Below are 57671 nucleotides of genomic sequence, written 5' to 3'. Positions count from 1 at the left end.
TATGTCCGGAAAAAGACGTCGAAACTCGCCAATATGGGGCGTCATCACGTCCGTCGGCCTCGTTAAGGCGCACAAAATAGAAGGGTCGCCTTCAAAGGCGGTCAGCGCGTCCGCGTCCAACACCACCGGGATATTCCGGCGCAGAATCTCTAGAACAGCCTGCTGTGCCGATGTACCTGCCCCCGGACCAATGGCAAAGGCAGTAACGCGATCATCGACACTGACAAAGGACATGTCCGTTTCGCGCAACATGATCGCGGTGACATGCCCGGCCTGTTCCGCCAATGCGGCCCTTTCGCCAATCAGCGTAACCAGCCCCGCCCCGACCGCCAATGCCGCCTGTGCAGACAGCCGCGAAGCGCCCGTGTGTAAGACAGGTCCGCTCCACACCATCGCATGCCCACGGCTATATTTATGCGCGTTAGAAGGCGGCGGAACCAGCGATGGCCGCAAGATAATGCCTTCGCCGGATGAGTTAGGTGTAAATCCCATAACCCATCTTGGCGCTTTTGCCTGTGCAGCGCCAAAGATTTTTGATAGCCGCGCGCTCATGACCAAAAAATATGATGTCCAGATTATCGGTGGCGGCCTCGCAGGCTGCGAAGCGGCGTGGCAATTGGCCCAGCGCGGGATAGCTGTGCGGCTTTCGGAAATGCGTGGGTCGGGCGAGATGACGCCCGCGCATCAAACCGATGGTCTGGCTGAATTGGTATGCTCCAACAGTTTTCGGTCGGACGACGCCGAAAACAATGCCGTTGGCCTTTTGCATCAGGAAATGCGCGATCTGGGTTCGCTCATCATGCAAGCTGCAGAAGTGGCTAAGGTGCCAGCAGGTTCCGCACTTGCCGTTGATCGTGATGTATTTTCAGAGACCGTGACAAAGTATCTCGAAAGCAACAGCAACATCGAAATCGTGCGCGAACGCGTTGACGTCATTCCAACCGATCGGCCAGTCATCATCGCCACTGGCCCGTTGACAGCAACAAACCTCGCCGAAAGCATCATGGCGAAAACCGGTGAAGACCGCCTCGCTTTCTTCGATGCGATTGCGCCAATTGTGTATCATGACAGCATCGACATGGATATTGCTTGGTATGCCTCGCGCTGGGACAAAGGCGATGGCAAGGATTACATCAACTGCCCGATGGACGAGGCGCAATATCGCGCCTTTCACCAAGGCTTGCTTGACTCCGAGAAAGCCGAGTTCAAGGAATGGGAAACCAACACCCCCTATTTCGAAGGCTGTATGCCGATTGAGGTCATGGCATCGCGCGGGTTGGACACGCTGCGCTTTGGCCCGATGAAGCCTGTTGGTCTCGACAACCCCAGAACGGGCCGTTGGGCGCATGCTGTCGTGCAATTACGGCAGGATAATAAGCAAGGCACCTTGTGGAACATGGTCGGCTTTCAAACAAAGATGAAGCACAAAGCGCAGGTCGAGTTGCTCCGCACTATCCCGGGCCTCGAAAAGGCAGAGTTTGCTCGGCTCGGCGGGTTGCATCGAAACACCTTCATCCGCTCGCCGATTTTATTGGACCGTCAGCTTCGATTAAAATCTGCGCCACATATCCGCTTTGCAGGGCAAATCACGGGCTGCGAAGGCTATGTCGAAAGCAGCGCGGTTGGCTTGATGGCAGGTATCATGACGGCGGCGGAATTGGGCGGACGCATGGTGACAGCACCCCCATTGACCACGGCGCTTGGTGCATTGCTCGGTCATATCACAGGCGACGCGCTGGCCGACGATTATCAGCCCATGAACATCAATTTTGGCCTATTCGCCCCGCTGGATGAAAAAGTGCATAAGAAATCGCGCAAGGCCGCGATGACCGGCAGGGCGCGGACAGATTTAAACAGCTGGATCGCCGCCCAAGCCATCGCGGCTTAGCAACGGCACCCTGGCTTTGCGACTGCTTTGGGACGGGTTTTCAGAAATTCCTTGCGTTTCAGAAGCTGATCTTTGTTACCATCGGCGCTCGCAAAGCGTTGGCCAGTGGCGACGGCCCATTCCTCAAACGTCAGCAAATTATTGCCATCGCTATCCAGCGCCTTGAACGCCTTGGTCCGGCTGCCCATCATTTCGAGGCGTGAGACAAACTCATCCTTGTTACGATCATAGCGGTTGAAACGCATTTCCTCACGGCTGGCTTTAGGCGCCTCCGGCGGTGTGGGCGGCGCGAGGCCAAAGGCAGGCGCATCGGATCTAGCCAAAGGCAGCCTGTCAGAAATAGCAGCGGGCGGCGGCGGCGCAGGGATAAACGATGGCTGATTGGCCATGCTCTGCCAAATCAATAGTCCGCCACCTGCCATGAATAAGGCCGCAAAACCGCCGATTAACATACGCTGCATTATAAACGCCTTCCGATTGGCCTCTAGCCATCGAAAGATACACTTAAATGCCTGTTAATGCATGTAAAATTAATCTTGGTCCTGACACGTTTTGCACAGACATCGTCAAAATAGATAATGGACGTAAGGCCCGCGCCTTTAGCAACGGCGCAGATGGCATATGGAAATGTGCAACCCGTTCTGGAAAAGCAATCCGCAAGGCTTCAAGCGCCCAGCTCCGTCCAATTGGCCCGACATCCTGCACAGAGCCGATCCAAACGGCATAGGTTATAAAAATCGCCTCCGCGCGCAATTCGGCGTGCGTGTCCATGGCCTCTTGGCTGAACGGCTCGCTGCCCAGTAGATGCTCCCACGCGGAAGCCAGCGCCTCAAATGCACTTAATGGTATTTGGTCACCTACTTGGTTTAGCGCCTGCAGTAATGGCTCGCCTTTTGGTCGCGCCTCAGCTGCGCTGGAAAAAGCTTCGCGCCACCAAGCCATCTTTATTTGCGCGATCATCGGCTCGCGCGCATTGCGCAATATTTCGGCAAAGCGCTGGTCGACTTGCAGAAGCAGCGCAAATGCAGAACGAAGTTCTCTCGGCGCATAGGCAATGGCCAGCCGAGCAGGTGGAGATAGTTCCAAAGCGGTATCCACCGTCATCTGCGCACCCGAGACAATCTAGTCACCGCGCGATTAGACCCCAAGTGTTCTGCGAACGCCAGCAACAATCTTGTCCGCATTCACCAGCATCGCCTTCTCCAGATTTGCCGCATAGGGCATCGGAACGTCTTCGTTCGTGATGCGCAAAACCGGTGCGTCTAAATCGTCGAAGCCTTCTTCCATGCATATTGCCAGAATTTCGCTACCGACCGAACATGTTGGCCAACCTTCCTCGGCGACAACCAAGCGGTTGGTTTTTGCAAGACTTGCCAAAACCGTTGCCTTGTCGAGGGGACGAATGGTGCGCAGGTCAATGACTTCAGCTTTTATCCCTTCTTCGGCCAGTCGATCCGCTGCCTCAAGAGAAAGGCCAACGCCGATGGAGTAGCTAACAATAGTTATGTCGGTCCCTTCACGCATGATCCGCGCTTTGCCGATGGGTAGAACATGATCGTCGCTTATGGGAACTTCGTAGCTGCGGCCATAGAGCAATTCATTTTCTAGGAATACGACCGGATCCTCGCAACGAATGGCCGCTTTCAACAGGCCTTTGGCGTCAGCGGCGTCATAAGGCGCTATTACAATAAGCCCAGGTACACTGGCATACCAAGGTGCATAATTTTGGCTGTGCTGCGCCCCCACGCGCGCAGCGGCACCATTGGGACCACGGAACACAATGGGGCATCGCATTTGGCCGCCGGACATATAATTGGTCTTCGCCGCCGAGTTGATAATGTGATCAATCGCCTGCATGGCAAAGTTGAAGGTCATGAACTCGATGATTGGCCTTAAGCCGCCCATCGCTGCCCCTGTGCCAACGCCAGCAAAGCCATATTCCGTAATGGGTGTATCGATCACCCGGCGTGCGCCGAATTCGTCGAGCAGACCTTGCGTGACCTTATAGGCACCCTGATATTCGGCGACTTCCTCACCCATGACAAACACGCGGTCGTCGCGGCGCATTTCCTCGGCCATCGCATCGCGCAAGGCTTCGCGCAAGGTGACGGTTTGCATTGCACCGTTCGCGGTAACAGCGCTGGTTTCAGTGAGCTTCAAATTCGAGGCATTGGCAGGCGGTGCACTATGTGCCGGCATCTCAACTGGAGCCGATACAACTGGTTTCGGAGATGGCGCAGCTGCCTCCTCCCCTTCACTTGTAATAAGGGCAATCACGGTGCCAACCTTGACACCATCGGTACCTGCCGCGACATTAATCGACGAAATCACGCCTTCGTCGACAGCTTCAAATTCCATTGTCGCCTTATCCGTTTCGATCTCGGCAAGAATATCTCCAGATTTGACATGATCGCCTTCTTTGACCAGCCATTTGGCCAAGGTGCCTTCTTCCATCGTTGGCGAAAGCGCCGGCATCTTTAGTTCGATTGCCATCAATATTGCTCCACCAGCACGTCAGTATATAATTCGGAAAGGTCCGGCTCAGGTGAAGTTTCGGCAAAATCTGCGGACTCATTCACAATCTGCCGGATCTCTTTTTCAATCACCTTCAACGCGTCTTCACCCACACCCATTTCCGCAAGATAGGCCTTGCAGCCTTCGATAGGGTCGCTGTTGTCACGGACCGATTGGACCTCATCACGGCTGCGGTACTTAGCAGGGTCAGACATGGAATGCCCCCGATAACGGTAGGTTTTCATTTCCAACAATACAGGGCCTTTGCCACTGCGCACCCAATCCAGCGCAACCTCTGCCGCACCGCGTACCGCGAGCACATCCATGCCGTCGACCTGAATACCGGGAATGCGGAAGCTCTCACCGCGGCGGTAAAGCTGGTCTTCGGAAGATGCACGGTTGACGCTGGTGCCCATCGCATATTGGTTGTTTTCGATTACAAAGATGATTGGCAGTTTCCAAAGCTCCGCCATGTTGAAGCTTTCATATACCTGCCCTTGGTTGGATGCGCCGTCGCCAAAATAGGCAAGGCATACGCCACCATCATTTGCATATTTATGCCCAAAGGCAAGGCCCGCACCGAGCGATACCTGCGCACCGACAATACCATGACCGCCGTAAAATTTATGTTCGGTCGAAAACATGTGCATCGACCCGCCCTTGCCCTTCGAAATGCCCGCAGCGCGGCCGGTCAGCTCTGCCATGATGACATTGGGATCAATACCATAAGCCAACATATGGCCATGGTCCCGATAGCCAGTGATGACGCTGTCCTTGCCTGGCGTCAGAGCGGATTGCAGGCCAATCGCAACCGCTTCTTGCCCAATATATAAATGGCAAAAACCACCAATAAGACCTAGGCCGTAAAGCTGCCCCGCCTTTTCCTCGAACCGCCGGATCAGCAACATGTCACGGTAGAACTTCAGCAGCTCTTCCTTAGTCGCTTTATACGGCACTGGCTCCGTGGGACGCTCCCGATTGGCGCGTGCTGCGTCTTCGCTAACACTTGCCTTCTTAGAAGCAGATTTTTTCGCTGGGGTGGTGGCCAAAATCATTTCCTTTAGTGGAATTATTATTTGCGCGTGCAACGGCGCCTAGCCAAAATCGGGAGAGCTGAAAAGCGCTTTTCCGCAACGGAAAGCGGTGCATAGCTATTCATTTGAAGGCCAGCGCCTTAGTTTAAAGGAACGACAACCTCGTCTGGGGCAACAACGTTCAATTCTTTGCGCATCAGTTCACCCGCAAGGTCCGGGTCGACATTGTCACGGTCCAACAATAGCTGCCGATTTCTTAAGGCGTCCCGTTCTTTCTGCAACTTTGCCAGCTCAATTTTGCGCTCACTCAAAGCCGCGCGATAGTCGGTCCATGCAATAATACCCGTCGGACCCAGCAGCGCATAAGACGCGATCCCGAGCAAGGCCAGAAGCCCCAAGGCAGGGCCGACCACTGACTTTATATATTCCGGTTTTTTATTGCCGCGGACCATGTTCAGACTGAATCATATTTTACACGAGTTGGCAAGGATATCACGGTCAGCGGAAAATAGCCCGACCAGCATAAATCGCAGATGTACCGAGCTCTTCTTCAATACGGATGAGCTGGTTATACTTTGCCAACCGGTCGGAACGCGCCAGGCTTCCGGTTTTGATCTGACCGCAATTGGTTGCCACGGCCAAGTCGGCAATCGTGGCGTCTTCGGTCTCACCGGAACGGTGCGACATAACGGCTGTGTACGACGCACGATGTGCCATAGACACGGCAGCGAGCGTCTCCGTCAAAGTACCGATTTGGTTGACCTTAACCAGCAAAGAGTTTGCAAGCCCCTTGCCGATACCCATCGATAGGCGCTCCGGATTCGTTACAAACAAATCGTCGCCTACCAACTGCACGTCTGATCCGATTTTGTCGGTGATAGCCTTCCAACCTTCAAAATCGTCTTCGCTCATGCCATCCTCAATCGACAATATGGGATAGTCCTTACACAAGGCCGCGAGATAATCGGCCATTTCATGTGGCGTGAGGGAGAGCCCCTCACCGGATATTTCATATTTGCCGTTGCGGAAAAACTCGGTCGCGGCGCAATCCAGTGCCAAGACGATATCTTCGCCTGCTTTAAAACCTGCCTTTTCAACGGACGCCATGATGAAATCCAACGCATCACGGGTCGACGCCAAATTGGGGGCAAAACCACCTTCGTCACCAACTGAAGTTGCAAGCCCCTTTTCATGCAGGCCTTTTTTTAGCGTATGGAATATTTCTGAACCCCAACGGACAGCTTCTGCAATTGAGCCTGCACCGACGGGCATGACCATGAATTCCTGAAAATCAATCGGGTTATCGGCATGTTCACCGCCATTGATGATATTCATCATCGGTACCGGCAGGACATGCGCATTTACGCCGCCAACATAGCGATACAGAGGAAGCCCGCGCGCGTCCGCTGCCGCTTTGGCTACGGCAAGACTGACCCCCAGGATCGCATTCGCGCCAAGGTTCGATTTATTGTCCGTGCCATCAAGGTCAATCATGACCGCATCGATATTTTCTTGCTCCTCGGCGTCCAGTTCGACGAGCGCTTCAAAAATGGGACCATTAACGGCCTCAATCGCTTGAAGCACGCCCTTGCCCATATATTTAGACATGTCGCCATCACGCTTCTCGACCGCCTCATAGGCGCCTGTAGAAGCACCTGACGGTACTGCGGCACGGCCGAAGCTACCATCCTCCAACACAACATCGACTTCAACCGTAGGATTGCCCCGGCTGTCTAGGATCTGGCGTGCGTGAATATCAAGGATAGCTGTCATAACTGGGATCCGTTTGTGCGTGTGAGGAGTTATGTCAGCGCGTCTATCCTTGTGATCGGGATTTGGCAACGATGCTCCGACATATCGATTTTAAAACTAAATTTGCGGTGCTATAGTTGACTAAGGCACCCGCAATGCAAATATTGATCGGTAGCAAGACAATTTCTTTCGCCCCCAGTTGTTCAAAAGGAGTCATTTTTATGGCCGAGACCGAAAAACCTGCAGCAGCCAAGAAAGCTGCCACTAAGCCAGCAGCAACACGTGCCAAGGCTAAGACCGCTGCACCAAAAGCCGTTGCAAAGGCGCAACCAGCCAAAGGCAAGGCCGACAACGTCAAGTCAAAGGTCAAATCGGATATGCATGATTTCAAGGCGCAAGCTACCGATAGCGTGCGCGCTGCAGCCACTAAAGGCAAGGATCGCGCTACGGAGGCGGTTGGGAGCATAGGTAAGCTTATCCGCGATAGTGCGGGCACCATCGACGATAATGTTGGCAAGCAATATGGCGACTACGCGCGCAGTGCAGCCGACATGGTTGATGGCTTCGCTGGCAAGATGGATGCTAAAGATGTGGATACGCTGGCAGAGGATGCGCGGCAATTCGTCCGCAAAAGCCCTGCCGTCGCCATTGGTGCAGCCGCCGCAATTGGTTTTGTTTTGGCGCGCCTCATACGTTCGGGCGGCAAAGACGTTTGAGTACCACCACAGTTGCATTGCAAAATGCCGCCAATGGCCGATAAGCGGGTAGGATGAACATCGAAGAACAACAATCCGAAGCGCTGGAAGACCTTCCGCCGCAGATTGAACCTAGCGTGAGCGAACAGGTTGCGTTGGTGATGGAAGATCTGCGTGCGATGGTGAAGGCCGAAATGCGCTATCATCGGTCGCGGCTAGACTACACACGTCACGTATTTGGCTTGTCATTCCGCTATGGCGCGGTCGCGGTATTCGCATTTGGGGGGGCGTTCATTGCGCTAGTGTTGGGGCTGGTGCTCACACTTTCGCCATTAATTGGTCCATTGGCGGCAACCTTATTGGTCACCATAAGCTTTGTGATCATCGGGATAATTTTCGCCGCATTGGCCCGAAGATGGATACGGAAAGTTTACTTCCCAGAAATGCAGAAAAATGACGACGATCTTACCTGAAGAACCTGTTGTGACCGACAGAGACAGCGTAATCTTGTCGAACGCTGAGCGTCGTTACTTGCGGCGTAAATTCAAAGGCAGCTTGGCCGTCACGCGTGATGTCCTTAATCCCCGCAATCAGCTTCGGCGCTTGGTCGGACGTCAAACTATCCAAGCCAAGAAGCTCGCAGACGAGACAATGCAAATTGCGAAGAACAATGCCCCCATGATTGGTGTTATCGGGGTAAGTGCCTTTTTAATTGCGACGCGCGGTCCGATTTCACGTTGGATTTCGAAGTTGCGGCAAAGTAAAACCAAAACGCCCTCCAGCAAATGATATAGGAACAATATATGAGCAAGATTGGCGACAGCATCAAATCCGCGGCTGATAGCGCGAAAGCAAAGACCACACGTTCGACCGCTGCAGCGCGTCAGAAGGCTTCAGTAGCATTTGAGAAAAGCAAAGATGCTGCCGCCACCGGCGTGGAGCAGTCAAAAGAAATAGCCCGTAAGGCAAAGTCCAAGACCAGCGACGGCATCGATAAGAATCCGCTTGCCATCGTGCTTGGTGGGATTGCCATTGGTGCCATCGTCGGCGCGCTTTTGCCGCGCACGGAACGTGAAACCAAAGTGTTGGGCAAGGCAGGCAAAAAATTAAACAAAAAAGCCCGCAAAATAGCCGATGCAGCAAAAGTGGCCGGTATGGGCCAAGTGGACATGCTTGGACTAAATGGCGAAGCCATGCGCGCGCAATTTAGAGAGCTTGTCAGCAAGGCAGCTCTCGCTGTAAAGGCCGCCGGTCAGGCCGCCACTGAGGCGGCTAAGGAAAAGAATTAAGGATAATCGTTTGAGCGATACGAAATTGCATCTCGTTTTTGGTGGCCGCATTGACAACCCGCAAACGTTAGAATTTACCGACCTCGAAAATTTGGACATTGTCGGTATGTTCCCCGATTATGCAAGTGCGGAGGAAGCATGGCGCGGAGCGGCCCAGCGCACGGTCGATGATGCCGAAATGAAATATGTCGTGGTGCATCTGCACAAGCTTTTGCAACCCGATAGCTAATAACGGAAAGCTGCGTCGATTAGGCGCGCCGATATCGCCACAATAACAATGGCCGCGCCAGCAATAACCCGGCGATAAAGCCGCCAATGTGCGACCATATTGCGATAGCGATTCCCAAACCCGGTCCTACGAAACCAAGCGCAAGATTTAACCCCGCCCAAGCGATGGTTAAGTGTAATGGCCGGGCATATTCGGCAGGGATAGGTCCCCAAGCCTTCGGCTTTTTGTTCGGAAAGAGCAGCGCATAAGCTCCAATAATCCCCGAAATTGCGCCGCTCGCGCCGATCGCTGGCGCCATCATGTTCACAGACATCGGCCATGCCATGAATGCGGCGAACCACTCCATAGCCGCCGCAGCATAAGCAGATCCAATGTAAAGCGCGAGATAGAGTCCACCGCCCAAAACACGCTCAACCATCTTGCCAATCAGCAATAGCATGAGCATGTTCATCACGACATGCGCGACGCCGCCGTGCAGAAACGCCGCAGACAAAGGCGTCAAGAAAGCTGGTACCAGAAATCCGATATCGGAAAATGCTGCACTACCGCTGCTTAGGCGTATCGGGAATAGCCCGCCCGATATCACCGCATATTGCCACCAAGAGGGCACCAGCAATATTACCGCGATCACCAGATTGATGACCACCAATATATTGGTAACAGGGCCGCGTGGAAATTGCATATCAGGCCATCAGGCGCTTCCCGCCGAAGCGCATGATCAGATGAACTCGATCTTCGATACGAGATAATATTTATCGCCCGACGGCACAGTCAATTCAACTTCGTCTTCGACAACGCGGCCAATGAGCGCCCGGCCCAATGGCGAATTATACGAAATGCGGCCTGCTTTTGCGTCGGCTTCTGTCTCGCCGACGAGCTGATAGCGCACGGGCTTATCATTTTCGTCCAACAAGGTGACGGTTGCGCCAAAGACAATTTTGTCGCCAGACAGGGTAGAAGGGTCAATGATCTGCGCACGGCCAATTTTGTCCTCGATTTCGGAAATCGCGGCTTCAACCTGCCCCTGACGTTCTTTTGCGGCGTGATATTCGGCATTTTCCGATAGATCGCCATGTGCGCGCGCTTCCTCAATTGCCTCAACAATCAATGGTCGCTCGTCACGAAGGCGTTTCAGGTCGGTCGTAAGCTTTTCATAGCCTTCGGCCAACATCGGATATTTCTCAAAACTCGCCATCAGGCAAAAACCCTTCGTCACAAAAATATCCCGATCGGATGCGCTATAACGGCTCATCCGATATGCAGTTCAATTGTCGGGGAAAGATACTGCGCGTATTAATAATAGTCTTGAAGTGGCCGAACTTCAAGTTGCCGTTGTTGTAGCGCGGCAATGGCTTGCGCAACCGCCACGCTCCCGGCGGCCGTTGTGTATTGCGAAACCTTGCCTGCAAGCGCGGAACGGCGAATTTCTTCGCTGTCTTTCAGGCTTTGCCAACCTTCGGTCGTGTTGAAGATCAGCTGAATCTCGCCATCTTTAATCTTGTCGACAATGTGCGGGCGGCCTTGAGCGACCTTGTTCACACGTTCGACCTCTATGCCCTGCGCACGTAGATAATTTGCGGTGCCATCCGTAGCACAGACCGTAAAGCCGCATGCAATCGCTTGACGGACGGCGGGTACGATCACGGGCTTGTCGGTGTCTTTCACCGATACGAATAACTTCCCGCTCATCGGCGGCGGCATACGCGCGCCGATTTGGCTTTTGGCAAAGGCCGTCGCAAAATCACGGTCAATACCCATGACCTCGCCGGTTGACTTCATTTCGGGCGACAGCACGGGATCGACGCCAGGGAAGCGATCAAATGGGAACACCGCTTCTTTCACCGCGATATAATCAATATCGAGATTGATCGGCGGCAAATCCTTCAACATCTCACCCGCCATGACCCGCGCCGCGATCTTCGCGATCGGCGCGCCAATGGCTTTGGCGACGAACGGCACGGTGCGGCTAGCACGCGGGTTAACTTCGATGAGATAAACTTCACCATCCTTCACGGCGAACTGGATGTTCATAAGGCCGCGCACATGCAGGTTTACCGCCAGTAACTCTGTCTGACGGCGGATTTCAGCGATGATATCGGCAGGCAGGCTATATGGCGGAATAGTGCACGCAGAGTCGCCGCTATGTACGCCTGCCTCTTCGATATGTTGCAGGATACCCGCAACAACGACCTCGTCGCCATCGCACAAGGCATCCACATCGACTTCAATCGCGTCGCGCAGATAGCTGTCGATTAAGACCGGTGAGTCGCCGGAGACAATAACTGCCGTCTGGATGTAATTTTCCAACTGCGCTTGCGTATCGACGATCTCCATAGCACGACCACCAAGTACATAAGACGGACGCATCAACACGGGATAGCCGATATTTTCGGCGACTTTGATGGCTTCTTCATGGCTGCGCGCAATGCCATTTTCGGGCTGCTTGAGCTTGAGCTTGCTGATTAGCGCGGCAAAGCGCTCGCGGTCTTCGGCTAAATCGATAGCGTCGGGTGACGTTCCCAAAATCGGAATACCCGCGGCCTCAAGTGCCTTTGCCAAATTCAAAGGCGTCTGCCCGCCGAACTGGACGATAACGCCTTTCAACGTACCATTTTGTTGCTCGACATGTAGAATTTCAAGGACATCCTCTGCCGTCAGCGGTTCGAAATACAAACGATCGGAGGTATCATAGTCCGTCGACACCGTTTCCGGATTACAGTTGACCATGATCGTTTCATAGCCCGCGTCCGCAAGTGCGAAGCAGGCATGGACGCAGCAATAATCAAACTCGATCCCCTGCCCAATACGATTTGGCCCGCCGCCCAATATGACAATCTTTTCACGATTAGTTGGCTGGCTCTCGCATTCCGGCACGCCAAAGCTAGGCGCCTCATAAGTAGAATACATATATGGCGTTTTCGCCTCAAACTCTGCAGCGCATGTATCGATGCGCTTGAACACCGGACGCACGCCCAATTTGTGACGCAGCGCGCGTACTTCGTCTTCAGTGACTGCGCCTGCCATCGCACGGGCCGCTTGCATGGCAATGCCAGAACCACGGCGGATTGCCGTTTCCATACCCGGGCGCACATTCACTGACTCCACCGCAAGATAGGCAAGCCTTTTGTCTGAGAAACCCATAGCTTTTAGACGACGCAGCGCCTCAGCGTTATTGGGCAGGCCGTTCGTCTTGACGTCATTCTCGGCAGCTATGATTTCTTCAAGCCGCTCGAGAAACCATGGGTCGAATTTCGCGATGGCATGGATTTCGGATACGCTCATGCCCTCACGCAGGGCTTGTGCCGCAACCAACAAGCGGTCGGGCGTCGCACGGCTAAGTTCAGCGGACAATTCATCCTTCGTTGCCCCACGTAGGGCATCAATATAGTTAAAGCCCGACAATCCGGTCTCAAGCCCACGAAGCGCCTTTTGTATGCTTTCGTGAATGTTACGGCCAATCGCCATCACCTCACCCACCGACTTCATGGCGGTATGCAGCAACGGCTCGGCACCCTTGAACTTTTCAAAGGCAAAGCGCGGGATTTTGGTGACGACATAGTCAATCGTCGGTTCAAACGACGCTGGCGTTGCACCAGTAATGTCATTGGTGATTTCGTCGAGCGTGAAGCCAACGGCCAGCTTCGCCGCCACCTTGGCGATCGGAAAACCGGTCGCCTTTGACGCCAATGCAGAAGAACGCGAAACGCGCGGGTTCATTTCAATGACGATCAGGCGGCCATCCTTCGGATTGACTGCGAACTGTACGTTTGAACCACCTGTTTCTACACCGATTTCACGCAAGCACGCGATGCTCGCGTTGCGCATGATTTGATATTCTTTATCGGTCAGCGTCAGTGCAGGCGCAACCGTGATAGAATCGCCTGTATGCACGCCCATCGGGTCGACATTTTCGATAGAGCAGATAATGATGGCATTGTCGGCGCGGTCGCGGACAACCTCCATCTCATATTCTTTCCAACCGAGAAGCGACTCTTCAATCAACACTTCGGTTGTCGGCGACGCATCCAACCCGCCAGTGACGATCTTGATAAACTCGTCGCGATTATAGGCAATACCACCGCCGGTGCCGCCCATAGTGAAGCTTGGGCGGATAATCGACGGAAGGCCTGTGCGTTCCAGGACCTCCAACGCCTCTTCCATCGAATGTGCAATGCCCGAACGCGCCGATTCCAGACCTATTTTGGTCATCGCGTCGCGGAATTTGATCCGGTCCTCAGCCTTATCAATGGCTTCTGCATCGGCGCCGATCATTTCGACCCCATATTTCGCCAATGTGCCATCGTTGAACAAAGCCAAAGCAACGTTCAAAGCGGTCTGCCCACCCATGGTCGGCAACACTGCGTCGGGGCGCTCTTTTTCAATGATTTTGGCAACGATTTCGGGCGTGATCGGCTCGACATAAGTCGCGTCCGCCATATCCGGATCCGTCATAATCGTCGCAGGGTTCGAATTGACGAGGATGATGCGATAACCCTCTTCGCGCAGCGCTTTACACGCCTGCGTCCCCGAATAATCAAATTCGCACGCTTGCCCAATAATGATGGGGCCAGCGCCGATGATGAGGATGGATTTTATGTCAGTGCGTTTGGGCATTATGCTACCTGTCGCTTGATAAAATAGGCCACAGAGGGCGCGCTACTCCAGGAACCGTCCACATGCCGGACGACAACATATTCCCATTTGTGTGGAAAAGTCGCAGCGTTCACTTCATCATCTCCGCGAATTTCTCGAACAGATAATGGCTATCCTGCGGACCAGGTGAGGCTTCAGGGTGATATTGTACGCTGAACGCTGGTTGGTCGGCCAGTTCGAAGCCGCAATTGCTGCCGTCGAATAGGCTGATATGCGTTGCCTTGGCGTTGGCGGGCAAGGTCGCTGCGTCCACTGCAAAGCCGTGGTTCATACTGGTGATCTCAACTGCACCGTCGCTGAGGCGTTTGACCGGATGGTTTGCGCCACGATGCCCCTGATGCATCTTCTCGGTCTTCGCGCCCACCGCGAGGCCAAGCATTTGATGCCCAAGGCAGATGCCGAACAACGGCTTTTTGGTGTCCAGCCACTGCTTGATCACCGGCACCGCATATACGCCAGTCGCGGCGGGGTCGCCGGGGCCATTCGACAGGAACAAGCCATCGGGCGCGTGGGCCATAATTTCTTCAAAGGTTGCGGCGGCCGGCACAATGGTCACGTCGCAGCCTACATCGACGAGGTTGCGCAGGATGTTGTGTTTGATGCCATAATCAATGGCGACGACCTTTTTGCGCCCCTTGGCTGGCGCGGCATAGCCCGAACCCAGCTTCCAAAGCCCCTGATCCCAACCATAAGTTTGTAGCGTCGTTACATCCTTGGCGAGGTCCATTCCTTCCAAGCCCGCCCAGGCCTTTGCCCGCGCCAACATGGCTGGCACATCAAAATTGCCGCTGGCGGAATGCGCAATCACGGCGTTTGGCGCGCCGGCAACACGGATAAGCCGGGTCAGCGCGCGGGTATCCACACCCGAAATGCCGATGCGGCCATTGGCTTTCATCCACGCATCAAAATGCTGCGTGCTGCGGAAATTAGATGGGTCAGTCACATCTTGCCGGACAATCGCGCCCAGGGCATGCGGGTTCAACGCCTCGACATCCTCTGGGTTTGTGCCGACATTGCCGATATGTGGAAATGTGAAGTTGATGATTTGTCCGGCGTAAGACGGGTCAGTCATCACTTCCTGATAACCCGTCATCGCGGTATTGAAGCAGACTTCACCTACTGCTTGTCCCTCGGCCCCAAAGCCCCTGCCCCAGATGACTTCCCCGGACGCCAGAACCAATACCCCCGTCGCTCCAGAAGGCGCGCGCGAAGAATTGGGGTCGGCCATGATGGGGTCGCTCCTGTTAAGCAGATTACAGCAATGTCGCTAAGGCACCGCGCCTAGAGATGGCGGCTCCAAGCGTCAATGCGGAAATCGAGAAATCTGTGGAATAAGTCATCAAGCATCATCTTCAATGCCAGCCGTCACCCTGATTCAACGCCCGCGTCATCCTGAACTTGTTTCAGGATAACAAGCGACGTTGATGCGTTATCCTGAAACAAGTTCAGGATGACGACCGATAATGTCAGGGTGATGGCCGACAAGTTCAGGGTGACGGAATTTGGATGTTCGTCTAACGCTATGCATCATCAAAAATTCGGAACCAAATATGATTCGTGACACCATAAAAGCCGCACAGATCTCTGCCATGAAAGCGGGTGATAAAGACCGCCTGGCCGCAGTCCGCCTGATCCTCGCCAAGATTAAAGACCGCGACATCGAACTGCGCACCGCGTCACAGCAACCCGATGACGACGCGATGGTAGTTGAGGTCATGCAGAAAATGATCAAGCAACGCCGCGAATCGATTGCGTTATATGAACAAGGTGGTCGCGCCGAGCTTGCTGCGGTTGAAGCTGCTGAGCTGGCGATTATCGAAGATTTCCTACCGGCGCAGTTGAGCGACGCCGAAACCAGCGCCGCAATTGAAGGTATCAAGATTGAACTCGGCGCGGAGAGCCTGAAAGATATGGGTCGCGTCATGGCAGTTTTGAAAGAACGTCATGGTCCACAGCTTGACATGAGTAAGGCCAGTGCTTTGGTAAAGGCCGCGTTGGGTTAAGGTGGCGCTTACCCCGCAATGGCTGGACGAATTACGCGCGCGGATCACGCTATCCGCGCTGATTGGCCGTACCGTGAAGGTTACCAAGGCTGGCCGCGAATTTAAGGCCTGCTGCCCGTTCCATAACGAAAAATCACCCAGTTTCACGATTAACGACGAAAAGGGTTTTTACCATTGCTTTGGTTGCTCTGCGCATGGGGATGCCATTCGCTGGATGACTGACCAGCGCGGTCTGTCTTTCATGGATGCCATAAAAGAACTTGCAGCAGAGGCCGGTATGGATGTCCCTGCCCCAGATCCTAAGGCAGCGCAGCGGGCCGAGAAAGCAAACAGTCTGTATGATGTCATGACGGCAGCGCAGGAGTGGTTTGTTACCCAATTGTTCGGCGTTGAGGGTTCCGCCGCGCGAGGATATCTTAAACAGCGCGGATTTACGGAGAAAACGATCCGCGACTTTGGTTTCGGTCTCGCACCAGACAATCGCACGGCCTTAAAAACCGCACTCAAGCAATTTGGCGATCCCATGTTGATTGAGGCAGGGTTGCTGATTTCGGTTGATGGAAAAGCGCCATATGACCGGTTTCGCGGTCGGCTGATGATCCCTATCCGCGACCCGCGTGGGCGCGTGATTGCCTTTGGTGGCCGGATATTAGGCGAAGGCGAGCCTAAATATCTCAACTCACCCGACACGCCTTTGTTCGACAAGGGCCGGACGCTATACAATTTGGACAAATGTTCGCCCGCTTCGCGCCAAACGGGCCGCGTAATTGTGGTCGAAGGCTATATGGACGTCATCGCTATCGCGCAGGCGGGCTTTGCCGATGCGGTTGCGCCCTTGGGCACCGCGCTGACCGAACAGCAGATCCAGATGCTATGGCGGATGACAGAAAAGCCGTTGTTATGTTTTGACGGCGACGCTGCCGGTCAAAAAGCCGCGATGCGCGCGGCTTTACGCGCACTGCCATTGTTGAAACCCGGCCATAGCCTTCAGTTTGTTACCTTGCCCGAGGGGCAAGACCCAGATGATCTGGTGAAGGCATCGGGTGCAAACGCACTCACATTGCTTCTAGAAGCCTCTCAGCCGCTTGTAGAGAGGCTATGGCGGGCAGAAGTGTCTGCGGGGCCACTCGAGACACCAGAGGACCGTGCGGGGCTTAAACAGCGCCTAGGCGCACATATGGCAAATATTGCGGACGGAGAAATTCGTCGTCATTATGCCGACGCCTTTCGTGAGCGGTTCGACGAACTATTCGCGCAGCGACGTAGCGCGCCATTTACGCCATCTGCGCCCTTTGTGCGCGGGCAGAAGCCCAATTGGCGCAAGCCGCACACTTTACCGCCGGGCGCCGAAACCAAAAACTTTAACGCCAAGGGATCGGACTTTCTCATTCAAGGTGTACTCGCGGCGCTGTTGCGACACCCTGCACTCATTGCACAGCATCATGAGGCGCTGAGTGACTTCGTTCCACCCGACCCGAATCACGCCGCTTTGCTGAATGGGATGCTCAACGAATCTTTTGGTAAAGAAACGCTTGATACCGAGGGGCTAATTACCATATTGGGCGAGAAGTTGTATAATGTCGCCTCAACACTGCTCCACAGCAACGGTAAGGTTTTTGCCTTTAACCGCGGAGAGTTCGGTACGGGGGGCGACGGATTTTCTAACGCTTCAAAAGATTTGGGTGAAGCAATCAGGCTAATGAAGCAGCGTCCTGCGCTGGAAGAAGCTCTGGAACGCGCCACGCAGCTGGCGAGTTTGGAGATGACTGAAGAGACTTTTGCTGAACAGCAAAGGTTGCGACACGAAAAAAAGGCATTTGACGATCGTATCATCGAATTTTTTCGGCGTGATACGGATATTTTATAAGAGTATCGGGGAATTATTTTGGCAAGTCGCGCAAATGAAAACGAAGAAGATATCGGCGAAAACGGTGATGCACCGCTGATTGACCTGAATGATGCGACCGTAAAGAAACTGCTCGCCAAGGCTAAGCGCCGGGGTTTCCTGACCTATGATGAACTAAATGCTGCCTTGCCGCAGGATCAGATGTCTTCCGAACAAATTGAAGATGTTATGTCCGCGATAAACGACATGGGTGTGCAAATCGTCGAGAATGACGAAGCTGGCGACGATAATGAGGACGATACCGAGGAAGAAGTCGAAACCATCGACAATATTTCCGAAAATGACCCACGTTCGTTGACGAGTACAGTCAAGAAGACTGGCACAGGCGAACGCACCGACGACCCTGTCCGTATGTATTTACGCGAAATGGGCGCGGTAGAATTGCTGTCCCGCGAAGGCGAAATCGCCATCGCCAAGCGTATCGAATCTGGTCGTGACACTATGATCCTGGGCCTGTGTGAAAGCCCGATCACGTTTCACGCAATCATCGACTGGTCCAATGCGCTCAATGACGGCGAAATGCAGTTGCGCGAAATTCTTGATCTAGACGCCATGCTCTCGAAAGAGCCAGCCCCTGAATCGCTGACCGAAGATGGCGAAGAAGAAGGCGATGGCGAAATCAGCGAAAAGACCGCTGGGCCTTCTTATAAAGAAGAAGATGAAGTCGAGGACGAACCCGAAGCGGCGAGCGACGATGACGAAGATTTGACGGAGCGTCGGTCACGTCCTGTCGAGGAAGAGGAAGAAGATAACACCCTTAGCCTCGCGCAAATGGAAGAGGCGTTGAAGCCCGCTGCGCTGGAGCGCTTCGCTAAGATAACGTCATTGTTCAAGAAATTCTCAAACATTCAGCTTGAGCGCATGCGCGCACTGAATGCCGGTGAAGATTTTTCCACAGCTTCGGAAAATAAGTATCACAAATTGCGTGAAGAACTGACCGCAGAGGTTGAAAGCGTGCAGTTCCATGCGAACAAGATCGAATATCTGGTCGATCAGCTTTACTCATTTAACCGACGCCTGACAGCGTTGGGTGGTCAGATGCTGCGCTTGGCCGAGCGGCACAAGGTTCCCCGCAAGGCGTTCCTCGATAGCTATATGGGTCATGAGCTCGACGAGAATTGGCTCGCCGAAGTTGCAAACATCGACAAAAAATGGACGGCCTTCGCTACGAACGAAGCTGAGAGCGTCGAACGCATCCGCAGCGAGATAGCGGACATCGCAGCCAATACCGGCATGTCACTTGGCGAATTCCGCCGCATCGTGAACATGGTGCAAAAGGGCGAGCGCGAAGCACGCATCGCGAAGAAGGAAATGGTTGAGGCGAATTTGCGCCTCGTGATTTCCATTGCCAAGAAATACACCAACCGCGGCTTGCAATTTCTCGACCTTATTCAGGAAGGCAATATCGGCCTAATGAAGGCGGTCGACAAGTTTGAATATCGCCGTGGGTACAAGTTCAGCACATATGCAACCTGGTGGATTCGTCAGGCGATCACCCGCTCGATTGCAGATCAGGCGCGGACCATCCGTATCCCCGTGCATATGATCGAAACGATCAATAAATTGGTGCGCACGAGCCGCCAGTTCCTGCACGAACAAGGGCGTGAGCCTACACCGGAAGAAATGGCCGAACGCCTTTCGATGCCGCTTGAAAAAGTGCGCAAGGTGATGAAAATCGCAAAGGAACCAATCAGCCTTGAAACCCCGATTGGTGACGAAGAAGACAGCCATTTGGGCGACTTCATCGAAGATAAAAATGCGATCATTCCTGTTGATGCCGCAATTCAAGCAAACTTGAAGGAAACGGTCACGCGCGTTTTGGCATCGCTGACGCCGCGCGAAGAACGTGTGCTGCGTATGCGCTTTGGCATTGGGATGAACACCGACCACACGCTTGAAGAAGTCGGTCAGCAATTCAGCGTGACGCGTGAGCGTATTCGTCAGATTGAAGCCAAGGCGCTGCGCAAGCTTAAGCATCCAAGTCGCAGCCGCAAAATGCGCAGCTTCCTCGACCAATAATCTGATACCAATGCATTAAATCGGGCCCTTTCCTACTCTGAGGATTGGGCCCGTTTTTGTATCAGCAGGTTCGCACCATGTTCAGGCTTGAAGCCACGCGCTTGGTCACGCAGTATCCTGTTGCATATCGTGATGAGCCCACTTAACGAATTAATCGTTCGATTAACAAAAAGGGTTTGTCCATGCGCTTTGAAGGCACCGAAAACTATGTCGCCACTGATGACCTGAAGGTCGCAGTTAACGCCGCCACGAAGTTGCGCCGGCCTTTATTGGTCAAGGGTGAACCAGGCACCGGCAAGACCGTCCTTGCGCAGGAAATTGCGACTGCATTGGGTGCACCGCTCATCGAATGGAATATCAAGTCCACGACCAAGGCGCATCAGGGCTTATATGAATATGATGCCGTTGCCCGCCTGCGTGACAGCCAATTGGGCGATGAGCGCGTGCATGACATCAAAAATTACATTAAAAAGGGAAAATTGTGGGAGGCATTTACCGCCCCCCAATTGCCCGTGCTGTTGATCGACGAAATCGACAAGGCCGACATCGAATTTCCTAATGATTTGTTGCAGGAACTCGATCGTATGGAGTTCTTCGTTTACGAAACACAGGAAACCATCAAGGCCGTTGAGCGCCCTGTCGTCATCATCACATCCAACAATGAAAAAGAACTGCCGGACGCGTTTCTGCGCCGTTGTTTCTTCCATTATATCAAATTTCCGGATCGCACGACGATGCAGGCGATTATCGATGTGCACTTTCCTGGCATTCAAAAAATGCTGGTGTCTAAGGCAATGGACATTTTCTACGAAGTTCGGGACGTGCCTGGCCTCAAGAAAAAGCCGAGCACAAGCGAATTGCTCGATTGGCTGAAGCTATTGCTGCATGAAGATATGCCATTGGATGTGCTTCAGTCGCGCGATCCAACCAAAGCGATCCCGCCTTTACACGGCGCGCTGCTTAAGAATGAGCAGGATATCATGTTGTTTGAACGGCTTGCCTTTATGGCCCGCCGCCCCAACACGTAAAATTCGTCCGCGCGCTATTTGCCTCTTGAGCCGCGCATTCGCCAAAGCATAATCGGTCACTTTATACAGGAACCAGCCGATGTTTTTCTCATTCATGGAAGAGTTGCGGTCTGCCGGCATCTCGGCATCGCTGAAAGAGCATCTGGCGTTACTTGCCGCGTTGGACGCCGATGTCATTGGCCAAAGTCCAGAAGAGTTCTACTATCTGGCGCGCGCCACTTTGGTAAAGGACGAAGCATTATTGGATCGTTTTGATCAGGTTTTTGGCAAAGTTTTCAAAGGCATATTCACTGAATATGGCCAAAACTCCGTCGATGTCCCCGCTGATTGGTTGAAAGCCATCGCGGAAAAATATCTCTCGCCCGAGGAAATGGCGAAGATCGAAAAAATGGGCAGCTGGGACGAATTGATGGAGACGCTCAAGAAGCGACTCGAAGAACAGGAAAAGCGCCACCAGGGCGGCAATAAATGGGTCGGCACTGGCGGCACATCGCCTTATGGCAATTCAGGATATCACCCAGAAGGCGTGCGGATTGGTGGCGAATCCAAACATAAGCGTGCGGTCAAAGTATGGGACAAACGCGAGTTTCAGAATCTCGACAACACCAAAGAATTGGGTACGCGTAATATCAAAATCGCAATGCGCCGATTGCGCCGATTCGCCCGTGATGGAGCAGTAGAAGAGCTAGATATCGACGGCACGATTAACGGCACAGCACGCCAAGGCTGGCTCGACATCAAAATGCGTCCGGAACGGCGCAATGCTATTAAGGTGCTGTTGATGTTGGATGTCGGCGGGTCGATGGATCCGTTCATAAAACTTTGCGAAGAACTATTCAGTGCCGCCACTAGCGAGTTCAAAAACCTAGAATTTTTCTATTTTCACAACTGTCCATATGAAGGCGTGTGGAAAGACAATAAGCGCCGGTTTAGCGAGCGCACGCAAATGTGGGACGTGCTGCACAAATTCCCGCATGATTATAAGGTTGTGATGGTCGGCGATGCCTCCATGAGCCCTTATGAGATTACCCATCCCGGCGGTTCGGTCGAACATTTCAACGAGGAAGCGGGCGCGGTATGGATGAACCGTATCACCAGCACTTATCCGGCAACGGTTTGGTTGAACCCTGTGCCCGAAAAGCAATGGGGCTATTCACAGTCGACCAAGATCATCAAGGAACTGGTAAACGACCGCATGTATCCGCTGACGCTAGAAGGTTTGGATGACGCCATGCGGGAGCTAAGCCGCAAGCACGGACATTAATATAACAAGTGTTTGCGTCGTTCTTCGATCCAATTTTGCTCATCGACTGACGTTATTGCGTCAAATTCCTCTGGCGTGCTGTCGGCGGAATCAACCCATTCGCGCAAAGCTGGTCCGCCGTTGATGACGTCAATGGCGAGTTTTCCCAATTCATATTCATATGGGAAATCGCGCCACAGATCATAATCCGGATACAGCCGCCGGATGGCCTTGAACGCCAATGTCTGCAACCGCCATGGCTGAAACGCCTGATGCTCATAGCCTGGGCCTTCGGCGTGAATATGCACGCCATGGCAAAGCTGATGCACATGTTTGTGGAATGTTGGTTCAAACCAGATTTCACGCAGACTGCAACCCTTCAACCATGAAGGTGCGAAGCTTTGCATTTCAGCAATAACCTTGCGTGCATCGATGTCAGGCGCACCAAATAACTCTAGCGGGCGCGTCGTGCCCCTGCCCTCGGACAAGGTCGTACCTTCCAGCAAAACGGTGCCAGCATAAGCCCGCGCCATGTTGACGTTCGCTGCGTTGGGGCTTGGGTTAATCCACAGCCGGTCCGTCGGCCAGCCAAAGCCTGGCGCTGCATCGGGGGCATAGCCCTCCATCGCGATCACGTGATAATCGACATCAATTTTATAATGTTCGACAAACCATTTCCCCATCTCGCCTAGTGTCAGGCCATGCCGCATGGGCATCGGGCCTGCCCCCACAAAGCTTTCCCATCCAGAACGCAGCGTAAGCCCTTCTACAGGGCGTCCAGCGGGATTGGGGCGGTCTAGCACCCAAACCGACTTGCCATGCTCAGCAGCGGCTTCCAATATGTACAGCAGGGTCGTTATAAACGTGTAAATGCGGCAGCCCAGATCCTGCAAATCGATGAGGATGACATCAAAAGTCTCCATAGAGGCGGCGGTCGGGCGGCGCACTTCACCATACAGGCTGAATACTGGGATATTGTGGGCAGGATCCATGAAATCCGGCGATTCCATCATATTGTCCTGCTTATCGCCGCGCAGACCGTGTTGCGGGCCAAATGCGGCCGTCACTTTGACGTCACTCAATGCAGCAATTGCATCAAGCGAATGGGTCAAGTCAGCGGTGACAGAGGCGGGGTGCGCCAACAAAGCAACGCGCTTGCCTTTCAGGGGCGCACGCAGTTGAGGTTCGGCCAAAAGGCGATCAATTCCAAATTTCATGCCGCGCTTCGTGCCTCCAGTTTTACGGCAAAGCAATCCTTATGATGAAAATCCGGCTTACCTGAGGAATGTGCCGCGGCCCAATAGGAGATATTTCCACTTTTTGTAGCAATAACCGCGCTTAACCCTGCGCGAAGGTCACGTTCCCGCCATGTATCGGGTAATGCAAGCGTTACGATGAGCGTCAGAGCGTCTGCGGATTGCTCGGACTTAATGTCTGGAGCATTTGTTGCCAGATCATCCATACCCTCTCGATAGCTAGCGAACTGATATGCTGCCCACTGGCCCGATGGTGAAAAATTAAACTCTAAATAATTTTCGTCTTCAAAATGCCCTATAAACATCTCAAAACAAGTACTTTTCCATAGATTATCAATACGATCTGGCCTTGATAAGGCCGGGATTTCTAGAGCATCTGTTTCGCCAGATAGGCGAAAGGTCAACGTAATATCCCCGCTCGCCCCATGTGTAATCGTGACGCCGATACTCTTAATTTTGCCGGCCAGCGACTGCGCGTGACAAATCAAAGGCACTTCAGTCATTGAAATATTGGCCAATGTCGAAACTCCATGCTAGGCGCGGACGCGTTATGACTGCTTATAAATCCGATCTCCTTCGCCTGCTAGATGCACGTGGCTATATTCACCAAGCAACTGACGCCCCGGCGCTTGACGCATTGGCATCCAAAGAGATTGTGCCTGGCTATATCGGCTTCGACGCGACCGCGCCATCGCTTCATGTCGGCAATCTTGTGTCGATTATGCTGCTGCGTCGCTTGCAACAAGCGGGCCACAAGCCAGTAGTGGTCATGGGCGGCGGGACGACGCGGATTGGGGACCCAACGGGCAAGGACGAAGTCCGCAAAATGCTCACCGATGACACGATTGAATCGAACATCAACTCGATCCGAACGGCGTTCGAACAATTTCTGACATTTGGCGACGGCCCAACCGATGCCGTGATGGTCAACAACCATGATTGGTTGGGGCAACTGGGATATATTGAACTGCTGCAGCAAGTTGGCACGCATTTCACGATCAACCGCATGCTGACATTTGATTCGGTCAAGTTACGCCTTGAGCGCGAACAGCCGATGACCTTTCTCGAATTCAACTACATGATCCTGCAGGGCTATGACTTCCGTCATTTGAGCAAAACCATGGGCGTTCGCTTGCAAATGGGTGGATCCGATCAATGGGGCAACATCATTAACGGCATGGAGCTTGCCCGCCGGATGGACGGAACCGAAGTGTTTGGCCTAACAACCCCGCTGATTACCAAGGCCGATGGTTCAAAGATGGGCAAGTCGGTCTCTGGCGCGATTTGGTTGAACCGTGAACAATTGCCTGATTATGATTATTGGCAATTCTGGCGGAACACGGACGATCGTGACGTAGGGCGTTTCCTGCGCTTGTTTACCGATATACCGCTGGACGAGATAGAACGGCTTGAATCGCTCGGCGGTTCGGAAATCAATGTGGCGAAAATTGCCTTGGCCAACGCCGCGACCGAATTGTGCCGGGGCGCGGACGCTGCAGCACTTGCAGCCGAAACAGCACGTAAAACATTTGAAGAAGGCGCGGCCGGTGGCGATCTGCCCAGCGTTGACGCATCGGGAGAGATTTCCGTTATCGATGCTCTTGTCGCATTGAACTTCGTCGCTTCAAAAAAAGAGGCCCGCCGGATGATCCAAGGTGGCGGCGCGCGCGTCGATGGTGACGCTGTGACCGATGAAGAAGCAGTGATTACCGCCCAAGCTGCCCCCGTCAAAATTTCGGCTGGGAAGAAAAAACACGGGTTAATCAACTTCATATAAGCTTCGGCGCCTATCCGCCGCGCAACGTCGCTACACCTGCATCTCGTTCAAATAGATAGAGCGCCACCCGCGCCGCCTGGCCGCGTGGGCCATCAAGCCCGCCATCACGGTCAAGCAACAACCGCGCATCATCTGCGGCAACACCAATCAGCGCGCGCACCTGTTCAGGCGTCGCGACGCGAAATGGGTTTTCGCCCGACTGCCTTGTGCCCAACAATTCACCCGCGCCGCGCAATTTCAAGTCTTCCTCGGCAATGCGGAAACCATCGTTGGTTTCTCGCATCAAGGCCAGCCGCGCGCGGGCAGTTTCGCCAACATGTGTGCTCCGTACCAATATGCAGACGGATTTTTCGGACCCACGGCCAACCCGCCCGCGCAACTGGTGCAGTTGTGCAAGGCCAAAGCGGTCGGCTGCCTCAATTACCATGAGGCTCGCATTCGGCACATCGACACCGACTTCGATGACGGTAGTCGCAACCAACAACCGCGTTTCACCGGCTACAAAGCGCTCCATAACCGCGTCCTTCTCCGCACCGCGCATCCGCCCGTGCACCAACGCAACCTGATCACCAAAGCGCAAGCGCAGCTGTTCCGCACGTTGTTCAGCGGCGGCCAGGTCGCTTTTGTCGCTTTCCTCCACCAATGGGCACACCCAAAATGCCTGTTTTCCGGCGGCGAGGTGGCGCGCTACGCCATCGACCAGTTCCGACAGACGATCCTGCGACATCACGCGAGTTTCAACTGGCGTCCGTCCGGGAGGAAGCTCATCCAATATAGAGCTGTCCATTTCGCCATAGGCCGCAAGGGCGAGGCTGCGTGGTATGGGGGTCGCGGTCATGACCAGCAAATGTGGCACACCCCTGCCCTTGCGGGACAGCATGAGGCGCTGCGACACGCCGAAACGGTGTTGTTCATCAATCACGGCAACCGCCAGCGCCTTATAGGTCACCGCCTCTTGAAATATCGCATGCGTGCCGACCAGGATGTGGATTGACCCATCGGCAAGCCCCATCAAAGTTGCTTCCCGTAAGCTGCCTTTTTCGCGGCCCGTAAGAATGGCGATATTGATAGGCAGGCCAGAGAGTATTTTTTGCAAGCTGGCATAATGTTGCCGCGCCAAAATCTCTGTCGGCGCGAGCATTGCCGACTGCATCCCTGCCTCAACACCGCGCAAAAGCGCCATCAGCGCGACCATCGTCTTGCCAGCGCCGACATCGCCTTGCAGCAAGCGGAGCATCGGGCGCGACTGCGCAAGATCGCCCTCTATCTCGGTTATGGCGCGCTGCTGCGCCCCTGTGAGCGCAAAGGGCAATGTCAATTTTGACACCAAAGAGCCGTCGCCATGTATCGGCACGGCGGCGCGTTTGTCCATCGCCGCGCGGATTAAACGCATCGCCAATTGGTTGCTAAATAGCTCATCATAAGCCAGCCTATTCCGCGCGTCTTCGTCATCCTTCCTGTGCAGTAGGTTGATAGACTTCGACCAACTTGACCATCCCCGACTGGATATCAAAGTAGGCTCAATCCACTCGGCCAGATCCGGCACATCTTGCAACGATGATGCCACCAATTGGCCCATACGCTTGTTTGTTAGGCCGTCGGACAAGGGGTAAATCGGTTCGGCAAGGCCGGGTGAAGCATCGCTACCGATAGGCACAATATGGTCAGGGTGCACCATCTGGAGTTCGTCCCCATAACGGTCCAATTTACCCGAAATGATGCGTGTTTCGCCGACAGGAAGCTGCTTTCGCGCCCAACCGCCATTCCGGCCAAAAAATGTCAGCGTGATGTAATTGCCCCCAGCATCCGCCGCGAAGATACGCAATGGCGCGCGCGGGTTGCTGCCACCGCGATGATCCATGACAGTGACGGTAAGGATGATGTTCTGACCGACATCGGCGACATCCAAACGCGAGACCGCCTTGCGATAGGTCCAACTGTTTGGAAAATGATACAGAACATCCTTCACCCGCTCCAGCCCAAGCCGCTCCAACGGCTTGGCAAGACCGGGACCGACACCCTTTAGGGCGCGTATGTCTGTAAATAACGGATTGAGTATATCGGGGCGCATGACTAGGGCCGCTTATAACCCGATAATCATATTCCACCAGAAGCTAAAGGACGCGCCATGGACGCCGACCCCTATCGTCGCAAACTGCATTATCGCGCGCACCACCGTGGCACGCGTGAGGCCGACGCTATGGTCGGTGGATTTTTCGATCACTGCTCGGCCGAATGGGGCGAAGTGGAATATGCTTGGTTTGAACGGCTGCTCGATGAACAGGATGTCGACATCATGGCATGGGCGCTGGGCACAGCAGAGCCCGACCCAGCCTTTACTGGACCTTTGATGGACCAGATGATGCGACTGGATTTCATTGTGCTTCCTGAAGGGCTTAGCACGCATAAGTGATGATTGACCTGCAGCGCATCATAAACAGTCGCCAAGCGCTGACGCTTGCGTCGGTGCCAAACGGCTTTACGCCTTTGTTGCTAGCCGACCTGACGCGCGCGGCAAAGACACGCGCGCTTTACATTGCGCCTGATGAATCGGCGATGCGCGCGATTGCAGATGCGGTGCCTTTTTTTGCACCTGAAATCGAAATTCTGATCCTGCCCGGTTGGGACTGCTTGCCCTATGACCGCGCTTCACCTTCAGTCGCCGTCACCTCGCAGCGCATGTCGACTTTGCAGGCGCTGCAGCAGCCTACGAAAAAGAAACAGCTTGTGGTCACGACCATCGGCGCGGTCATTCAGAAATATGTAACGCCGTTCCGTATCCGCCAGACAGGCGAGCGATTAGCCGCTGGCCGCGAGATCAGCCGTGAGCGGCTTGCGTCGTTACTACAATCCAACGGCTATTTCCGCGTGGACACCGTAGCCGACGCTGGTGAATTTGCTATCCGCGGCAGCATTGTCGACCTATTCCCTGCGGGCAGCGAAGTCGGCCTTCGCCTCGATTTCTTTGGCGATGAAATTGAAAGCATCCGCCGCTTCAACCCATCGGACCAACGCAGTATTGATCAGGTCGAGCATTTCGACATCTTACCCGCCGTCGAAGCCTTAATGGATGAAGAGGCGATTAAACGCTTCCGCATCGGCTATCGCGAGCGATTTGGCGTCACCGCAACGGGCGACCCATTATATCAAGCCGTATCCGAAGGCCGCAGGCTGTCCGGCATGGACCATTGGCTGCCTTTGTTCGAAGAGCGGATGGCGACGATATTCGACCATGTTGGCGCGGACGCGTTGATTATTCGCGACAGCGGCGCGATTGCGGCGGGGCAGTCACGGCTCGACTCCATCACCGACTATCACGAAAATCGCGTGAAGGCACAAGCGGCGGAGCCGGGCAGCTACCGTCCGCTGCCGCCGGAAATGCTGTATTTGAGCGGCGATGAACTCGAGCAGTTATTTGCCGATAACGCCGCCCATCTGGTCACGCCTTTCGCACAGCCGGACACGGCGAACATCATCGACTTCGGCATTGGTGCAGCGCGCGATTTTGCGCCGGAACGAGCGCAAAAGGCAAATATATATGAAGCGGTAGCCGCGCATCTGAAGTCGCTGCATGCCGCCAAGACCAAGACAGTCATTGCGAGCTACTCGATTGGTGCGCGTGAACGGCTGAAGGGCTTGCTGGCGGATCATAAGGCACCAACGATTGTCGCCGCCGATAGTTGGCAACAAGCCTTGGGCGTTGCGGCAGGACAAACCGCCATTGTCGTTCTGCCATTGGACCATGGCTATACTACGCCCGACCTTGTCGTGTTGAGCGAACAGGACATGCTGGGCGACCGTCTGGTGCGGCGTCAAAAGCGGCGCAAGTCCGCAGACGCTTTCCTTGCCGAATTGGCCGCACTGACGCCGGGTGACCTCGTGGTGCACCAAGACCATGGTATCGGACGCTATGATGGCCTGATTTCCATCCCCGTCGGCAACAGCCCACATGACTGCGTTGCCCTTACTTATTCCGGCGGCGACAAATTATATGTCCCGGTTGAAAATATCGATGTCTTGTCGCGTTATGGTTCGGATAGCGAGCATGTCGCGCTCGACAAATTGGGCGGCGAGGCATGGCAGCGGCGCAAGTCGAAGCTGAAAGAACGCATCCGCGCCATTGCGGGCGAATTGCTAAAGACCGCTGCCGAACGCGCATTGCGGTCGGGTTCCGTGATTGAGGTTGATGGCCCTGCTTATGCAAGCTTCGTCGACCGCTTCCCTTATGAAGAAACCGAAGATCAGCTCCGCGTGATTGAGGAAGTGCTTCAGGACTTATCCGCTGGCAAGCCGATGGACCGTCTGGTCTGCGGTGATGTTGGCTTTGGTAAAACCGAAGTTGCGATGCGCGCCGCTTTTGCCGCTGCCATGGCCGGACTTCAGGTCGCCGTCATTGCGCCAACAACATTATTGGCGCGGCAGCATTATGCGAACTTTGCCGAACGTTTCCGTGATTTGCCTTTACGGCTGGGTCGCCTGTCGCGGCTTGTGCCCGCTGCAGAGGCCACGCAAACGCGTGAGGGCCTCGCCGATGGCACTGTGGACATTGTAATCGGGACGCACGCCGTGCTGGCCAAGTCGCTGCAGTTCAAACGCCTTGGCCTCGTCATTGTCGACGAGGAACAACGCTTTGGCGTTAATCACAAGGAGCAGTTGAAGGCACTCAAGACCGACGTGCATATGCTTACACTAACCGCAACGCCCATCCCGCGCACATTGCAGATGGCGATGTCTGGCCTGCGTGAGCTATCGGTCATCCAAACCCCGCCAGTCGACCGTCTGGCCGTGCGCACTTATGTCATGCCCTGGGATCCCGTTGTGCTACGCGAGGCGTTGTTGCGCGAACATTATCGCGGCGGGCAAAGCTTCTTTGTTGTACCGCGCATTAACGATTTGACCGAGATCGAAGAATATCTGCGCACTGAAATACCCGAAGTGAAATATGTCACCGCGCATGGCCAAATGTCGCCCACCCAAGTCGAAGAGCGCATGAGCGCTTTCTATGAAAAGCGGTATGACGTCTTATTGTCGACCACCATCGTCGAAAGCGGCCTCGACATTCCCAGCGCCAACACCTTGATCATCCACCGCGCCGACCGTTTCGGCCTTGCGCAATTATATCAGCTTCGTGGACGCGTCGGACGCTCCAAAACGCGCGCTTATGCGTATCTGACCCATGAACCCAATCGTGCGCTCACAGAGACAGCGGAAAAGCGCCTGAAGGTGCTTGGCGACCTCGATAGCCTTGGCGCGGGTTTCCAGCTTGCCAGCCATGACCTCGACATTCGCGGCGCCGGCAATCTCGTCGGGGATGAACAATCGGGCCATATCAAAGAAGTTGGCTTTGAATTGTATCAATCGATGCTGGAAGAAGCGATTCTAGAGGCGCGCGCGGGCGCGCACGGTCTTGCCAAGCCGCGCGGCAGCTTCTCGCCACAAATCACCATCGATGCACCTATTCTTATCCCGGACGACTATGTCCCCGACCTGTCGGTTCGCATGGCGCTGTATCGCCGCTTGAACGATCTCGAAGAAGGCCAGGATGTCGAAGGTTTCGCTGCAGAGATGACCGACCGCTTTGGTCCGATCCCCGAACCCACGCAGAACCTGCTCAAGCTTATTCAGATCAAACAAAACGCGCTTATTGCGCAAGTCGCCAAAATCGAAGTCGGCGCGCGCGGGACGTTGGTCAGCTTCCATCAGGATACACCGCCCAATGTCGCTGGGTTGCTCGCTTATGTCGACAAATTGGGCCAAACCGCAAAGCTGCGTCCCGATAGCAAGCTGGTGATCAACCGTGTCTGGGGCGACCCTGCGGCACGGCTGAACGGATGTTTGCAACTGTCGCGTGGCCTCGCCAATTTGGCGCGCAAATCGAATTAGCCCCTCCCCGCCATCGCGGCTGTTGGATTAAGCTTTCGTCTGCGCGCTTTTACGCTTACATCGCGAAAATGATCGACGGTTTCGGACGCAATATCGACTATTTACGGATATCGGTGACCGACCGGTGCAATTTTCGGTGCACCTATTGCATGCCGGAACAGCAAAGCTTTTTGCCGCATCGCGACCTGCTGACCTACGATGAAATCCTAGTTTTGGTGGAACGATTCATCGCGCATGGCATTCGCAAAATCCGTCTTACCGGCGGTGAACCGCTTGTGCGGCGCGACATCCATATCTTGATCGACGCCCTGGGTCAGCATGTACGCAACGGCGCACTCGACGAACTCACCATGACCACCAATGGTAGCCGACTGGAACAATTTGCCCCGTTGCTCGCGTCGGCGGGCATGAAAAGAATTAACGTCAGCCTCGACACATTGGATGCAGACGCCTGTCGCCGCATCAGCCGTGGTGGCGACCTTGATACGGTGTTGGCCGGTATCCATGCGGCGCGCGCGCACGGCATGGATGTAAAAATCAACATGGTCGCGCTAAAACAGCAAAACGAAGACGCGCTGTTGCCTATGGCGCATTTCTGCGCCGATCATGGGCTTGATCTCACTTTGATAGAAACCATGCCCTTGGGCGCGGGCGTTACAGAACGCGAAGAAACCTACATCTCGCTCGATGATTTTACGGCGCCACTGCGTGCACAATATGCGCTACATCCCCTCGCGCATAAAAGCGCCGGCCCTGCGCGTTATTGGCGCGTCGAACCATTGGGCCTTCGCCTTGGCCTCATCACACCCATGAGCCATAATTTCTGCGACCAATGTAACAGGATCCGCCTCACCACCGATGGTAAGATTTACATGTGCTTGGGTTCGGAGCTGCATGTCGATTTACGCAAGGCGCTGCGTGAGGACACGCTAACAGATGTTGATTATTTGCTTCAAAAGGCATTGCGGCTTAAACCCCAACGCCATGAATTTGAAACGCAGCTTGCGCAGCCTGATTTACGGCTCGCACGCCATATGAATGCAACAGGTGGATGAACCAAAATATGCAACTTGCGATCATCTCATCAGCTACCCCGCAAGCCCGTGAAGCCGAAGCGCTTTTGCGCGAAGTGCATGAATTTGTGCCGCTCGACAGCGCCGACGCGGTCATTGTGCTTGGGGGCGACGGGCACATGCTTCAGGTCTTACACCAATTATTGGAAAGCCGCCGCGATATTTCTGCATATGGCATGAACCGCGGCACCATTGGCTTTTTGATGAATAGCTGGGACGTGCATGACCTTCCCCGCCGCCTGCAACGCGCCAAGTCCTTTTCTGTCCGTCCGTTAACGGCGGACATAACCACGATCAGCGGCCAAAAATTCACATTGCCCGCTATTAACGAAGTTTCCCTGCTGCGCGAAACGCGTCAGGCGGCGAAGCTGGAAATTTCGGTCAATGGCAGGGCCGTCATCCCTGAGCTCATTTGTGACGGCATATTGGTTTCCACGCCCGCTGGCTCCACCGCGTATAATCTATCTGCCAATGGCCCCATTTTGCCGTTGGATTCGTCGTTGCTCGCTTTGACGCCGATCAGCCCCTTTCGGCCGCGGCGTTGGAAAGGCGCGATATTGCCGGACCGCTATGTCATCCGAATCAATGTCTTGGAGGCCAATAAAAGGCCGGTGAGCGCCGTCGCCGATCAACGCGAAATCCGGGATATTGCGCATGTCGAAGTGGCCTTGGACCGCAACCGCGCGCTTACTTTGTTGTTCGATCCAGAGCACGCCTTGGATGATCGCATTGCGATGGAACAATTTATTGTCTGAACGGGCAATGGGCGCTTGCCAAAAGCAAAAAAGCGCTGCTATAGGCGCGCCTCTGCCCGATCATATCGGGCTGTTCCCTGGTAGCTCAGTGGTAGAGCAGTTGACTGTTAATCAATTGGTCGGGGGTTCGAATCCCTCCCGGGGAGCCATTTTTCTGGCTAAGTAGATACTAAGAAGGCCCATGGGCCTGCCAGAGTAGCCGCAGCGCGGCATAGCCCACCAGCAACGCTGTCAGCACCCGTAACAGGCGTGGTGACAAATAGCGCATGCCGAACAGGCTGCCCAATTGTCCGCCCACCAATACAGCGCCAAGTAGCAGGCCATATTGCAGCGCAGGTTCCGCAAGCGAATGCACACCCGATTTCAATATTTGGCCCAGCAAGCCAGCGGCCGAGTTGATCAATATGTACAGCGACGCGAAGGCGGCGATACGCCGCGCTTCTGCCCAACGGATAAGGTGCAAGACCGGCGCCATGAATATGCCGCCACCAATGCCCGAGAGGCCCGCGAGTAAGCCCACCCCACCCGAAAGCGCCAGCAAAACCGGCTTTGGGACTGCGCGCGGCGTCATTTTATCCGCTTGGAGAAAGAGGGCGATTGCCGACGCTAACAACGCGCCACCCAAAATCGTCAGGAACACGACTTGTTTCAGCGGCACCAGCCCGCCTACGAAGGCCAGCGGCGCAGATACCATAAGCAAAGGCAGAACTTGCGGCCATGACACCAAGCCCGCACGCACAAAACGAATGCTGCCGCCGGTCACGACGATGATGTTACAGACAAGCGCAATCACCGGAATCAACCGGTAATCCAACCCCCATAAGGCAAGAAGCGCGGTGTACGTGGATCCACCGCCAAAACCAACGGACGCGTAAACAAAGGCGATAAGAGCGAAGAGGCTGGCCAGCCAGATCATCTTCGCTCCTCCCTCATCTCGTTATCAAAATGCACCGTGACAGTGCTTATATTTCTGCCCCGAACCGCATGGGCATGGGTCGTTGCGGCGCAGATCAGGGTCGCCTGCATACGGGTCGCTGCCACCAGCAGCCGCAGCTGGCCGCGGGATTTTTGTTGTGACCAACCCGAGAGAAGCGGCGTCGCTGTCGGCACTATTATCGTCACCTTTAAACGGGTCGATATGCGTCGTCAGGAAATCGGGCAGTTCCGGCAAATCTTGCGGAACAAATTCTTCCTCGGCGCGGAAATCATTGGTGGCGATGGTCTTGGTCACGCCTTCGCGGATGGCCGACAACATGCGCTCAAACAGGCCAAAGGCCTCTTGCTTATATTCGTTGACCGGGTTCTTCTGCGCATAAGCACGCAGGTAAATCACCTGTCGCAGGGCATCGAGCGTGGACAAATGCTCTTTCCAATGATGGTCGAGCGTTTGCAGCAAGATGCTTTTTTCGACCTGTCGCCAAATGGTTCCATCCAGCGCAGCGCTTTTCGCCTCAAACTTGGCGTTTGCCAATTCGGATATGCGGTTTTCGATCATTTCGGGCTCAAGACCGTCTTCTTGCAACCAGCTATCGATATCAGGGGTAAGCCCCAATACCTCTGCACATTTTTGCTTCAGACCCGCAACATCCCATTGCTCGGGATAGGTGCCTTCAGGACAGTGATCGCCGACAATATTGTTCACCGTATCGTTGAGCATATCTTCAATGATGTCGTCGACGGATTCTGCATCCATGATGTCGCTGCGTTGGTCATAAATAACCTTGCGCTGGTCGTTCATGACATTGTCATATTCGACCAGCTGTTTGCGGATATCATAGTTGCGCGCTTCTACCTTTTTCTGCGCGGTTTCAATGGCTTTCGATAACCATTTGCCACCAATCGCCTCGCCGTCTTCAAGGCTGGAGTTCATCATTTTGGAGAACAGAGTTTCGGACCCAAAAATACGCAAAAGATCATCGTCTAGCGACAAATAGAAGCGGGAAAGACCTGGATCGCCCTGACGCCCCGAACGGCCGCGCAGCTGGTTATCGATACGGCGGCTTTCATGGCGTTCTGTCGCAAGAACGAACAATCCGCCAGCTTCGATAACCTTTGCTTTTTCGGCAGCAATTTCAGCTTGCAAAGCCGCTATGGCGGCATCGCGCGCCTTCCCCTCGGGCATGTCGCGCAATTCGTCGTTCAACCGGAATTCAAAGTTACCGCCCAACTGAATATCGGTACCGCGACCCGCCATGTTGGTGGCGATGGTAACGCTGCCCAAGCGGCCAGCTTGCGCAACAATATGCGCCTCGCTTTCGTGGAAGCGGGCATTCAAAACGCTGTGCTTTACGCCTTCTTTTTCTAAGAACTCAGCGAGTAACTCGGATTTTTCAATCGACACCGTGCCGACCAAAACGGGCTGACCGCGATCATTGGCCTCTTTAATGGTCTTGGCGATGGCACCGAATTTATCTTGCGTGTTTTTGTAGAACTGGTCGTTCTCATCCACGCGCTGAACGGGCAGATTGGTTGGTATTTCAACAACGTTGAGCTTGTAGATTTCATGAAACTCACCGGCTTCGGTCGCCGCGGTGCCCGTCATCCCAGACAATTTGGGATACATGCGGAAATAATTTTGGAACGTAATGGTCGCCAGCGTCTGGTTTTCAGGCTCAATATCGACGCCTTCCTTGGCTTCGACCGCTTGGTGCAAGCCATTGGACCAGCGACGCCCATCCATCATGCGCCCGGTGAATTCGTCGATGATGATGACCTTGCCATCCTTGACGATGTAATCAATGTCGCGCTTGAACATCACATTGGCTTTGAGCGCCTGGTCGAGATGGTGCACGACCAAAGTATTCTCATAATCATACAGATTAGAACCGGTCAGCAAGCCAGCGTCCTCAAGCAGACGCTCTACCTTCTCGGTGCCGTCTTCGGTCAGCGTGACATTGCGGCTCTTTTCGTCCTTGTCATAATCGCCCGCGTCCAACTGGAGCACGACGGCGTGAACCTGCATATAGAGTTCGGATTTATCGTCGGTCGGGCCCGAAATAATCAACGGCGTCCGTGCTTCATCGACCAAGATCGAATCGACTTCATCAACGATTGCGAAGTTGAACGGGCGCTGCACCATTTGCGCGCGCTCATATTTCATATTGTCGCGCAAATAATCGAAACCAAGTTCGTTGTTCGTCGCATATGTAATATCGCATGCATACGCGTCGCGGCGCTCATTTTCCGCGATGTTTGGAACGACTATACCCGTGGTCAGGCCAAGGAAACCGTAAATCTTACCCATCCATTCCGCGTCACGGCGGGCCAGATAGTCGTTGACGGTGACAACATGGACGCCCTTGCCTTCAATCGCGTTCAGGTAGCATGCCAATGTTTCGGTTAAGGTTTTACCTTCACCTGTGCGCATTTCGGCGATTTCGCCGCGATGCAAAACAATACCGCCGACCATCTGTACATCGAAGTGACGCATACCCATGACGCGCTTTGATGCTTCGCGCACAGTCGCAAACGCCTCAGGCAGGATATCGTCAAGCGTTTCGCCTGCGACCAAGCGGTCACGGAAAATCTGCGTTTGCCCCTTTAGGCGATCGTCGTCCATCGCGGAAATGTCGACTTCAAGCGCATTGATCTTATCAACGATCTTCATGATCGATTTGACGTAACGGTCGTTCGACGACCCGAATATGGCTTTGGCAAATCCGCCGAGCATGGATAATTCCTTCAAAATATTTGGGAGACGCGCACAAGTGGCGCGCATTAGGTAGCTATGGGACGCACCCCAAAGGGGCGCAGAAAGCCTAACCTAAGATGATATCATGCCGGCCAACCGGCGTATCTGGCGTTACAACAGCCGGGTTCGCTGCACCAAAAGCCGGGGAAAGTGACGCCCGCATATTCGCAGTCTCACGGACCACGGGCTCAGCAGCGGCAACAGCCTCAAACGCCGCGGCAGCAACATAAGCTTGCGCAACCGCCGTATCCACTGACGCAGACGACGAGGAAAGCGGACGCGCCGCCTCCGCAGCGGAAAATCCGCTCATCATTGCCAGTATATAAATCAGTAAACGCATATTTTGCCCTATGAGGTGCTACAAAGCATATAGGGACACAAAACCCCTGCGTCTATCCCGAAGCGCGTTGCCTGACGTGCATTGCCGGTTGCGCCAATTGCGGCCAACAGATAAACAAAATGCAACATTTACACGCCCTCCATAAATTCTCAAAAATATTACAAGGTTACAGATACTTGTCTAGCACTTCTCCACTCGCCATCCCTTTTCCTGTCATGCCCGACATTGCTGGCGCGACGCCGCGTGTTGCGCGTGCGCGGTATAAGGATTGGGACCGCTGTGACTTGAGCTATGTGACGTTTGACGAAGGGACAACGGTCGCAGGCGTGACGACACAAAATCTGTGCTGTTCCGCTGAGGTTGATCTATGCCGCGCGCATTTGCCGCATGGCCGTGCGCGTGCGCTGGTGGTGAATGCGGGCAATAGCAACGCCTTCACTGGGCAGCGGGGCAAGGATGCGGTGGACGCAATTACAGGCCAAGTGGCCGGGCATTTGAACTGCGACGCGACGGAAATATTCGTGTCTTCAACCGGTGTCATTGGCGTTCCTTTACCCATCGACAAGGCGCAGGCTGGTCTTCAAGCGGCTTTTGATGCTGCACCATGCAGCTGGGAAGATGTGACGCATGGCATCGGCACCACCGACACCTTTGCCAAGGGCGCAACGGCCAGCGCGATGGTGGATGGCCGCAAGGTGCAGATCGTCGGCATTATCAAGGGTTCAGGCATGATCGCGCCGGACATGGCGACGATGCTGGGATATATCTTCACCGACGCAGCCGTTGACGCGGCTTTCTTACAACAGCTTTTGTCTGCCGCCAATCAATCGAGCTTTAGCTGCATTACCGTGGACAGCGACACATCAACCAGCGACACGGTACTCGCCTTTGCCACAGGCAAGGCAGGCAATGTACGATTGACATCTTTCGATGATGTTGGCGCAGATGCCTTTGCAGCGGCGCTGAACGATGTCTGTCGTCAATTGGCGCATCTGGTGGTGCGGGATGGCGAAGGGGCGCAGAAGTTTATTGAAATTCAGGTTAGCGGCGCAACGAACGACGACAGTGCGCGGCGCATCGGGTTAGCGATTGCCAATTCGCCCTTGGTCAAAACAGCGATTGCGGGTGAGGATGCCAATTGGGGTCGCGTGGTCATGGCGGTTGGTAAAGCCGGCGAGCCTGCAAACCGCGACACGCTTTCCATCCGCTTTGGTGCGACGTTGGTTGCGCGCAATGGATTGGCCGTGGCCGATTATGATGAAGCGCCAGTCGCGCGTCACCTAAAGCAAAAAGAAATCGAAATCGGCGTTGATCTCGGCCTTGGGTCGGGGCACGCCACAGTGTGGACGTGCGACCTAACCCACGGTTACATCAGCATCAACGCCGATTATCGCAGCTAGGGTCAGGACCACTAAGCCTGGGCTTTGCCGCCTTGCACTGAACACAATGGCCTCAAACCGCGAAGGTGGATTTAAGTGGTCCTGACCCTAAAGCGCGGCTTCGAGCCAGCTTTTCAATTGTGCCTTGGGCGCGGCGCCGACCTTGGTATCGGCAATTTCCCCGCCTTTGAACAGGATCATCGTCGGAATCCCGCGCACGCCATATTTGGCAGGCGTATCGGGGTGGTCATCAATGTTCAGCTTCACAATCTCGACCTGTCCGGCCAGCTCTTCGCTGATTTCTTCGAGGCTTGGGCCAATCATCTTACATGGGCCGCACCATTCGGCCCAGAAATCGACCAATACGGGTTTACCTGATGACAGAACGGTTGCGGCGAAATCATTGTCGCCAACGGTTTTGGTAGCCATGTTAATCTCCTTTGTTAGGTCCCATGTATTGCCGCTGCGGGGGGCTGACAAGGACCATGCGCAATAGTTTTACTTATCCGGTCAAGAGGCGGGGTAATAAGGTGCCAAGATGTCGTCAGAAAGCGTGATGAAGCGCGGCGCATAAGTGAACAGTAGAGACACCTCAACACGCGACGCTGGGAAGATTGTCTGCAGTGTCGCACGATAATGCGCCATTTGTCGCAAATATGCGGCAGGCACGCCGTTTTCATCCTGCGGCACTTGCCGGCCTGTCTTGAAATCGATGGCGCGCACCAAATCTGGCTCAACCAGCAAACGGTCAATCCGTCCGTTGATGACCGTTTCGCCAACGACAGCGACCAACGGCACCTCCGCACGGGCGCAAGGACCAAAGAACGCGGCCCATTGCGGATCGCCGACGATAGCGCGCACCTCGGCCATCAGTTGCGGCAGGTCAATGTCATGATCAGGCGTCTGCGCAGCTAAATATTGTTCCGCCTTTTGCAGGGATGCATCGTCAGTGATGCGTTCCAATACTGCATGGATCAGCTTGCCACGTTCCGCCGCCTTGCGCATGGCCGCAATCGCCGGCGCGTCACCATAATCGTCATCATCCAGACGCGACGGGACTAACGGACGCGGGGGACGTTGCTCCGCTGGTGCTGGCGCAAAAAGCCAATGCGGCAGGCTATGGGGAGCCTCGGATGATGCAGACCGCGTCGTGCTGCCCTCTGGGGGCGTCAAGGAGGCACCCTGAAGCCCAACATGGCGCATCACCCTGCCCCAGCGCGGCTCATCCTCCCAATCGCACCCGAGCGCCGCCATGCCCCGTTGCAGAAGCGCGCACCAGCTTTCGACTGGCGCCTCTCCCTTGCGGCTAATGCCCAAGGATCCGGCCATGATGAGCCGTTCCTCGGCCCGCGTAATCGCAACGTAGAGCAAACGCTTATGCTCCTGAAGCTCGCGAGTCTTTTGCATATCGACAATATCTTGCAGCCGCCCGGATTTTTCGGCCTTGCGAATAGGCAATAACGGCGTGCGATGCCCCTCATCCATCAACAGCTCGACAGAATGGTCGGGTTTCTTGGTCGGGTCAGATGTGATGTCGGCCAGAATGACCACCGGCGCCTGCAAGCCCTTGGCACCATGGACGGTCATAATCCTGACTTCTTGGCTGCTGCTGTCACCCTCGCGTTTGATTTCGGTGTCGCCATGGTCAAACCATGCAATGAACTTTTGCAGACCGCCGCCTTGTTGCTGTTCAAACTGCAGCGCGGAATTCAGCATTTCCTCGATAGGTACCAGTATCTCACTACCCAACCGCGCAGTGAACTTACGCCGCGCGCCGATTGGGCCAGACAAGATTTGCTCAAGGAAATGATAGACCGTCGTAAAATCGGCCATCGCCAACATGAGGCGCAACGGAGCGATCTGTTGCTCAAGCTCTGGCCGGTCACGAATATGCTGCCACAGGCTGCCGGTGCGGTCGCCGACATAGCCATATTGGAGCAACGTGTCTTGCGACCAGCCAATGATTGGGGAGACCAATACACAAGCGAGGCTAAAATCATCATTGGGCTGCAGCACAAATTTGATGGCAGCGAGCAAATCTTGCACCACCAACGGTTGCAACAACCGAAGCCGGTCGACACCCGCAACAGGCACATTGCGTTCATGCAATTGCGCCACCAGCATCGACGCCATGTCGCCACGGCTACGCAACAGGAACATTATATCGCCGGGTTCAAGCGGGCGGCCTTTGCTGACCAGCCATGGCTTCGCGTCGATAAGCGCCTTTACATGATCCGACAATTTTTCCGCCAGCGCGCGCTTTTCGTCGCTGAACCAATCCTCTTCTTCGTCCGAGCTGCCATCCTCTTGCCCATCGGGCTGGGCGGATATGGGTTCAAAGAGCTCGACCATGCCGACAGCCGGCTTATCGCTATAATGCGCGGCTATTTCACCGCTTATGCCAAAGCTTTCAGGACCAGATTCTTCGATAACGGCATTCACAAAATCAAGGATGGGCGGCGTCGAACGAAAGCTTTGTGATAAGGTCAGCTGGTTTAACGTGGATCCCGATTTACCGATCCGCTCGGCAAAATATACGCCCGCTGCTGCATAACGTTCGGGGGCCGTACCTTGGAACCCGTAAATGGCTTGCTTGAAATCGCCCACCGAGAACAAGGTGCGCGTCTTATCGGGCTTCACAGCCATGCCACTATAAAAATCATCGCTGAGCGCGCTGATGATATCCCACTGCGCGGCGTTGGTATCCTGCGCCTCGTCGACCAGTATGTGATCAATCTGTCGATCAAGCTTAAACCGCACCCAATCCGCCATTTGTCCATGTTGCAGCAACGCTGCCGTGCGCCGGATCATGTCATCAAAATCAACCGCGCCAAGCGCGTGTTTCGCCTTGCTATATTGGGCCGCAAATTCCTTGCCCACCAACAAAGCCCGCGCCAGCCTATCGGCATATTGCGCGCGTACCACCTGCCCCATCAACTGGTTGGTCCAATCGAACATCTTCGATGCGAGTGCCTTATAGTCGTCGTTTAGCGGGGTATGGTTCTGGGACGCATTCAGAACCTCACCCTTGGCAGTTGACCAGCAGCCATGCAGCTCCGTAAATGAAGCAGCCCGTTCGGCGGGCGAACGCGACAGCCAGTCTTGAAGCAGCGCCGCGCGCTTGCCACCCCGGCTATCAGCTTTGTTTTTGCCCCATATAAGATTGGCGTCGATGACGGATTGCAGATCCGCGCGCGGGATTTGTGCGTCGGCGAATTCACCTGCCAAGTTATCTTCCGCAGAACCCGAAAAGCTGACATCTGCCAACCGCCGTGCCCAGATCACGGCCCCCGCATCATCGGGAATTGCGGCCATCACATCGGGCGCAGCCGCGGTACGATGCAAGAAGCGCAAGGCGCCCTCCTCACCCATGTTGAGGCTCAATTCTTGCAAATTGGTAATGATCTTGAGGTCGCCGCGCGCTTCGGCGTCCATAACTAAGTTCGCAAGCGCCGTATCGAGCAATTCGCTCTGTTCGCGGCCTTCAATTGGCTTGAAGCCCGGCACGAGGCCAGCTTCTTCGGGAAAGCTACCGAGAAGCGATTGGCAGAAGCTATGGATGGTCAAAATCTGCAACCCGCCGCCGGGCGCATCCAGCACCTTGGCGAACAATTGCCGCGCTTTCTTGCGGGCTTCGGGACCGTAATCTGCGCCAATGGCTTGTAAGTCATTACCAAGCGCCGTGCCGTCCATCTGCACCCAAGTTGCCAGCAGCTGATTGATGCGGTCCGCCATTTCGGACGCGCCAGCCTTGGTAAAGGTGATGCACAGCAAATTTTCGGGCTCGACGTCATTTTCCAGCAACAACCGAATGACGCGCGCCGTGAGCACTTGCGTTTTACCCGTCCCTGCCGACGCGCTCAGCCAGATATTGTCGCGCGGCACAACGGCGCTGCTTTGCGCAGCGATTAACGGGTGCAGCTTTTTGGGTTCTGCACTCATGCCGCATCCTCGATTATTGCCTGACGCCCATTCCATTCCTGCAAGCGCATCAATTGGTCATAATCGCCGTAGAGAGCAAATTCGGGATGCAGCTTTGCGGTAAAGGGCGCGTCACCTAATATCCACTTGCTGATCGCGGCTTCTGCTTGCTCGACAGCAAAAGCGACGAAGTCGTCGGGTTCAGGCTTTTTATCGGACGCACGTGTGCTTGTCGGAGCAACAATATGCCCAAAAACTTCCTTTTTCTTGGCAAGGCTCCAATATTCGAAATGGCTCGCCTTGCCGGACACGCCCTTGATGGCAAGCTGTTCCGCCATATAACCAATAAGGCCCAATTGCAGCGCGAAGCCCGCGTTAATCTGCTTAGTCGATGGCGGCATACCGGTTTTATAGTCAATGATGACCAAGTCGCCATCGGCAGTACGATCAATACGGTCAACCCGTCCCTTGACGGCGATCCCTTTGAGATGAACCGTACCGGGTTGTTCAGCAACCGCGACTTCGCGACCTTGTTCGGTAATGAAGCGTCGGGTTTCGTCCGCCACCCAGCGCAAGCCAGCAGCAATGCGTGGTTGCCATAAGGCACGCAGCAACGGGTCAGCAGCCTCCTGCGCCAACAATGCATCAGCACGGGCAACAAGCTTATCGACCGCGCATTGGTCGTGGGTGAACCATTTTTCCAAAATCTCGTGCACCAGGCTGCCGCGCCACGCGTAGCTGGGTTCGGCATCGACCTTTTCCAGCACCGGAAGGCCAAGAATACGCTTGGCGTAAAAAGAATAAGGGTCAGATTTCAACTGGTCGAAATCGGTAACGGACAAGGAAACCAGACGTTGTTCGGCATTTGGCATCGGCACTGGCCGTTCGGCAAAGCGCTCTTTTCTTTCGGGACGATCCAGCGCGTCTGCCCACATCAACAGTTCATCATCAACCTCAAGCGTCTCACCCATCAGCGCTTTGATCCGCAACAAAAAGCGTGACGCGACCGTTGGCCCGCCGCGGTCGCGCCGCGCACGCGTGAGCAATACCTCTTGCGCGCCCAATGCTGTCGCCAGATCATGCGCCGACAGACCAATATTCCGATCCAATGTCGGCAACTTCAAATGCCGCCTTATGGCTGGCGCCAACCAAGGATCGGGCTGCGCAATTTGCGGCCATGTACCCTCGTTCAGGCCTGAACAAATCAACATGTCTGCCTGTTGCAGGCGCGCCTCTAACAAACCGTAAATCGCGACACGCGGGTGCCCACCATAAGGCGGGCGGACCACTGCGCCGGAGAAAATTTCCTTAAAAGTCGCGACCAAGCCTGTCGCATCGGCACGGCCAAATGTGGAGAGATCGCTGGCGGTTACGTCCTCCCAGTTGCGCGTCAGTTCGCGGCCACTTGCGCCGCGCCAGATACCCCCATCGGTAAGCGCTGTTGCAACATCGCGAAGCGATGCCAGAACATTCTCAAATGGTTGACCATCGGCACTCTCTAGCGGTGACAACAGCGTGGCAAAACCAGTCCACCATGCGATAAGCGCTTCATTCGGGTTACGCGCAGCCTGTAACCGTCGTGTGATTGCCAAAAGCCCAATGCCGCTGGCAGTGCCGCGCAAGGCAAGATCAAGCTGCCGCACATGGCCCAGCCAGTCGAGCCTTTCCGTGCCCGCAAACACCAATGGATGCTTGGCAATCGCCAATATGCTCGACGCAGAAAAGCGGCCAGAAATGGCATCTACAAGCGCCAGCATCAGCGTGCCCGGCGGTGTTTGCAGCAAGGGTATACCCGCGCTGTCATCCACTTCTATGCCCCATCTATGCAACTGCCCAGCGACCCGCACCGCCAATTCGCGATCGGGCGTAATCAGGGCGACGCGCTTTCCGGTAACCTCCAGCGCGCCCCTTATGCGCAAGGCGATGGCCTTTGCCTCTTGGGCGCTATCTTCGGCTTCCAGCCATTTTGCATGCGGCAGGCTTTTGCGGGTCGGCGGCAGCTCCTGCCAATATATGCTATGTTCCGGCAGGCAGAATATCTCGGAAATCGCAACGGCCTCTGGCGCCGATGAGGCGGTTGGGAGGACGTCAATCTCGCTGCGGTCGATGCCCATGAGTTCAAGCAAATGCTTTAAGTGAAACTGCGGATGGACCTCCACATTGCGACGCCGTGCAAAGCTGGGGCTGTCATCGGTGGACGGTGATAGATCATCCCAACGCGCGTCAGGTAATTCAAGGTCAACGCCCGGCAAGATGACGTGTCCATTCGGCAGACGTGCGACACGGCGCAGAACGCGGGCCACAGCCTTTGCAGAGGTTGTGATCCCCACCGCTATGATCGGAGCTTCACCGGCATTTTGTGCTAAACGATGCTCAAGCGCCGCGAGTAAATGGTTGCGGCGTTCGGCAGGGCCCATTAATTTGCGCGCGGTTAACGCGGCGCGATAAGCCGGCAATATCTGCAAAAGCCGCGCATAAGCGCTTTGCCAATGTCCGGCCAGATCAGCCTCGATTTTGATATCTGCGAATTGCGAAAAATCGATGAGATCAACCTCAAGCGCATCGATTAATTCTGCCAATTTGCGGGCAAGTCGTAACGCTTCGGCAGGCGAAAGTGGGGCTCCACTGGACTGGTGGTCTTGAAAGAGTTTTGCCAAAAGCATCAGCCGTTCAAACGGGGCAATAGCTGGCCATAGCGCGCTGCCCGCGTCGATGGGGTCAAGCATCGGCCCCAAGGCTTCGTCCAATTGCATGTCACCAACGGCAACCATGCGCGGCAACAGCATACCCGGTGCCGCTTGCCGGACAAATGCCTCGGTCATGGCCTTGATTGCCCGGTTATTCGGCAAAAGCAGTATGTTGTTGCTGATCGCAAGCGGGTCAGCACCCGCCGATTTTATTATCCACTGCGCGGTTACATCGCATAGGTCATTGCCCAGCGGCACATTGTACACATGCGCACGCGGGGCCGAACCTTCATTCTCCATATTGTTCCGCCAACTTCGCTTCCGTTGCTGCAATAGCCGCGGGATAGCCAACGTCAAACCACAGCCCGTCATGAACCAAGCCGATGCAACGGCCTTGGGCTATTGCGCGATCCCAAAATATATTAGTTGAAAACACGTCCGCAGGCGGATCAACAATGAGGCGCTTCGACAGCATCTGAATGCCAGTCCACACATAAGACGCAGGCGCGTCCCCTTGGCGACGCGACAGGCGGCCGTCTGCATCCATGTTAAAATCACCAATGCCTTGGCTGTTATACGCGGTCTTTAGGGGGATGAGGAGCATGAGAACGTCCATGCGGGCATCATCCCAATGCGCCATCAGCTGCGAAATTGCATTTTCGCCACCGTTGGTCCACCAATTGTCCGCATTGACGCAAATAAAAGGATCATCCGAAATAAGCGGCAGCGCGTGCACCAAACCGCCGCCAGTGTCGCGCAACACATCGCGCTCGTCCGATATGCGCACATCCAAGTCCGCCGCAGAAGCAGCCAAATGTTGCTCAACCTGTTCCGCAAAATAATGGACGTTGACGACGATCTTGCCGATGCCCGCATCGCGTAGATGATCGAGCACATGATCCAGCAATGCAATACCGCCCACCTCGATCAAAGGCTTTGGCCGGTCGGCAGTCAGGGGCATCATACGCGTCCCCTTCCCCGCCGCCATGATCATCGCTGTATCCACATGCTTAACCATCGATGTTTAATTCCGCAGGCATTTTATTGCGCACACCCGATGGGATGTGCGTGTCGAACCAGCGTTTAACCGGCGCAAGGTCGGGATGCGCTAAGTCGCGCTCCAGCAGCCCCCACATGCGTGGCAAGAAAGACAAATAACGCTCCTTGCCATCGCGCTTCCATAGCCGGGTAAATATGCCGATGATCTTAGTATTCCGTTGCGCACCCAATAAAGCATAATGCGCCGCAAAATCGGCACCGGGCGTTGCCGCATTGTTATAATATGCCAGCATTTCCGCCTCAAGCGCGGGCGAAACATCGCGTCGTGCATCTTGCAGCAAGGACACAAGATCATAGGCTGGATGACCGACCAGAGCGTCCTGAAAATCGATTATTCCCTGCTGTCCATCATCCAGTAGCATGATGTTTTCGGCGTGGTAATCGCGCAGCACTGTGACCTTTTGATAATCCGCCAGCGGGGCCAGAGCATCGGTCCAGACTTGGTCAAATTCGTGCGCATCAAATGATAATCCCATGGCGGGCATGTACCATTCGGACAGCAACTGTACTTCGCGCATATAGGTCGCCATGTCATAGGCTTGCGCTTGCACCGCAGGCGTCTGCGCCAAACGAACAATGGCATCAATCGCCGCACGATAGACTGCGGCCTCATCTTCGGGATGTTCGTCCAGATGCTCCCGCATCCGCCGGTCGCCAAAATCCTCGATCAGCAACAGGCCGCGGGTCAGGTCGGTGGCAAAAATTTCGGGTGCGCGAAATTGATGCCCGTTCAAATATTGCGCAATATGAAGAAATGGCCGCGGATCCTCATGCGGTGGCGGCGCATCCATCAAAATCGCCTTGCCGCGTGTGGCGGACACGACGCGGAAATAGCGACGGAAGGACGCATCACCTGCAACCGGCGCCAATTGCGCGCCTTCCCAGCCATGCAGCTTTAGAAATTCGTCCAAACCAGCGGGCGGCGCCATGTTAATTATTTGTGTCATCATTATCCATTTTAAAAGTCAGTATGCGGCTTCCGTCGGCTTGCGGCGCTATGTCGATAACATGGCTTGGCACCACATAGGCTGCACCAAAGCGTTCGGCCCACTCAACGAGCGTGATGCGTTCACTGCGTTCGTCTGCCAGCCCCAGTTCGTCCAATTCGTCAGCATTGTCCAAGCGATACAAATCGACATGGGCAACGGCAACCAAAACATCTGGTGGATCATAGCTGTGGACGATGGCGTAAGACGGGCTGGCGACTTCGCCTTTAAAACCAAGGCCCGCCAATATGCCTGCGCATAATACAGTTTTGCCTGCACCAAGCGGGCCGTTAATCGCGACCCAATCTGATGCCTTTAAGCTTTGCGCAAGCGACTGGCCAAAGGCGCGCATATCCTCGTCGGTTGCAATGTTCATTTCTTTGGTAGCGCCATGCTGATTATCATTCCTGCACCTTTTGCAGAATGAAAATGAAAAGTGCCAGCATGCAATGCAATTATTTTTGGGCCAAGGGCAAAGCAAGCATTCGCTCGGGTCGCGTAAAGAAAAAGCCCGCCACGTTTCCGCAGCAGGCTTTCTTTTCATCACACAGTGTAGCGTGATTAATAGCGATAATGGTCTGGTTTGAAAGGACCTTCTGTCGATACGCCGATATATCCAGCCTGCTTGTCGGTCAGCTTGGTCAACTTCACGCCGAGCTTTTCAAGATGCAGCGTCGCGACCTTCTCATCGAGATGCTTTGGCAGAACATAGACTTGGTTCTTATAATTGTCGCCGTTGGTCCAAAGCTCGATTTGCGCGAGCACTTGGTTGGTAAAGCTTGCCGACATCACAAAACTTGGATGTCCAGTTGCACAACCCAAATTCACCAAGCGGCCCTTTGCAAGGACGATGATCTGCTTTCCGTCCGGGAACTGAACGAGATCGGTTCCTGGCTTCACTTCGGTCCAGCTATAATTTGAGAGCGCGGCGATTTGAATTTCACTGTCAAAGTGACCGATGTTGCATACGATGCTCATGGGTTTCATATTCATCATATGCTCGGCGGTGATAACGTCAGCATTGCCGGTCGCTGTGCAGAAAATATCCGCGCGCTGCACGGCTTCTTCCATTGTCACAACTTCAAAGCCTTCCATCGCGGCCTGCAGCGCGCAGATCGGATCGACTTCGGTAACCATCACGCGCGCGCCGCCATTGCGGAGCGACTGCGCCGAACCCTTACCCACATCGCCAAAACCGGCAACGCATGCAACCTTACCGGCGAGCATGACGTCGGTGGCGCGACGGATAGCGTCTACGAGAGACTCCTTGCAGCCATAAAGATTGTCGAACTTCGACTTCGTTACGCTGTCATTGACGTTGATGGCAGGGAAAGGCAGCTCGCCTTTCTTCGCGATTTCGTACAAGCGATGAACGCCCGTGGTGGTTTCCTCCGAAACGCCCTTCAAATTTTTGACCGTTTGCGTGAGATAGCCTGGCTTCTTGGCGACAAATGCCTTCAAAGCGCGCTGGAATTCGACTTCTTCTTCATTCTCTGGCTCGCCAAAGCTTTCACCGCGCTCAAGCCGTGCGCCCCACAACGCAAACATCGTGGCGTCGCCGCCATCATCGAGGATGATGTTCGCGGTAGTTTCGTCGCCCCAATCGAAGATGCGGCCGACATAATCCCAATAATCGGCAAGGCTTTCGCCCTTTACGGCAAACACAGGAATGTTCTGCGCGGCAATGGCAGCTGCGGCATGGTCTTGTGTTGAGAAAATGTTGCAGGTTGCCCAACGCACGTCCGCACCCAGCGCAGTCAGCGTTTCGATAAGCACCGCAGTCTGAATCGTCATGTGCAACGAACCAACAATGCGCGCGCCCTTTAACGGCTGTGACGCACCAAATTCATCGCGCAACGCCATAAGGCCGGGCATTTCGGTTTCGGCAATATTGATTTCTTTACGGCCAAAATCGGCCTCGCCGATATCGGCAATGACATAATCGTTGAAAGCCACGGGCTTAGTCTCCGGGAGGTTTTAGATGATGGGAGCCCTTAACGGCGGATTTCGCGAAAATCAAATATAAAGATTGCTTTATATGATTGGGCATCATGTCACCCAATTGCGAGTACAGCGTACCGACTTATCATTGGCCGCAGAAATTGGTCCGTCAATCAACGGCCACTTGACTTGGCACAATTGGTCCCAGATGAAGCGGCAACTCTCTCACTTGCTAAAGGAAATTTCTCATGAGCATCTCTGTTGGCGACAAAATCCCTGACGTCAAATTGGTTAAGGCAACCGCCGAGGGCCCTCAACCCGTTCAGTCGGCGGATTATTTCGCAGGACGCCGCGTTGCATTATTCTCCGTCCCCGGCGCCTTCACGCCCACATGCTCGGCACGCCATCTTCCGGGTTTTGTTGAAAAGTCTGCGGAACTTGCTGCCAAGGGCATCGACGAAATCGCCTGCACCGCCGTCAATGATGCCTTTGTGTTGGGCGCGTGGAACAAGTCGGGTGGTTCGGATGCGATCACGATGCTGGCCGATGGCAATGGCGATTTTGCTGCTGCACTTGGGCTGGAGATGGACGGCAGCGCATTTGGCATGGGTAAGCGCGGACAACGCTTCTCGCTCGTCGTCAACGATGGCGTGGTTGAGCATGTCAATGTCGAAGCGCCTGGCGATTTCAACGTCAGTTCGGCGGAATATATGCTCGGACAGCTCTAATCCATTGCTAATTCTAAAGAAGCTGCACGTAAAAGGGAGGGGTTGCCCTCCCTTTTTTGTTGCCAAATTCGCAAAATTCGGTGAAGCGTGATTATGCCTAGTAATCACGCTCAAAACATCATTAATCAACTTGTTACCGAGTATGAAGCTTCGGTAAAAAGGCTTCAATCCGCGCTTGCGGCTTATTTGAAGGACAGAATTCCCCCAAGTGCGGACCAACGCGCAAGCAATGACTTCTGCTATCCCGAACTCGTGATCACTTATGCTGGTAAATCGCGCGAAACCAAATCGAATCTCGCTTTTGGCAAGCTGGAGAAAGTTGGCACTTATCGAACCACTTTTACCAAGCCTGATCTTTTTGCCGATTATATTGGCGAGCAGCTTGATCTTTTGAACGAGCAATATGAACTCGAGATTTCGGTTGGCCGCAGTCGCCAAGAAATCCCCTTTCCTTATGTACTGGATGGTTCCGCCGATCTTGAGCTCGGGACCGTCAGTCCAAATGAGCTTGCGCGTCATTTCCCCACGACGGAGCTGGCCGATATTGGCGATGAAATCGCCGACGGTTTGTTGCGCGTAAAAGGTAACAGCAGTTCGCCACTTGCTTTATTTGATGGTCTGCGTACCGATTTTTCTTTGGCCCGTTTGCGTCACTATACGGGCGCACCTGCCGAACATGTGCAGCATTACATCCTGTTCACCAACTACCACCGTTATGTCGACGAATTTGTAAGCTGGGCCTGTACGCAAGTCGGTAACGGTCGCTACACGGCTTTGTCCGGTGCCGGTGGCCTATATGTGGACCAACCCACCGATAACGCAGCCCAGCTTGTCGCCGACAGCACATGGCGCCGGCATCAGATGCCTGCATATCATCTCATCGCGCCAGACCGTTCGGGCATCACCTTGGTGAATATTGGTGTCGGCCCGTCTAACGCCAAAACGATTTGCGATCATTTGGCGGTGCTCCGGCCGGAGGCTTGGTTGATGATTGGCCATTGCGGCGGTCTGCGTGAGACGCAGCGGATTGGGGACTATGTCCTCGCCCATGCTTATTTGCGCGATGACCATATCTTGGACGATGTCCTGCCGCCCGAAATCCCCATCCCGCCCATCGCCGAAGTGCAACAGGCCTTGGCGAGCGCGGCGGAAGATGTTTCAGGCACCAGCGGCGCAGACCTCAAAAGGCGGATGCGCACGGGCACCGTTGTAACAACCGACGACCGAAACTGGGAACTGCGTTATTCCGCCTCCGCGCTGCGTTTTTCGCAAAGCCGCGCGATTGCCATCGACATGGAATCCGCCACGATTGCAGCGCAAGGCTATCGTTTCCGCGTACCGTACGGCACATTGTTATGTGTTTCGGACAAACCGCTGCACGGCGAGATTAAACTGCCGGGTCAAGCAAACCGTTTTTACGAAGAAGCGATTGCCGCACATTTGCAGATCGGCATTCAAACATGTGAGTTGCTTCGCGAGGCTGGAAATAGCTTACACAGCCGCAAGTTGCGGGCATTCAACGAACCGCCATTCCGATAAACACGCAGGAACGAACCCGCTCCGCAATTTTATCGTCATTGCATTACAACCCAAGGAGGAACAGCCCATGCCGAACAAGCCCGAAAACACAAATTTATTCAATAAGATATTGAACACATTTCGTAATTTTACTGACACCCTTTCCGGTAAAGCGCGTTCGGCGGCCGAGACAGCGTCGACCACCGCCAAGTCAGCGGTAGATTCCGCCTCCAATGCCGCCGCTACCGCTGGCACAGTTATAAAGGAAAATCCCGGCAAGTCTGCTGCCGTGGCTGGCGCAGTTATCGCAACCGCCGCAGCTGCCGTCGCCGGTAAAAAGGTATATGACCGGAAGACCGCGAGCGGCGCAAAGTCAGCGGCGAAAAAACCGGCTGCCAAAAAACCGGCTGTGAAAAAGCCAGCTGTGAAAAAGCCGGTGGTCAAGCCTACTGCTAAAAAGCCCGCTGCAAAGCCTACCACGGCTGCCAAGCCTGCAACGCGGGCAAAACCAGCTGTGAAAAAGGCAGCGCCCGCCAAACCAGCGATAAAACCAACCGCCTAACTTCAACAATGCAAATATCCCCGCCCGAAAAGGCGGGGATATTCATGTCTACCAGCCCTTTTTGACACCCTTATTTTGCGTCTTGAGCCATTTCATCAACGGCGCAAAATATTCCAGCATTGGCTTGCCAGACATTTCGCGCGTGCCGGTAAAGGCTTGCAACGCATCTGGCCAAGGTTTTGACGCACCCATTTCGAGCATCGCGTTCAGCCGTGTTCCAACTTCCTTGTTTCCGTAGAACGAGCAACGGTGGAGCGGCCCCTTCCATCCCGAAATATCGCAAGCGGCCTTGTAGAATTGGAACTGCAAAATGCGGGCGAGGAAATAGCGGGTATAGGGCGTGTTGCCGGGAATATGATATTTCGCCCCAGCATCAAAACGGTCGGCCGGACGTTCCACTGGTGGAACGATGCCCTGATATTGCAGGCGCAAATCGGTCCAGCCTTTGTTGTATTTGGCAGGCGTAATTGACCCGTTAAACACGCCCCAACGCCATTTATCGATGAGCAGGCCAAATGGCAGAAACGCCACCTTGTCCATCGCTTGACGCAGCAACAGGCCGTTATCCTTGTCCGCACCGGGTACCTTGGCCGGGTCCAACAAGCCAATCTGGACGAGATAATTTGGCGTAATCGACAAAGCGATGGCATCGCCAATCGCCTCATGAAAACCATCATTGGCACCATTCAAATAGAGATAAGGCTGCTTGTTATAAGCGCGCTGATAATAATTATGCCCAAGTTCATGGTGGATGGTTACAAAATCGGTGGTGTTGACCTTGATGCACATTTTGATTCGCAGATCATCGACATTGTCGATATTCCAAGCCGAAGCGTGGCAGACGACTTCACGATCGGCCGGCTTGATAAACTGCGCGCGATCCCAAAAGCTTTTTGGCAATGGCGCAAAGCCCAGTGACGAAAAGAAGCCTTCTCCAATCTTCACCATGTCTTTTTCAGCTTTGCCGCGATTGGTACCAAAATCCGCCAATGCGGTTTGTTTATACCCCTTGGACTCCAGCAATTCGCCAATGTCATAACCAATGTCGCCCGCGCCGGCAGGCGCGACAAGATCATAGATATTACCCCATTCCTGCGCCCACATATTGCCAAGCAAATCGGCACGAATTGGTCCGGTTTTGGACTGAACGGCATCGCCATATTTTTTGTTCAGCTGTGTGCGGACATATGTGTGCAACTCATCATATAATGGCTTTACCTCAAGCCATAATTTGTCGGTCAATTTGGCAAAATCATCGGCGGGCATGTCATAGCCTGACCGCCACATGGCGCCCACATCGGTATAGCCAAGTTCGGCGGCGCCTTGATTGGCGATCTGGACCATGCGCGTGTAATCCGGCCCCATCGGCGCGCCAACATTATCATGCCAGCTTACCCACATCTCCTTCAGCTCTTCAGGATTGCGGTTCGACCCCATTTCGGCCTCAATATCTGAACCGTTGATGGCCTTGCCACGCAACGTGCCGCGGCCCTTGCCATAAGCGGATTGCAACTGGGTTGAGATGGTCGCGAGCTCCGCCGCTGCGCCCGGCGTTGTCGGCGCGGGCAAGACTATGCCACCGCGCAGAATATCCAACTTCCGCTTTGTATCATTAGACAGGCCATACAGCGCCTGATACTTGGCAGCCTCTAGCGCATAACCAACTGCCTTCTCCGTACCGATTTCGCCATAACGTGCGGCGACAGCGTCTGTGTCATCGGTAAGGTACGTGGAATTAATCCACGCCACGCGACCACCCTCAAAAGAAAAATCAAACAGATCCTTCTCGGCGCGGGCAACAAACGCATCGGCATCAGATACCGTTGGTGCTGCTGCTGTCGCCGCCGCATCCTGGGCCATAGCGATGCTGGGGACGGAAAGTGTGGCGCATGCCAGAGCTGCAATCGATATATAATTTTTCATGTTAAGGTCCTGACAGATTGGGTGGCAATAGGGTGAAACTTCCGGACCTCCGCGTCAAGCCGCGCGGCTTTTCCAGCCTCGAATGGCCAAGCCGACCAGCACACCGAAGAATGTCATCAAAAACAAAATCATTTTGATGGGCCGCACCGTCGCTGCCACGCCGGAAAGCATATCATCTCCGCCGGTCACGGCCGCCTGAATGAGCTGGCTAATGGTCTCCGCATAATCGGTGAGCGCAAAACCGACCGCTGCTACGATAATGACCTTACCAAGCCGCGCGAGCATGGCGTGCGACGACGCAGCAAACATTCGCCCACCCGCAAATGCGCCCCATGCATAAACCGCGATAAAGATGAGGTCCAATTCCATGCTGTAGATGGCGAGATCCATCACATCCGATGCTACCCAGCCAGCGTGAATGATATCAACGCGCGCGGCATTCCCCGCTGCTTGATGGTCGCTGATGCCCAAAGGCGAGGCTTCTGTTACCAGCCAGACATTCATGACGATTTGCGCGGCAAGCAACAAAATGCCCGACAGCCAGAACGTCCAGAAACGTCTTTCTAAAGCAGATTCTTGCCTCATAGCTACTTAGCCTCCAAAAATGTCGCCAACGCCCCTGACAGGGCATCCTCGCGCGTTAGATGATAGCTTGTGTAATCATGCACTTGTCCGCCATGATCGCGCTTATGCTCTCGCACTAACTTGCCACCCAATCGCTCCACTGCGGTGCGGGAGCGGAAATTGTTTGCACCCACTTGAAACACAACGATACGCACAAATTGGAATATATGCCGCAGCATCAGCGCCTTGACCTCGCGATTGATGCCCGTCCGCCAATATGCGGTCGCAAAAAATGTCCAACCGATTTCTATTTCTGCCATTGTCGGATCATAATTGGCAAAGCGCGTGCTGCCGATGATGGCATCTGTCGCGCGATCGACAATGGCAAAGGCACCCTGCGATGCAATGGCATCTGCGAAGAAGCCGTCAAACACTTCCCTTTTGTACCGATCACGAAACGGATGCATTGCCCAAATTTCGGGGTCAGACGCCACGGCATAAAGCCCATCATAATCCGTCGCCAATAGCGGCCGCAGCATGACCCGCGCACCAATCAATACCGGCTGAATGTCGAAAGGGGGGAGCGTCACCAACGGTCACCCGTCAACGCCGCGACAAAGGCTTGCCCAAGTTCTGCCTTGGTCACCGCGCTCATATGATTGCCCGGCACCGTGAACAATTTCCCATGTTGCAAAAGCGCCGCGAGGTCAGCGGCAGAGCCATTATCATCATCTTGTTCGCCGCATATAACCGCAACCGGCAAGGTCCAGCTGGCAATCTCGGCCGCTTGCGTGTCGACGAACGTATCGAGAATGTGCCGCAATGCCACCGGATCACCGCCCGTGGTTTTCAGAAAAGCCTCCGCCATCCAAGCGGCCGATCCCTTTTCATGCTGACCCAAATTGTCAAAGACATGGCGGAAATGCGTCCCACGATTTCCAGTTTGGGTCAGGCCTTCCAGTCCCATGCCTGAAATGATGGCCTTCCCCGGCGCTGCGCCACGCGCCAGCATCCGCGAAACCGTCCGTCCGCCGAGCGAATAACCGGCAAGATCATAATCTGTGAGGCCCAAATGCGCCAGCAACGCAAACTGGTCGTCGGCCAATATATCGCGCGGATAATGCGCGGGATCATGGGGCTTGGCGCTCAAACCATGCGCACGCAGGTCCGGCATGATGACGCGGTATCCCGCATTGGCCAACGCAGCAGCATGGCCATATTTAATCCAGTTGGTATCCGCTTCGGACATGAAGCCATGGATCAGCAACAAAGGTCGCCCCTGCCCCGTTTCGCGCCACGCGATCTCGACGCCGTCAACGGCTTGGAAACTGTTGGATGTAATCATAAATCTCGCTCGATACTCAACGACCAACGCCTCTAACTAACCCGCTTTGTCAGTCCTTTTTGTTCCATACGCCATAGCGCCATGTCGATACGGTCCTGACCGAAAAATGGTTCGCCGTCGAAAACGAGAGTTGGCACGCCCCAATGTCCCGCGGCTTCTAACGCTGCTTGGTTGGCAGCGATTTCAGTATCTAGAGCCTCTGCATCGCTGAGCGCTTCGACATCCAGCTCGGCCAAATCCAATCCCGCACGCGAAGCTGCACCAGCGAGATGGTCGCCCTCATGCCAATTCTCCGCTCCGCCCCAGATGAGCCGCGACACTTCGTCACAAAAGGCCAAGCTCTTGCCACGCCGCGCCGCCGCTTGGCCTAACCGGGTCAGGCGAAAAATATAGGGCTGCTCCGCCGCAATTTTGCGCGTGGCAATATCCTGCACAATCGGGTCGGGCCTCGGCGGGCCAAACGGAACGCCGTGGAACTGAGCCACGCGAAACATGTCCGTGAAGGTATAGCGCAACCAATTGGGGTGGCTGCGTTCAAAAAAATCAGGTTCGCGGATGGCGAGTGGATAGACCGGACGCAAATTGATCGTCAGGTCATATTCTTGCGCGAGCGCGCTATATCGCCGCGTGGCAAGGTAGCTATACGGGCTGCGAAACGACCAGAAAATATCGGCTTGCAGCCCCATAACTCAACCCTTTTTCAAATGCCGCCGCCCGAGCAGCTCGGCAATCTGCACCGCATTCAGGGCGGCACCCTTGCGCAAATTATCCGACACGCACCAGAAGGCAAGGCCATTGTCGACTGTCGGGTCTTCGCGCACGCGGCTGACATAAGTCGCATCGTCGCCCGCAGCCTCGACCGGTGTCGTATAGCCGCCGTCCTCGCGCTTATCGATCAGCATGATGCCAGGGGCCTCACGCAAAATATTCTGCGCGGTATCTGCCGACATTTCACGCTCATATTCGATATTCACCGCTTCGCTATGGCCAACAAAGACAGGAACGCGGACGCACGTCGCGGTCAGCTTGATTTTCGGGTCAAGGATCTTCTTGACCTCAACCATCATCTTCCACTCTTCCTTGGTATAGCCATCGTCAAGAAAGCTATCGATGTGCGGGATCACGTTGAATGCAATTTGCTTCGTAAACTTCTTAGCATCGGCACTGTCGCCGACAAATATGTTGCGGCTCTGTTCGAACAATTCGTCCATGCCCTCTTTGCCCGCGCCCGACACCGACTGATAAGTCGATACTACAACGCGGGTTATCTTGGCGTAATCGTGCAGGGGCTTCAACGCGACGACCAATTGCGCGGTTGAGCAATTGGGGTTGGCGATGATGTTCTTGCGTTTGTAGATATCAATGGCGTCTGGATTCACTTCAGGCACGATCAAGGGAACATCCGGGTCCATCCGGAAAAGCGAACTGTTATCGATCACTACGCAGCCAGCAGCAGCGGCAATTGGGGCGTATTTCATCGTCGCTTCCGAACCGATGGCAAAAATCGCCATATCCCAGCCCGTCCAATCGAAATTCTCGATATTCTGGATCTTGAGCATCTTGTCGGTATCGCCATATTCGATTTCGATACCCTGGCTGCGCGATGATGCCAGCACAGCGACTTCATCGGCAGGGAATGCGCGTTCTGCCAAGATGTTGACAACTTCGCGGCCGACATTGCCAGTCGCGCCTGCAACTACGATACGGTAACCCATATTCACTTCCCTTTTCGGCAATAAAAAAGCCGGGCTCTTTGTGGGAGCCCGGCTTTTTGTGTTCGGTTAGAAACGCAGCGCGGCTCCTGCCTTATTCGGCAGCCTCGGTGGTCTTAATAGGACGCGGGTCGCGGCGTTCGGCAATACGTGCCTTCTTACCGGTCAAACCACGCAGATAATAAAGCTTCGCACGACGCACGACGCCCTTACGGACAACTTCGATGCTGTCGATATTGGGGCTGTACAGCGGGAATACGCGCTCAACGCCTTCACCGAACGACATTTTGCGTACAGTGAAGTTGGAGCCCATGCCCT

The 57671-nt window shown here is 54.6% G+C and carries 51 protein-coding genes and 1 tRNA gene (2 of these 52 cut by a window edge); 21 read left to right on the top strand and 31 right to left on the bottom strand.

What is annotated here, in order from left to right:
- Nucleotides 1-492: the 5' portion of an NAD(P)H-hydrate dehydratase gene (locus ACILP4_RS01670; RefSeq protein ID WP_395619018.1), read on the bottom strand. It extends 363 nt beyond the left edge of the window; 492 of the gene's 855 nt are visible here — the first part of the coding sequence; it begins with the start codon at nucleotides 490-492; the stop codon falls past the left edge of the window.
- A gap of 58 nt (nucleotides 493-550) precedes the next feature.
- Between ACILP4_RS01670 and trmFO the strand changes: the two genes are divergently transcribed.
- Entirely contained in the window at nucleotides 551-1888 is a 1338-nt protein-coding gene (gene trmFO, locus ACILP4_RS01665; protein WP_395619017.1) for a methylenetetrahydrofolate--tRNA-(uracil(54)-C(5))-methyltransferase (FADH(2)-oxidizing) TrmFO, read from the top strand.
- On the opposite strand, the gene ACILP4_RS01660 is transcribed toward trmFO, so the two are convergent.
- The 6 genes from ACILP4_RS01660 to eno all read right to left on the bottom strand — a co-directional run bounded on the left by ACILP4_RS01660 (nucleotide 1885) and on the right by eno (nucleotide 7209).
- A complete protein-coding gene (locus tag ACILP4_RS01660; protein WP_395619016.1) occupies nucleotides 1885-2349 on the bottom strand; it encodes a hypothetical protein in 465 nt (154 codons plus the stop codon). The two genes, trmFO and ACILP4_RS01660, sit on opposite strands and share 4 nt — an antisense overlap.
- A gap of 43 nt (nucleotides 2350-2392) precedes the next feature.
- Nucleotides 2393-2992 carry a squalene/phytoene synthase family protein gene (locus ACILP4_RS01655; RefSeq protein WP_395619015.1) on the bottom strand — a complete coding sequence of 200 codons (600 nt, stop codon included), beginning with the start codon at nucleotides 2990-2992 and terminating at the stop codon, nucleotides 2393-2395.
- 33 nt (nucleotides 2993-3025) lie between these two features.
- Complete coding sequence (locus tag ACILP4_RS01650; protein WP_395619014.1) at nucleotides 3026-4381, bottom strand: pyruvate dehydrogenase complex E1 component subunit beta; 1356 nt, start codon at nucleotides 4379-4381, stop codon at nucleotides 3026-3028.
- Nucleotides 4381-5457, bottom strand: coding sequence for a pyruvate dehydrogenase (acetyl-transferring) E1 component subunit alpha (pdhA, locus tag ACILP4_RS01645; RefSeq protein WP_395619013.1), 1077 nt, complete (start codon nucleotides 5455-5457; stop codon nucleotides 4381-4383). The genes ACILP4_RS01650 and pdhA overlap by 1 nt, the downstream gene beginning before the upstream one ends.
- 119 nt (nucleotides 5458-5576) lie before the next feature.
- Nucleotides 5577-5888 (bottom strand): septum formation initiator family protein, encoded by a 312-nt coding sequence (locus ACILP4_RS01640; RefSeq protein WP_395619012.1) that lies wholly within the window; start codon nucleotides 5886-5888, stop codon nucleotides 5577-5579.
- 46 nt (nucleotides 5889-5934) lie between these two features.
- Entirely contained in the window at nucleotides 5935-7209 is a 1275-nt protein-coding gene (gene eno, locus ACILP4_RS01635) for a phosphopyruvate hydratase (RefSeq protein ID WP_395619011.1), read from the bottom strand.
- 200 nt (nucleotides 7210-7409) lie between these two features.
- Here eno and ACILP4_RS01630 point away from each other — a divergent pair, with 200 nt between their 5' ends.
- The 5 genes from ACILP4_RS01630 to ACILP4_RS01610 are packed head-to-tail and all read left to right on the top strand — an operon-like array spanning nucleotide 7410 to nucleotide 9401.
- Nucleotides 7410-7904, top strand: coding sequence for a hypothetical protein (locus ACILP4_RS01630; RefSeq protein ID WP_395619010.1), 495 nt, complete (start codon nucleotides 7410-7412; stop codon nucleotides 7902-7904).
- Between the two features lie 53 nt (nucleotides 7905-7957).
- Nucleotides 7958-8356 carry a phage holin family protein gene (locus tag ACILP4_RS01625; protein ID WP_395619009.1) on the top strand — a complete coding sequence of 133 codons (399 nt, stop codon included), beginning with the start codon at nucleotides 7958-7960 and terminating at the stop codon, nucleotides 8354-8356.
- On the top strand, nucleotides 8337-8672 hold the full coding sequence (locus ACILP4_RS01620; RefSeq protein WP_395619008.1) for a hypothetical protein: 336 nt from the start codon (nucleotides 8337-8339) through the stop codon (nucleotides 8670-8672). Before ACILP4_RS01625 ends, ACILP4_RS01620 begins: the two co-directional genes overlap by 20 nt.
- Before the next feature lie 14 nt (nucleotides 8673-8686).
- Nucleotides 8687-9172, top strand: coding sequence for a hypothetical protein (locus ACILP4_RS01615; RefSeq protein WP_395619007.1), 486 nt, complete (start codon nucleotides 8687-8689; stop codon nucleotides 9170-9172).
- Nucleotides 9173-9182: 10 nt separating this feature from the next.
- Nucleotides 9183-9401: a DUF4170 domain-containing protein gene (locus ACILP4_RS01610; RefSeq protein WP_395619006.1), complete on the top strand. Its 219-nt coding sequence runs from the start codon at nucleotides 9183-9185 to the stop codon at nucleotides 9399-9401.
- 19 nt (nucleotides 9402-9420) lie between these two features.
- On the opposite strand, the gene ACILP4_RS01605 is transcribed toward ACILP4_RS01610, so the two are convergent.
- The 4 genes from ACILP4_RS01605 to carA all read right to left on the bottom strand — a co-directional run bounded on the left by ACILP4_RS01605 (nucleotide 9421) and on the right by carA (nucleotide 15282).
- Entirely contained in the window at nucleotides 9421-10083 is a 663-nt protein-coding gene (locus ACILP4_RS01605) for a rhomboid family intramembrane serine protease (RefSeq protein WP_395619005.1), read from the bottom strand.
- 36 nt (nucleotides 10084-10119) lie between these two features.
- Nucleotides 10120-10596 carry a transcription elongation factor GreA gene (greA, locus tag ACILP4_RS01600; RefSeq protein ID WP_395619028.1) on the bottom strand — a complete coding sequence of 159 codons (477 nt, stop codon included), beginning with the start codon at nucleotides 10594-10596 and terminating at the stop codon, nucleotides 10120-10122.
- 98 nt (nucleotides 10597-10694) lie between these two features.
- Nucleotides 10695-14015 (bottom strand): carbamoyl-phosphate synthase large subunit, encoded by a 3321-nt coding sequence (gene carB, locus ACILP4_RS01595; RefSeq protein WP_395619004.1) that lies wholly within the window; start codon nucleotides 14013-14015, stop codon nucleotides 10695-10697.
- A 109-nt stretch (nucleotides 14016-14124) separates the two neighbouring features.
- Nucleotides 14125-15282: a glutamine-hydrolyzing carbamoyl-phosphate synthase small subunit gene (carA, locus tag ACILP4_RS01590; protein ID WP_395619003.1), complete on the bottom strand. Its 1158-nt coding sequence runs from the start codon at nucleotides 15280-15282 to the stop codon at nucleotides 14125-14127.
- Between the two features lie 322 nt (nucleotides 15283-15604).
- Here carA and ACILP4_RS01585 point away from each other — a divergent pair, with 322 nt between their 5' ends.
- From ACILP4_RS01585 to ACILP4_RS01565, 5 genes are all read left to right on the top strand, one after another.
- Entirely contained in the window at nucleotides 15605-16057 is a 453-nt protein-coding gene (locus ACILP4_RS01585) for a GatB/YqeY domain-containing protein (RefSeq protein ID WP_395619002.1), read from the top strand.
- A 1-nt stretch (nucleotide 16058) separates the two neighbouring features.
- Nucleotides 16059-17924: a DNA primase gene (dnaG, locus tag ACILP4_RS01580; RefSeq protein ID WP_395619001.1), complete on the top strand. Its 1866-nt coding sequence runs from the start codon at nucleotides 16059-16061 to the stop codon at nucleotides 17922-17924.
- 18 nt (nucleotides 17925-17942) lie between these two features.
- A complete protein-coding gene (rpoD, locus tag ACILP4_RS01575; RefSeq protein ID WP_395619000.1) occupies nucleotides 17943-19982 on the top strand; it encodes an RNA polymerase sigma factor RpoD in 2040 nt (679 codons plus the stop codon).
- A gap of 182 nt (nucleotides 19983-20164) precedes the next feature.
- Nucleotides 20165-21010: an AAA family ATPase gene (locus tag ACILP4_RS01570; protein ID WP_395618999.1), complete on the top strand. Its 846-nt coding sequence runs from the start codon at nucleotides 20165-20167 to the stop codon at nucleotides 21008-21010.
- A 79-nt stretch (nucleotides 21011-21089) separates the two neighbouring features.
- Nucleotides 21090-22274 carry a VWA domain-containing protein gene (locus tag ACILP4_RS01565; RefSeq protein WP_395618998.1) on the top strand — a complete coding sequence of 395 codons (1185 nt, stop codon included), beginning with the start codon at nucleotides 21090-21092 and terminating at the stop codon, nucleotides 22272-22274.
- On the opposite strand, the gene ACILP4_RS01560 is transcribed toward ACILP4_RS01565, so the two are convergent.
- Complete coding sequence (locus ACILP4_RS01560) at nucleotides 22271-23470, bottom strand: exo-beta-N-acetylmuramidase NamZ domain-containing protein (protein WP_395618997.1); 1200 nt, start codon at nucleotides 23468-23470, stop codon at nucleotides 22271-22273. The genes ACILP4_RS01565 and ACILP4_RS01560 overlap by 4 nt on opposite strands.
- On the bottom strand, nucleotides 23467-24027 hold the full coding sequence (locus ACILP4_RS01555; RefSeq protein WP_395618996.1) for a DOMON-like domain-containing protein: 561 nt from the start codon (nucleotides 24025-24027) through the stop codon (nucleotides 23467-23469). Before ACILP4_RS01555 ends, ACILP4_RS01560 begins: the two co-directional genes overlap by 4 nt.
- Nucleotides 24028-24059: 32 nt before the next feature.
- Here ACILP4_RS01555 and tyrS point away from each other — a divergent pair, with 32 nt between their 5' ends.
- Nucleotides 24060-25286, top strand: a complete 1227-nt coding sequence (tyrS, locus tag ACILP4_RS01550) for a tyrosine--tRNA ligase (RefSeq protein ID WP_395618995.1) — start codon at nucleotides 24060-24062, stop codon at nucleotides 25284-25286.
- Between the two features lie 10 nt (nucleotides 25287-25296).
- Here tyrS and recG read toward each other — a convergent pair whose 3' ends face one another.
- Nucleotides 25297-27357 (bottom strand): ATP-dependent DNA helicase RecG, encoded by a 2061-nt coding sequence (gene recG / locus ACILP4_RS01545; protein WP_395618994.1) that lies wholly within the window; start codon nucleotides 27355-27357, stop codon nucleotides 25297-25299.
- A 57-nt stretch (nucleotides 27358-27414) separates the two neighbouring features.
- Here recG and ACILP4_RS01540 point away from each other — a divergent pair, with 57 nt between their 5' ends.
- The 5 genes from ACILP4_RS01540 to ACILP4_RS01520 all read left to right on the top strand — a co-directional run bounded on the left by ACILP4_RS01540 (nucleotide 27415) and on the right by ACILP4_RS01520 (nucleotide 33146).
- Nucleotides 27415-27699 (top strand): succinate dehydrogenase assembly factor 2, encoded by a 285-nt coding sequence (locus ACILP4_RS01540; RefSeq protein ID WP_395618993.1) that lies wholly within the window; start codon nucleotides 27415-27417, stop codon nucleotides 27697-27699.
- Nucleotides 27699-31169 (top strand): transcription-repair coupling factor, encoded by a 3471-nt coding sequence (gene mfd, locus ACILP4_RS01535; RefSeq protein WP_395618992.1) that lies wholly within the window; start codon nucleotides 27699-27701, stop codon nucleotides 31167-31169. Before ACILP4_RS01540 ends, mfd begins: the two co-directional genes overlap by 1 nt.
- Nucleotides 31170-31237: 68 nt before the next feature.
- A complete protein-coding gene (moaA, locus tag ACILP4_RS01530; RefSeq protein ID WP_395618991.1) occupies nucleotides 31238-32224 on the top strand; it encodes a GTP 3',8-cyclase MoaA in 987 nt (328 codons plus the stop codon).
- Nucleotides 32221-32997, top strand: a complete 777-nt coding sequence (locus tag ACILP4_RS01525) for an NAD kinase (protein ID WP_395618990.1) — start codon at nucleotides 32221-32223, stop codon at nucleotides 32995-32997. Before moaA ends, ACILP4_RS01525 begins: the two co-directional genes overlap by 4 nt.
- 74 nt (nucleotides 32998-33071) lie before the next feature.
- Nucleotides 33072-33146 (top strand) — tRNA-Asn (locus ACILP4_RS01520).
- 20 nt (nucleotides 33147-33166) lie between these two features.
- On the opposite strand, the gene ACILP4_RS01515 is transcribed toward ACILP4_RS01520, so the two are convergent.
- The 3 genes from ACILP4_RS01515 to ACILP4_RS01505 all read right to left on the bottom strand — a co-directional run bounded on the left by ACILP4_RS01515 (nucleotide 33167) and on the right by ACILP4_RS01505 (nucleotide 37028).
- Nucleotides 33167-33913 carry a sulfite exporter TauE/SafE family protein gene (locus tag ACILP4_RS01515; protein ID WP_395618989.1) on the bottom strand — a complete coding sequence of 249 codons (747 nt, stop codon included), beginning with the start codon at nucleotides 33911-33913 and terminating at the stop codon, nucleotides 33167-33169.
- A gap of 24 nt (nucleotides 33914-33937) precedes the next feature.
- Nucleotides 33938-36667, bottom strand: a complete 2730-nt coding sequence (gene secA / locus ACILP4_RS01510; protein ID WP_395618988.1) for a preprotein translocase subunit SecA — start codon at nucleotides 36665-36667, stop codon at nucleotides 33938-33940.
- A gap of 88 nt (nucleotides 36668-36755) precedes the next feature.
- Nucleotides 36756-37028, bottom strand: a complete 273-nt coding sequence (locus ACILP4_RS01505; RefSeq protein ID WP_395618987.1) for a hypothetical protein — start codon at nucleotides 37026-37028, stop codon at nucleotides 36756-36758.
- A 176-nt stretch (nucleotides 37029-37204) separates the two neighbouring features.
- Between ACILP4_RS01505 and argJ the strand changes: the two genes are divergently transcribed.
- Complete coding sequence (argJ, locus tag ACILP4_RS01500; RefSeq protein ID WP_395618986.1) at nucleotides 37205-38428, top strand: bifunctional glutamate N-acetyltransferase/amino-acid acetyltransferase ArgJ; 1224 nt, start codon at nucleotides 37205-37207, stop codon at nucleotides 38426-38428.
- A gap of 87 nt (nucleotides 38429-38515) precedes the next feature.
- Here the strand turns inward: argJ and trxA are convergent, their stop codons facing one another.
- The 7 genes from trxA to ahcY all read right to left on the bottom strand — a co-directional run bounded on the left by trxA (nucleotide 38516) and on the right by ahcY (nucleotide 49016).
- Nucleotides 38516-38836 carry a thioredoxin gene (gene trxA, locus ACILP4_RS01495; RefSeq protein ID WP_395618985.1) on the bottom strand — a complete coding sequence of 107 codons (321 nt, stop codon included), beginning with the start codon at nucleotides 38834-38836 and terminating at the stop codon, nucleotides 38516-38518.
- Between the two features lie 81 nt (nucleotides 38837-38917).
- Complete coding sequence (addA, locus tag ACILP4_RS01490) at nucleotides 38918-42349, bottom strand: double-strand break repair helicase AddA (RefSeq protein WP_395618984.1); 3432 nt, start codon at nucleotides 42347-42349, stop codon at nucleotides 38918-38920.
- Nucleotides 42346-45315: a double-strand break repair protein AddB gene (gene addB, locus ACILP4_RS01485; protein WP_395618983.1), complete on the bottom strand. Its 2970-nt coding sequence runs from the start codon at nucleotides 45313-45315 to the stop codon at nucleotides 42346-42348. Before addB ends, addA begins: the two co-directional genes overlap by 4 nt.
- Nucleotides 45305-46033 carry a nucleotidyltransferase family protein gene (locus tag ACILP4_RS01480; protein WP_395618982.1) on the bottom strand — a complete coding sequence of 243 codons (729 nt, stop codon included), beginning with the start codon at nucleotides 46031-46033 and terminating at the stop codon, nucleotides 45305-45307. Before ACILP4_RS01480 ends, addB begins: the two co-directional genes overlap by 11 nt.
- On the bottom strand, nucleotides 46026-47003 hold the full coding sequence (locus ACILP4_RS01475; RefSeq protein WP_395619027.1) for an aminoglycoside phosphotransferase family protein: 978 nt from the start codon (nucleotides 47001-47003) through the stop codon (nucleotides 46026-46028). The genes ACILP4_RS01480 and ACILP4_RS01475 overlap by 8 nt, the downstream gene beginning before the upstream one ends.
- Nucleotide 47004: 1 nt before the next feature.
- Nucleotides 47005-47436, bottom strand: a complete 432-nt coding sequence (gene tsaE, locus ACILP4_RS01470; protein ID WP_395618981.1) for a tRNA (adenosine(37)-N6)-threonylcarbamoyltransferase complex ATPase subunit type 1 TsaE — start codon at nucleotides 47434-47436, stop codon at nucleotides 47005-47007.
- A 185-nt stretch (nucleotides 47437-47621) separates the two neighbouring features.
- The gene (ahcY, locus tag ACILP4_RS01465; RefSeq protein ID WP_395618980.1) at nucleotides 47622-49016 is read right to left on the bottom strand and encodes an adenosylhomocysteinase; all 1395 of its coding nucleotides are present in this window, start codon (nucleotides 49014-49016) and stop codon (nucleotides 47622-47624) included.
- Nucleotides 49017-49249: 233 nt separating this feature from the next.
- On the opposite strand from ahcY, the gene ACILP4_RS01460 reads away from it, so the two are divergent.
- From ACILP4_RS01460 to ACILP4_RS01450, 3 genes are all read left to right on the top strand, one after another.
- The gene (locus ACILP4_RS01460; protein WP_395618979.1) at nucleotides 49250-49729 is read left to right on the top strand and encodes a peroxiredoxin; all 480 of its coding nucleotides are present in this window, start codon (nucleotides 49250-49252) and stop codon (nucleotides 49727-49729) included.
- A 93-nt stretch (nucleotides 49730-49822) separates the two neighbouring features.
- Nucleotides 49823-51268, top strand: a complete 1446-nt coding sequence (locus tag ACILP4_RS01455; protein WP_395618978.1) for an AMP nucleosidase — start codon at nucleotides 49823-49825, stop codon at nucleotides 51266-51268.
- A gap of 67 nt (nucleotides 51269-51335) precedes the next feature.
- Nucleotides 51336-51809: a hypothetical protein gene (locus ACILP4_RS01450; RefSeq protein WP_395618977.1), complete on the top strand. Its 474-nt coding sequence runs from the start codon at nucleotides 51336-51338 to the stop codon at nucleotides 51807-51809.
- Between the two features lie 48 nt (nucleotides 51810-51857).
- On the opposite strand, the gene ACILP4_RS01445 is transcribed toward ACILP4_RS01450, so the two are convergent.
- The 7 genes from ACILP4_RS01445 to rplS form a co-directional block, all read right to left on the bottom strand.
- A complete protein-coding gene (locus tag ACILP4_RS01445; RefSeq protein WP_395618976.1) occupies nucleotides 51858-53732 on the bottom strand; it encodes a M2 family metallopeptidase in 1875 nt (624 codons plus the stop codon).
- A gap of 54 nt (nucleotides 53733-53786) precedes the next feature.
- A complete protein-coding gene (locus tag ACILP4_RS01440; protein ID WP_395618975.1) occupies nucleotides 53787-54317 on the bottom strand; it encodes a hypothetical protein in 531 nt (176 codons plus the stop codon).
- 2 nt (nucleotides 54318-54319) lie between these two features.
- Nucleotides 54320-54886: a GNAT family N-acetyltransferase gene (locus tag ACILP4_RS01435; protein ID WP_395618974.1), complete on the bottom strand. Its 567-nt coding sequence runs from the start codon at nucleotides 54884-54886 to the stop codon at nucleotides 54320-54322.
- Entirely contained in the window at nucleotides 54883-55641 is a 759-nt protein-coding gene (locus tag ACILP4_RS01430; protein WP_395618973.1) for an alpha/beta fold hydrolase, read from the bottom strand. Before ACILP4_RS01430 ends, ACILP4_RS01435 begins: the two co-directional genes overlap by 4 nt.
- A gap of 32 nt (nucleotides 55642-55673) precedes the next feature.
- On the bottom strand, nucleotides 55674-56327 hold the full coding sequence (locus tag ACILP4_RS01425) for a 2-hydroxychromene-2-carboxylate isomerase (protein WP_395618972.1): 654 nt from the start codon (nucleotides 56325-56327) through the stop codon (nucleotides 55674-55676).
- A 3-nt stretch (nucleotides 56328-56330) separates the two neighbouring features.
- Nucleotides 56331-57356, bottom strand: a complete 1026-nt coding sequence (locus ACILP4_RS01420) for an aspartate-semialdehyde dehydrogenase (protein WP_395618971.1) — start codon at nucleotides 57354-57356, stop codon at nucleotides 56331-56333.
- A gap of 91 nt (nucleotides 57357-57447) precedes the next feature.
- Nucleotides 57448-57671 carry the 3' portion of a 50S ribosomal protein L19 gene (gene rplS / locus ACILP4_RS01415; protein WP_125230085.1) on the bottom strand. 169 nt of this gene lie beyond the right edge of the window, so 224 of the gene's 393 nt are visible here — the last part of the coding sequence; the start codon falls outside the window, past its right edge; its stop codon occupies nucleotides 57448-57450.

The sequence above is a fragment of the Sphingorhabdus sp. genome, assembly GCF_044239045.1.
Taxonomy (GTDB): domain Bacteria; phylum Pseudomonadota; class Alphaproteobacteria; order Sphingomonadales; family Sphingomonadaceae; genus Sphingorhabdus_B.
Note: the sequence above shows the minus strand (reverse complement) of the source record. Positions and strands in the feature narration are given on the sequence as shown.

Coding starts and splice junctions, on each gene's coding strand:
- trmFO (WP_395619017.1), top strand. CDS start 551: ATGACCAAAAAATATGATGTCCAGATTATCGGTGGCGGCCTCGCAGGC.
- ACILP4_RS01660 (WP_395619016.1), bottom strand. CDS start 2,349: ATGCAGCGTATGTTAATCGGCGGTTTTGCGGCCTTATTCATGGCAGGT.
- ACILP4_RS01655 (WP_395619015.1), bottom strand. CDS start 2,992: ATGACGGTGGATACCGCTTTGGAACTATCTCCACCTGCTCGGCTGGCC.
- ACILP4_RS01650 (WP_395619014.1), bottom strand. CDS start 4,381: ATGGCAATCGAACTAAAGATGCCGGCGCTTTCGCCAACGATGGAAGAA.
- pdhA (WP_395619013.1), bottom strand. CDS start 5,457: ATGATTTTGGCCACCACCCCAGCGAAAAAATCTGCTTCTAAGAAGGCA.
- ACILP4_RS01640 (WP_395619012.1), bottom strand. CDS start 5,888: ATGGTCCGCGGCAATAAAAAACCGGAATATATAAAGTCAGTGGTCGGC.
- eno (WP_395619011.1), bottom strand. CDS start 7,209: ATGACAGCTATCCTTGATATTCACGCACGCCAGATCCTAGACAGCCGG.
- ACILP4_RS01630 (WP_395619010.1), top strand. CDS start 7,410: ATGGCCGAGACCGAAAAACCTGCAGCAGCCAAGAAAGCTGCCACTAAG.
- ACILP4_RS01625 (WP_395619009.1), top strand. CDS start 7,958: ATGAACATCGAAGAACAACAATCCGAAGCGCTGGAAGACCTTCCGCCG.
- ACILP4_RS01620 (WP_395619008.1), top strand. CDS start 8,337: ATGACGACGATCTTACCTGAAGAACCTGTTGTGACCGACAGAGACAGC.
- ACILP4_RS01615 (WP_395619007.1), top strand. CDS start 8,687: ATGAGCAAGATTGGCGACAGCATCAAATCCGCGGCTGATAGCGCGAAA.
- ACILP4_RS01605 (WP_395619005.1), bottom strand. CDS start 10,083: ATGCAATTTCCACGCGGCCCTGTTACCAATATATTGGTGGTCATCAAT.
- greA (WP_395619028.1), bottom strand. CDS start 10,596: ATGGCGAGTTTTGAGAAATATCCGATGTTGGCCGAAGGCTATGAAAAG.
- carB (WP_395619004.1), bottom strand. CDS start 14,015: ATGCCCAAACGCACTGACATAAAATCCATCCTCATCATCGGCGCTGGC.
- carA (WP_395619003.1), bottom strand. CDS start 15,282: ATGGCCGACCCCAATTCTTCGCGCGCGCCTTCTGGAGCGACGGGGGTA.
- ACILP4_RS01585 (WP_395619002.1), top strand. CDS start 15,605: ATGATTCGTGACACCATAAAAGCCGCACAGATCTCTGCCATGAAAGCG.
- ACILP4_RS01570 (WP_395618999.1), top strand. CDS start 20,165: ATGCGCTTTGAAGGCACCGAAAACTATGTCGCCACTGATGACCTGAAG.
- ACILP4_RS01565 (WP_395618998.1), top strand. CDS start 21,090: ATGTTTTTCTCATTCATGGAAGAGTTGCGGTCTGCCGGCATCTCGGCA.
- ACILP4_RS01560 (WP_395618997.1), bottom strand. CDS start 23,470: ATGAAATTTGGAATTGATCGCCTTTTGGCCGAACCTCAACTGCGTGCG.
- tyrS (WP_395618995.1), top strand. CDS start 24,060: ATGACTGCTTATAAATCCGATCTCCTTCGCCTGCTAGATGCACGTGGC.
- recG (WP_395618994.1), bottom strand. CDS start 27,357: ATGCGCCCCGATATACTCAATCCGTTATTTACAGACATACGCGCCCTA.
- ACILP4_RS01540 (WP_395618993.1), top strand. CDS start 27,415: ATGGACGCCGACCCCTATCGTCGCAAACTGCATTATCGCGCGCACCAC.
- mfd (WP_395618992.1), top strand. CDS start 27,699: ATGATTGACCTGCAGCGCATCATAAACAGTCGCCAAGCGCTGACGCTT.
- moaA (WP_395618991.1), top strand. CDS start 31,238: ATGATCGACGGTTTCGGACGCAATATCGACTATTTACGGATATCGGTG.
- ACILP4_RS01525 (WP_395618990.1), top strand. CDS start 32,221: ATGAACCAAAATATGCAACTTGCGATCATCTCATCAGCTACCCCGCAA.
- ACILP4_RS01515 (WP_395618989.1), bottom strand. CDS start 33,913: ATGATCTGGCTGGCCAGCCTCTTCGCTCTTATCGCCTTTGTTTACGCG.
- secA (WP_395618988.1), bottom strand. CDS start 36,667: ATGCTCGGCGGATTTGCCAAAGCCATATTCGGGTCGTCGAACGACCGT.
- ACILP4_RS01505 (WP_395618987.1), bottom strand. CDS start 37,028: ATGCGTTTACTGATTTATATACTGGCAATGATGAGCGGATTTTCCGCT.
- trxA (WP_395618985.1), bottom strand. CDS start 38,836: ATGGCTACCAAAACCGTTGGCGACAATGATTTCGCCGCAACCGTTCTG.
- addA (WP_395618984.1), bottom strand. CDS start 42,349: ATGAGTGCAGAACCCAAAAAGCTGCACCCGTTAATCGCTGCGCAAAGC.
- addB (WP_395618983.1), bottom strand. CDS start 45,315: ATGGAGAATGAAGGTTCGGCCCCGCGTGCGCATGTGTACAATGTGCCG.
- ACILP4_RS01480 (WP_395618982.1), bottom strand. CDS start 46,033: ATGGTTAAGCATGTGGATACAGCGATGATCATGGCGGCGGGGAAGGGG.
- ACILP4_RS01475 (WP_395619027.1), bottom strand. CDS start 47,003: ATGGCGCCGCCCGCTGGTTTGGACGAATTTCTAAAGCTGCATGGCTGG.
- tsaE (WP_395618981.1), bottom strand. CDS start 47,436: ATGAACATTGCAACCGACGAGGATATGCGCGCCTTTGGCCAGTCGCTT.
- ACILP4_RS01460 (WP_395618979.1), top strand. CDS start 49,250: ATGAGCATCTCTGTTGGCGACAAAATCCCTGACGTCAAATTGGTTAAG.
- ACILP4_RS01455 (WP_395618978.1), top strand. CDS start 49,823: ATGCCTAGTAATCACGCTCAAAACATCATTAATCAACTTGTTACCGAG.
- ACILP4_RS01450 (WP_395618977.1), top strand. CDS start 51,336: ATGCCGAACAAGCCCGAAAACACAAATTTATTCAATAAGATATTGAAC.
- ACILP4_RS01445 (WP_395618976.1), bottom strand. CDS start 53,732: ATGAAAAATTATATATCGATTGCAGCTCTGGCATGCGCCACACTTTCC.
- ACILP4_RS01440 (WP_395618975.1), bottom strand. CDS start 54,317: ATGAGGCAAGAATCTGCTTTAGAAAGACGTTTCTGGACGTTCTGGCTG.
- ACILP4_RS01430 (WP_395618973.1), bottom strand. CDS start 55,641: ATGATTACATCCAACAGTTTCCAAGCCGTTGACGGCGTCGAGATCGCG.
- ACILP4_RS01425 (WP_395618972.1), bottom strand. CDS start 56,327: ATGGGGCTGCAAGCCGATATTTTCTGGTCGTTTCGCAGCCCGTATAGC.
- ACILP4_RS01420 (WP_395618971.1), bottom strand. CDS start 57,356: ATGGGTTACCGTATCGTAGTTGCAGGCGCGACTGGCAATGTCGGCCGC.